The following is a 57,515-nucleotide window of genomic DNA, read 5'->3' on the forward strand; positions in this document are numbered from 1 at the left end:
GTTATCTAGTTTTGAGAGAATAATTTTTTAAAAATCTCTTGCTTTTTCTGAAATACATAGTATAATGATATTTGTCACTAAAATGTCTGGTGATGATGGCGAAGAGGTCACACCCGTTCCCATACCGAACACGGTAGTTAAGCTCTTCAGCGCCGATGGTAGTCGGGGGCTTCCCCCTGTGAGAGTAGGACATCGCCAGGCAGACTTCATTCCGCAGTAGCTCAGTGGTAGAGCTATCGGCTGTTAACCGATCGGTCGTAGGTTCGAGTCCTACCTGCGGAGCCATTAATGGAGAGCTGTCCGAGTGGCCGAAGGAGCACGATTGGAAATCGTGTAGGCGGTAACCCCGTCTCAAGGGTTCGAATCCCTTGCTCTCCGCCACTATTATTTATACATATTTCAAATGAATCAATCAGGGCCCGTTGGTCAAGCGGTTAAGACACCGCCCTTTCACGGCGGTAACACGGGTTCGAATCCCGTACGGGTCATTAAAATGATGGAGGATTAGCTCAGCTGGGAGAGCATCTGCCTTACAAGCAGAGGGTCGGCGGTTCGAGCCCGTCATCCTCCACCATCATTATCGCGGGGTGGAGCAGTTCGGTAGCTCGTCGGGCTCATAACCCGAAGGTCGCAGGTTCAAATCCTGCCCCCGCAACCAATTTTTAAAATAAGTACTCAGAACAGAGTACATTAAAATGGTCCGGTAGTTCAGTTGGTTAGAATGCCTGCCTGTCACGCAGGAGGTCGCGGGTTCGAGTCCCGTCCGGACCGCCATTTTTAAAAAAGTTTGGCTCGGTAGCTCAGTTGGTAGAGCAACGGACTGAAAATCCGTGTGTCGGCGGTTCGATTCCGTCCCGAGCCACCACCTATGCCGGTGTAGCTCAATTGGTAGAGCAACTGACTTGTAATCAGTAGGTTGGGGGTTCAAGTCCTCTTGCCGGCACTGTGTTTTTTATAAGATGGAGGGGTAGCGAAGTGGCTAAACGCGGCGGACTGTAAATCCGCTCCCTCAGGGTTCGGCAGTTCGAATCTGCCCCCCTCCACCATTTTTATTCTAGGGGCATAGTTTAAAGGTAGAACAGAGGTCTCCAAAACCTCCGGTGTGGGTTCAATTCCTACTGCCCCTGCCACTATATAATTCATCTTAAGACTATGGCGGTTGTGGCGAAGTGGTTAACGCACCAGATTGTGGCTCTGGCACTCGTGGGTTCGATTCCCATCAATCGCCCCATATTATCATTGGGCTATAGCCAAGCGGTAAGGCAACGGACTTTGACTCCGTCATGCGTTGGTTCGAATCCAGCTAGCCCAGTTGTATTTTTAAAACCAACTGCATATGTTATTATAAGTTCTTTAAATGCGGAAGTAGTTCAGTGGTAGAACATCACCTTGCCAAGGTGGGGGTCGCGGGTTCGAATCCCGTCTTCCGCTCCAATTATGGCGGCATAGCCAAGTGGTAAGGCAGAGGTCTGCAAAACCTTTATCCCCGGTTCAAATCCGGGTGTCGCCTTTCTTTGCCGGGGTGGTGGAATTGGCAGACACACAGGACTTAAAATCCTGCGGTAGGTGACTACCGTGCCGGTTCAAGTCCGGCCCTCGGCACCAATTTAACTTAACAAATGTTAAATTGGTTTGCAGCATTTTTGCTATCGAACTTAAACGTATACCTTATATAAAGAGTGATCTACTAACTGTAGATTACTCTTTTTTGTTAGATTTTATTGGTACTATAAAGGCATTTATCAGCGCCTAACCGCAGCGGGGGCTTTTCTTTCTTAATGATTTTCGGTGGGAAAGAAAGGTTTTTCTTTATTTCATATAATTACATTCTAAGCTTTAACTTATTTGCAAAATGAGATATAAAGATAAATGAGGTTAAGATTAGTTGGAGTAATAATGCAAATTCTTTTTCGTATTATTCTAAAGAAAAGGAGTTTAAAGAAACCGTGATGTTGAGTTAATAAAAGATTTGAGAAAAACTTTTTTAAAAAAATCTATTGACTCTCTGGATAATGCATGATATATTTATATTTGTCGGTTACATACGAATTGTAAACGGACATTATACTTGCCGGTGTGGCGGAATTGGCAGACGCGCACGACTCAAAATCGTGTTCCTTCTGGAGTGTCGGTTCGACCCCGACCACCGGTATAAAAATGAAAAAAGTCGGTATTTCAGAAAATGAAATACCGACTTTTTTTATGGTTTTAAAAGAACTTTGATTGCCCCGTCTGTTTTGGTGTCAAATACTTCGTAGCCTTTTTTAGCTTGGTCTAGGGGTAAGACATGTGTAATGATATCGCCGGGATCGACTTTGCCTTCTGCAATTAAATTGTATAGGTAAGGCATGTAATGGATAACCGGCGCTTGTCCTGTTCTGATATTGACGTTCCTTTGAAAAATATCTCCAAATGGGAAAGCATTGTATCTCATGCCGTATGCTCCGGTTACTTGAATGGTGCCGCATTTACGGACAGCTTGAGCAGCCATGACGAGTGCGCCCATTGCACCGCCGTGAAGCTTCAATCCTGTGGCGAGAAATTCAAGCGGCGACATTTTTCCGTCCATCCCGACGCAGTCGATAACCACATCGGCTCCGCCCTGCGTTATTTCTTTCAGATAGCTTCCCGTGTTTTGTTCGTTTTCGAAATTTACGATCTCTACGTTATTTGTCCGTTTGGCATGTTGAAGGCGGTAGTCAATATAGTCGACCGCTATGACTCTTTCAGCACCCTTCAGCCAGGCGAATTTTTGCGCCAGGAGCCCGACCGGACCGCATCCTAGTATAATCACGGTATCTCCCTTTTTCACCCCGGCGTTATCCACGCTCCAATAGGCTGTGGACATGGCATCTGAGAGCAGGACTAATTTTTCATCTTCTACTTCACAGTCATCAGGGATGCGGAAGGGGGTGAAATTGGCGTATGGCACACGCATATATTCAGCTTGTCCGCCCGGATAGCCGCCGGTTGTGTCGGAGTATCCGAAATATGCGCCCATTTCTCCATTGGCGTTTGAGTTGTCACATTGGCTTTCTAACTGATTTTTACAAAAAAAACATTCACCGCAGCTGACATTAAACGGGATGATGACGCGGTCGCCTTTTTTTACTTTATGGACGTCAGGACCCGCTTCTTCAACGATTCCCATCGGTTCGTGACCAATAATATAGTCTTCAGGAAAATTTGGTATCATACCGTGAATTAAGTGTAAATCTGATCCGCAAATCGCTGTAGTCGTTAATTTAACAATGATATCGTCTGATTTTTTGATTTCGGGGGCTTTCACTTCTTTGACTCGTATATCTTTAATCCCTTGATACGTCACTGCTTTCATTCAACATGTCTCCTCTGGCTGTCTAGTTATCGGGTGTGGCAAATGTTCCAAGCCGGTTCGTATTGTCGGGAAATAGCTTCAAACCGGCAATATCAATCGCTGTTTGGGCTGATTTCATATCCAATTGAAATTGTTTGTCCGTATCAGCGGGATGAAGCCACCCTTTTTCAATCATGAGGCTGGATAGTTCCCCGTGTAAGTGAATGGCGGCATCTAATTGATGGCGCAGTGCGGCTCTTAGTTCAGGGCTTGCCGTTTCTGTGATGGCTGCCGCGTAATTTCTGACTCCGGTTTTTACTGAGATTAAAAAATCGAGAGCCAGTGCGGAATCAGCAAGATCAGGCATTCCTTTCGCGTTTTGGGGATCTAAGTAATCGTTCAATGAAGGTTACCTCCGTTTCTCGTTGGGGCTTTTGTATATAAAGCTTGCAGCTCAGTAATATCTTTTATCGATTGCTGCACGTCTTTTTCCATGAGTGCTCTCAGTTCTTGATCAAACACAAGTCCCTGCATCATTTTTGACTTCAATAAGCAGACGGTTTTAAAATTAAGGATTTCATGTGTTTCCATTGTTTCGTGGTTTGCCAAACGGTCTTGTGCCATACAACGTTCACCTCCCGGATTCCCGTGTATTCTTTCCTTGTTTAAACCATTTATACAAAATAAAAATGATCCCGAACCATATGGGATCATTTCTTCATTCTGCGTATCGGCTGATGAGCTGATCGAGTCTGTCTGTGCGGGCTTCTAATTCATTTTCACTAAAGTAAACCTCTGTCAGCCGCTCACCATCGTTATACATTTCTTCAAGCCAGCCCGCAAGGCCTCTTGCTTTTCGATCTGCTTCTAGAATAAGCTCTAGACCGTCTTCGTGGAGGTGAAATACGGCTTCCAGTTCATCGAGCAGCCCTTTGTAAGGTCCGGAATGCGGGATAAATTCAAATTCCTGCACAAATGGCAGACGCCGGCGGAAATAGGGGGCATGTTCACAGTCCGCCTCATGGAGCCTAAAGCCAATTTCCTGCAGGGCTTGTAATACATTGTTCATCCAAGGGTGGAGATTGACGTGAAACGAATCATAGTCTGATTTATCGATGCCGCCTTCAATATCTAAATCAGTCATGAGAAATACTTTTGTCTTGCCGATAGTAACGGGTGTATCAAGCGGCAGCCGGCAGCTGAATGAAAAAACTTTTTCTTCCCCGGCACCTATCATAAATTCATTTGTCACCCGATGGGAGGCCACAGTTTTATATTTTGTCTCTGCTTTATCATCTTCTTGAATGTTATACTTTGTTTTAACAATGACTTCAATATGACGGATTTGCTGTTCAATACTTCCGCCTTTGACACGGACAGTGCCTCTTACCATTTCTCCGGGACTATAATTTGACTTATGTAAAACCGTATCCACTTTTGCTGCTCCGATTCCTGCGCTTGCAGCCAGTTTCTTAAAAAATGACATGTGTTTAAGGCTTCTTTTCTTATCATATGGAAAGACATCTATTATACGGTCTATACATCGGTTGGATTCATTTATTTTAAATGAAGGAGATGTTGCTTTGTGAAACAAATTATAGCTATGGGCGGAGGCGGCTTTTCGATGGAGCCGGATCATCTGCTACTTGATCAATATCTTTTGGAGCAAACGAAAAAATCTGCACCGCGGGTATGTTTTTTGCCGACTGCGAGCGGTGATTCCGAAAGCTATATTCAGCGGTTTTATCATGCATTTCAAAAGCTTGAGTGTATGCCGGACCACTTATCCTTGTTTAAACCGCCTTCAACAGATCTGGCTTCATTTATATGTGAACAGGATATTGTATACGTCGGCGGCGGAAATACCCGAAATTTACTTGTGCTTTGGAAAGAATGGGGATTAGATCATATATTGCGTGAGGCGTGGGAGAGAGGCGTTATTTTATCAGGATTAAGCGCCGGAGCCATTTGCTGGTTTAAAGAGGGTGTGACTGACTCGATGAATGGCCCGTTAACAGGCCTGAATGGCTTAGGGTTTTTACAAGGGAGCTTTTGTCCTCATTATGATGGAGAGAAGGAGAGGAGACCGGCGTTTCACAGGCTTATTTCAGAAAAGTCTTTGAGCGAAGGCTATGCAGCGGATGATGGAGCGGCCTTGCACTTTATAGGAAATCAACTGTTTCAGGTTGTGAGTTCAAGAGCTGGCGCCCAGGCATATCGGGTGACAGTACATGAGAATGAAATAACTGAAATTTCATTGCAGGTTCATGACTTAAGTTAAATTAGCTGAATATTTTCTACATTTCTCTTTCTTCGATTCTGTATTTATGATAAGATGAAAGCGAAATCAATAGTTACTGGGGGTGCCCGTCTGACGGGCTGAGAGAGAAGTGTTTGCTTCTTAACCCTTTGGACCTGATCTGGTTCGTACCAGCGTGGGGAAGTAGAGGAATTGTTTTTATTATTGTTTTTTTGGGCGATAATATATTTCTTTATGACTGACTGCCAAACCGGGTTCTTACATATGAGCGCGGTTTTTTTGTGCTGGTGCTAAAGCTTGGTTGGTCCTTTCAAACTTATAGAGGGGGAAGGATTATTCATGCAAAACAATTCAGTACAGCAAGCTAACATTTCCATTATGTCGAGTTTTTCCGGAAGCAAAAAAGTATATGTGGAGGGTTCTTCACCGGACATCCAAGTGCCGATGAGAGAAATCGGCTTGAGTCCGACCACCGGATCGTTCGGCGAGGAAGAAAATACGCCGGTTCGTGTATATGATACGAGCGGCCCTTATACTGATCCTAATCAACAGATTAATATTCATGACGGCTTGCAGCCACTGCGCCATAAGTGGATTTCAGGGCGCGGTGATGTGGAAGAATACGAGGGACGAGCCATTAAACCGGAAGACAACGGCTATAAAAAAGCAAATCAAAATGAAAGCTATCCAGGCTTAAAACGAAATCCGCTTCGGGCTAAAACGGGAAAAAATGTGACTCAAATGCATTATGCGAAAAAAGGCATCATTACACCGGAAATGGAGTTTATCGCGATTCGTGAGCATGTGTCTCCGGAATTTGTGAGAGATGAAGTGGCCAGCGGACGTGCGATCATTCCTTCCAATGTGAATCACCCTGAAAGCGAGCCGATGATTATCGGGCGGAATTTCCATGTGAAAATCAATGCGAACATCGGGAATTCTGCGGTCACTTCGTCAATTGAAGAAGAAGTCGAAAAGATGACATGGGCGATTCGTTGGGGAGCGGATACGATGATGGATCTTTCTACCGGGAAGGATATTCACACGACTCGTGAATGGATCATCCGCAATTGCCCGGTGCCGGTGGGAACAGTGCCGATTTATCAGGCCCTTGAGAAGGTGAATGGGGTTGCTGAGGATTTAACGTGGGAAGTGTATCGCGACACATTGATTGAACAGGCGGAACAAGGCGTTGATTACTTTACCATCCATGCGGGAGTCTTGCTTCGATATGTGCCTTTAACCGCAAAGCGTACAACGGGTATAGTATCACGCGGAGGGGCAATTATGGCGCAATGGTGTCTGGCCCATCATCAAGAAAGTTTCTTATACACTCATTTTGAAGAGATTTGTGAAATTATGAAGGCTTACGATATTGCTTTCTCCCTCGGTGACGGTCTGCGTCCTGGTTCGATTGCGGATGCGAATGATGAGGCGCAGTTTGCGGAACTGGAGACGCTTGGAGAACTGACGCAAATTGCGTGGAAGCATGATGTACAGGTGATGATTGAAGGGCCTGGCCATGTGCCGATGCATAAAATCAAAGAGAACGTCGATAAACAAATGGAAATCTGTAAAGAAGCGCCTTTTTACACGTTAGGGCCGCTGACGACGGATATTGCACCGGGCTATGACCACATTACATCAGCGATCGGAGCGGCGATGATCGGCTGGTACGGGACTGCGATGCTGTGCTATGTCACGCCGAAAGAGCATTTGGGGCTGCCAAATCGCGATGATGTGAGAGAAGGGGTAATTACTTATAAAATTGCAGCTCATGCGGCTGATCTTGCAAAAGGGCATCCGGGAGCACAAATACGCGATGACGCCCTTTCAAAAGCGCGCTTTGAATTCCGCTGGCGTGATCAGTTTAACCTTTCCCTCGATCCTGAAAGGGCGATTGAATATCATGATGAAACATTGCCTGCGGAAGGAGCAAAGACGGCTCACTTCTGTTCGATGTGCGGACCGAAGTTTTGCAGTATGAGAATTTCACAGGATATTCGGGATTATGCGAAGGAAAATAATCTTAATGAATCTGAAGCTATATATGAAGGATTAAAAGAAAAGGCAAAAGAGTTCGTAGAGACGGGAAGCAATTTATATCAATAAAAGGCGACAGATGAAGATGGAGCTTTAAGCATCTTCGTCTGTTTTTTTATTGTGTCCGAACCATAAATGGTAAGCGTACAGTCGGACCCCTTTGATGAAATGATTGGTCATAAGGTTTGTATTTAAGGTGCCGCTGTCTTAAATTATAGTTGACAGGTAGGTATAGTGTGAATTAATATGATGAATAAATATTTCCATATTCAAGCTGATCGGATCACCGAAGGCCCTTATCTTTTGTCATAGATAAGGGCCTTTTTGTATCTGATAAGCGGGCATGCGTGGAATCGGGAGGAATTTGTCATGGGAGTTAAAAAATATGTGCCGGCAGGGCGGAAAAAACCGAAAAAACGAAAAAAATATAAGAAACAAACGTTAAGTTTGGAGTTGCTTATTGAAAAAAACAAATGGGAGATTCTGAATAATGAACATCAGATGGAGGAGATTTATATGAAAATTGATGAAAAACATGCAGGAACCAGATAACTATCTTTTATTTTGAGGCAAATGCATTTTTCAATTCAAACCGTTAAATGAGAATATCTTTTGAATGAAAAAAACCGCTGATCACGTTGTCAGCGGTTTTTTGTAAGGTCAAACTTCTTTCTTAATCGGCAGGCCGAGCCCTTTCGCAATCCGGTTTCCGTATTCAGGATCCGCTTTGTAGAAATGCTCGATTTGACGCAATTTGATTTCTTCTTTTTCTACCGGCTTCATCGCGTCAACGATGTTTTGGACAAGGCGTGTACGCTCGTCTTCGCTCATTAAGCGATAAAGATCGCCGGCTTGAGTATAGTGGTCGTTATGATCGTAGCCTACGCTGTCAGCCACGCCGGATACCGGATATGCGGCTTGTTTATCTTCAGGTGATTCAGTCGGTCCGCTGAAACTATTAGGCTCGTAATATACGGAACCGCCGCCGTTATTGTCAAAGCGCATTTGGCCGTCACGCTGATAGTTTTTCACTTCATTGCGAGGACGGTTGATTGGCAAGGATTGATGGTTCGCGCCCACACGATAGCGATGCGCATCATGATATGCAAACAGACGGCCTTGGAGCATTTTATCAGGTGATACATCGACACCCGGCACCAATGTTCCTGGAGAGAATGTCGCCTGTTCTACTTCAGCAAAGTAATTTTCAGGATTTCTGTCAAGAACCATGCGTCCAACTTCGATCAACGGATAGTCTTTTTGAGACCATACTTTTGTGACATCAAATGGATCGAAGCGATACGTATTTGCATCTTCTAAAGGCATGATTTGCACATATAATTTCCATGCGGGGAAATCACCGTTTTCAATCGCGTTGAACAAATCTTCTGTATGATAATCCGGATTTTCACCAGCGATTTTTGCAGCTGTTTTTACATCAAGGTTTTTCACGCCTTGTTCTGTTTTAAAGTGATATTTGATCCATACGCCTTCGCCTTCTGCATTCGTCCATTTAAAAGTATGGCTTCCGAAACCATGCATATGGCGCAGTGTAGCTGGAATTCCGCGATCAGACATCAAGATGGTGACTTGATGAAGTGATTCAGGGGATAAAGACCAGAAATCCCATACAGCGGTAGGGTTTTTTAGATGTGTTTTCGGATCTCTCTTCTGTGTATGAATGAAGTCTGGGAATTTGATTGCATCGCGAATAAAGAATACAGGGGTATTGTTACCGACGATGTCATAGTTCCCTTCTTCAGTATATAATTTCACTGAAAATCCGCGAGGGTCGCGTACTGTATCAGCAGAGCCAAGTTCACCGGCCACTGTAGAAAAACGTACAAATAGCGGTGTGCGTTTTCCGACTTCTGATAAGAAATTCGCTTTTGTATATTTAGTCAGATCATTTGTCACTTCAAAATAACCGTGGGCACCGGCACCTTTAGCATGAACAACACGCTCAGGAACACGTTCTCTATTGAAATGGGCCAATTTTTCAAGCAAGTGTACATCTTGAATTAAAGTTGGTCCGCGAGAACCGGCTGTCATTGAATTTTGATTATCTCCAACCGGAGCGCCCCAGTTAGTTGTAAGTTTATTTGAACTCATATCATCACCTCTTGGAATTTATAAAGTTATAATACCATCTATTATAAAAAAGTCAATATTATTTTATAATGATTATAAAATAAATATTTTTATAAAAGAGTAATACTGCTAACCAGCGGGATCGTGTTGAGGATAAGAAGTTTTAGTTTTTAAAAAATAGTTGACATGTCGGAATACTTTGAATTAACATGTTATTTACATTCAAATCGACATTGAGGCAGCTGATCGGACCACCGAAGGCTCCCATCTCTATAAAAACTTGAGATGGGGGCCTTTTTGTTTATCCAATTATTAATAGAAAGCGGGGAGCATAATGGCTGTAACCATTCACATTAATGAAAAATCTTTTATCAGCGACGGCCGGAAAGTAAACGTATTGGATCATATTCATTTATCTATCGCGCCGGGCGAATTTCTGACGGTGATCGGACCGAGCGGATGCGGTAAAAGCACACTGCTTAAAATGATTGCCGGACTGGACACGGACTATGACGGCGAAATTATGATAAACGACAGAGAAATAAAGGCTCCCGGCATTCAGCAAGGTTTCATTTTTCAAGAGCATCGGCTGTTTCCTTGGATGACAGTCGAACAGAATATCGCTGCAGATTTGAATTTGAAAGATCGAAAGGTCAGAAAAAAAGTAGATGAACTAATAGAGATTGTCAGGCTGAAAGGGTCGGAGAAGGCGTATCCCCGGGAACTATCAGGGGGAATGTCACAAAGGGTGGCCATTGCAAGAGCTTTGCTGAGGGAGCCAGAGGTGCTGCTTTTAGATGAGCCGTTTGGCGCTTTAGACGCTTTTACAAGAAAACATCTTCAGGATGTGCTCCTGGATATCTGGCGGGAGAAAAAGACAACGATGATACTTGTTACACATGACATTGACGAGTCTGTTTATTTAGGAAATGAGCTGGCGATTCTCAGTGCCAAGCCGGGCAGACTGCATAAAATGGTGCCGATTGATCTAGCGTATCCCCGAAACCGGACAACGGCTGATTTTCAATTGCTCAGACAGAAAGTGCTATCAGAATTTGAAAAGACAGAAGACCTGCAATATGCAGAAGGAGCAGGGATTTAAAATCGGCAAAAGAAAGGGCGGAATCTGACATGAAAAAAGCATTCATACTTTTATCGGCAGTTATTTTTCTACTAGCAGGATGCGGCTCTGACGGGGCAAGCGGAAAAAAAGAATTAAAGGAAATTAATATCGGAATTCAGCAGAGCTTAAGCCCGCTTTTGATTGCTAAGGAAAAAGGCTGGTTTGAAGAGACATTTGAAAAAGAAGGAATTAAAGTGAAATGGACGGAATTTCAAAGCGGGCCCCCCCAGTTTGAAGGGCTTGCCGCTGATAAGCTCGATTTCTCACAGGTCGGTAATTCACCTGTCATTTCCGGTCAGGCAGCAGGCATCAGCTTTAAAGAAATCGGCCTGTCTCAGGATGGTTTGAAAGCTAACGGGATTCTGGTCAAAAAGAACAGCAGCATTCATAACCTGAAAGATTTGAAGGGGAAAAAGATAGCGGTAGCCAAAGGAAGCAGCGGGTTTGACTTTCTCTATAAGGCTCTAGATCAGGCAGGGCTTTCTGCTGATGATGTTAATATTATTCAGCTTCAGCCAGATGAAGCCACGTCCGCTTTTGAAAACGGCGCTGTGGATGCATGGTCGATTTGGGAGCCGTATCTGTCTATACAAACGCTTAAGCACGAGGCGAAAATCATCGCAAACGGAGAAAGCACGGATTTGTATTCACCGGGCTTTACACTGGTCAGAACGACATTTGCCGATGAGTACCCTGATGAAGTGGTCCGCTTTTTGAAAGTTTACGATAAAGCGGTGGCATGGCAAAAGAAACATATAGAAGAAGCCGCAGATCTGTATGCAGACATAAAGAATTTAGATAAAGAGGTAGTGAAAAATGTATTAAACAATACTGAGCCGCTGAATGAAGCCATCAATGATGACATTATCAAGGCCCAGCAGGAAACTGCGGATTTCCAATACCGGACAAAAGCGATTAATAAAAAAATTGATGTGAAGGAAGTAGTGGATAATTCATTTATCAAAAAAGCGTTAAAAGAAGGTGAAAAATGATGAAAGCTGCTGCAACAACTGCCGGTTCATTACAGAAAACAAATGTCTCACAAAAGCGGAAGAACACAGCCAAAAACGTCTATGGCTGGGTAAAAGGGTTGGTTTTGCCCTTTGTGATCATTGCGGTGTGGCAAATCGCAGGGTCAATGGAGATTGTGTCTGCTACCGTCCTGCCGACGCCGCTTGTCATTCTCCTGACTTTTAAAGATTTAATTGTATCGGGAGAGCTGTTCGTGCATTTGAAAATCAGTGTGTACCGGGCGGCCGCAGGCTTTCTGTCAGGCGCGGGGCTCGGTTTGCTCATTGGATTGCTGGTTGGATTCTCGAGGAAAACAGAACATTACATTGACCCGTCCTTACAAATGCTCAGAACTGTTCCGCATCTGGCAGTGACACCGCTGTTTATTTTATGGTTTGGCTTTGATGAGACTTCGAAGATTCTCTTAATTGCACTCGGCGCCTTCTTTCCAGTCTATATCAATACCTTTTTAGGCATACGCGGAGTCGATTCAAAGCTGTTTGATGTGGCGAAAGTGCTGGAGTTTCCTTGGTACCGGCAGATGACGAAATTGATTTTGCCGGCGGCGCTTCCGAGTATTCTTCTTGGCATTCGTTTATCGCTCGGAATTGCTTGGCTGGGGCTTGTCGTGGCGGAGCTGATGGGGTCAAGCGAGGGCATCGGTTATATGATTATGGATGCGAGACAGTTTTCGCAAACGAACAAAGTATTTGTCGGAATCATCATTTTTGCGGTTGTCGGCAAACTTACGGATTCATTCGTCCGCTTCTTGGAGCGCAAGTTATTAAAATGGAGAAACAGCTATCAAGGCTGAAATCATATAGAAGGGGAGAGTTATGATGGAGATTCTTTGGTTTATTCCAACACATGGAGACGGCCGGTACATTGGAACGAAAATAGGCGGAAGACAGGCCGATCATTCCTATTTTAAACAAGTAGCGCAAGCAGCCGACAGGCTTGGATATACGGGTGTGCTGCTGCCCACCGGGAGATCATGCGAAGATCCGTGGCTGACCGCGTCGGCATTGGCAGCGGAAACAAGATATTTGAAATTTTTAGTGGCTGTCAGGCCGGGCCTTATGCAGCCGTCTGTCGCTGCGAGAATGACATCTACTCTTGACCGGATTTCAGAAGGGCGTTTGCTGATTAACGTTGTAGCCGGCGGCGATGCGCATGAATTGGCGGGTGACGGACTGTTTATCAGCCATGATGAGCGTTATGAAGCGACAGATGAATTTTTAACGATTTGGCGAGGGCTGCTGCAAGGGAAAACCGTTGACTATGAAGGAAAGCATATGAAAGTGGAAAACGGGAATCTATTGTTTCCGCCGCATCAAACGCCGCACCCTCCCCTTTATTTCGGAGGATCTTCCGCCGCCGGCATTGAAGTGGCAGCAAAGCATACGGACGTATATTTGACATGGGGCGAGCCGCCGGAAAGTGTGAAAGAAAAAATAGAGACAGTCAAAAAACAAGCGGAAAAAGAGGGAAGATCCGTCCGTTTCGGTATCAGGCTTCACGTCATTGTCAGAGAATCGGCAGAGGAGGCGTGGAATGCGGCCGACAGATTGATCAGCCATTTGGATGACGATACAATCGCCCAAGCGCAGGCAGCACTCCGGAGGGCAGATTCTTCAGGGCAAAAGCGAATGTCAGACCTTCATAATGGTGACAGAAGCAAGCTGGAGGTAAGCCCCAATCTTTGGGCAGGCATCGGGCTGGTAAGAGGAGGAGCAGGCACAGCGCTTGTCGGCGATCCTGAAACAGTTGCCGAACGTATATTGGAATATAAGGCACTGGGCATAGAATCATTTATTTTTTCCGGCTATCCACATTTAGAAGAGGCGTATCACCTTGCTGAGCTGGTTTTTCCGCTTCTGCCTTTTGACAATGAACGCACGAAGGGATTACAAGCTGTTACAGGAGAGGCTATCGGGAACAGCCATTTCCCGGATAAGAAAAAATTGAGCGTGTAAGTCAGAGCCTTTGAAAGCCATTTTCTTGTTCGCCTTTTTTGTAATGAGCGAACAAGAAAATGGAAAGAAAGGCTGTATTGAGAGAATAAGAGGACAGGCGATTTTTATAAGCGGGAATCTTGCTTTTTTCATTTGTACATGATAAATTTTAAATCGTAATTATTACGATTGAAGGGAGGTTTTATTTTTTGGCTAAGAAATCTAAAGTGGCAAAAGAATTAAAACGGCAGCAGCTTGTTGAAAAATATGCAGAAATCAGAAGAGAATTGAAGGAAAAGGGAGATTATGAAGCGCTAAGCAAGCTTCCGAGAGATTCAGCTCCAGGAAGGCTTCATAACCGCTGCATGGTAACAGGCCGTCCGAGAGGTTACTTGAGAAAATTCAAAATGTCCAGGATTGCATTCAGAGAGCTGGCGCATAAAGGCCAGATCCCGGGTGTGAAAAAAGCTAGCTGGTAATAAAGAGATTGCTGTTTCTTTTTGTGAATAAAAACTCCGTCCATTCATATGGTGCCGGAGTTTTTTGTGCTTTTATGAAAAGAGATAACATAGGCTAGATGCTGCACAATCATGATGGCAAATACGAGTAAGATGGGAAAGAAGGGGATGTGTGATTGGAATAATGGGTAAAAAATGAGCAGGACGGCTGCGATTGGCAGGGAAAAATAAACGGCAACGTATGAGGCCCGGCATGCTTTCGCTGTCAACATCTGTTCTCTCTCATCCTGTTCTTCAAATTCATCAGGAAGCAGCAGGCCTTTTTTTGACTTCGGGCCCATCTTTTTCTGAACATAGAGGTAAACGGCGGTTCCGATACAAAAGAGAATAAACGGGGTAATGTTAATCTCAAATTCCATTCCGCCTGATGGGGTCCTGAAAAATAAAGCCCCCTTTTTTGATGCTTCAAAATAAGTAATAATTGTCCAGCAGGCAAGGGCAAAAAGCACAAGCTGAAACGCTGCTTTTATTTTCATGTTCATTTTACATTTCCTCCTCCAGCCAAAAAACGTCCTCCATAGCCATGGAGAATGTTTTGCAGATTTTTAAAGCCACTAACAGCGAGGGAACGTAGTCTCCTTTTTCAATTGCTGCTACCGTTTGTCTTGTCACGCCGACTGCTTCCCCGAGTTTTTCCTGAGAATAACCGAATCGCGCTCTAAGCTCTTTCACCTTATTATTCATCATGACATCCGCCGCCTTTAATTCTCTCACTTTCTTATATTGTAAAGTATGTTTAACATTATGTAAATGTTACTTAACATTTTTGTGGTCTTGCTCATAAAAATAATATTTTTCGACAAAAAATTTAATATTCCCTTGACGAAAAATTAATAAACCTGTAATATAAGAAAAGTCGATGCGGTGCTGTTGCCGCGATATTCTGACGCGGGTGTAGTTTAGTGGTAAAACCTCAGCCTTCCAAGCTGATGTCGTGAGTTCGATTCTCATCACCCGCTCCATACATACGTTATTAACGCAGTGTTTCGTTTCTCAGATAAACGAAGTATTGCGTTTTTTTATGTGAAAAAAGACACGTTTCAGGCGTGTCTTTATGTAAGCCAATGAACGGTATGAGAGCCGCCGTGAATTTGCTCAAACATTTTTGTTAATGATTCCAGCAGCTTATTCGCTTTGTCTTTTTCAAAAGAAGGCGGAAAAAAGACAAGCTGTAAGAGCTGTTTTGTGTCAGGTGTGACAGGTGCGTGATTCGTCAATCCTGTAAAATCGCCAAATACGCCGTTTTGATCGGAAAAGGCCAAGATGTTTTCCTTTTCGCCGACTGAAAGACGGACAGGCGCATGAAGCCGTCCGGCATCATATACCATGATGGGAAGCGAATATTTCAATGAGAAAAAATTTGTGGTATCATGGGCTGAATCCTTGCTCTCTATGAACTGTTCGCGTGAAATGAGCAAGAGCACCTGTTCAACGGGTGTGATTTGTCCTTCAAAAGAAGGGTGCAGCTGTTTAAAGACCTGCTGCCATTCTTTCACGAAGGGCTGATCGGATATTCCGCCATCGGCATAATCAAAATAAAGAGATTCTTGAAATAAGCGAAGTCTGCCTTTCAGCATTTGCGGAGACGGGCCGACTTCAATATGCTCATATAGGACGGCCGCAGTGTGTAAACCGTGTGCCCGTTCAGTTATTATAGGGTCAAGATGGATTTCCAACTAACGTCACTCCAATCCGGAATAGTACTCATCTATTATACGCGGCTTAGAGGTGATTCACAAAGAAAGGAGGCTGTGCAAAAAATGAATATTCGTCAGCTGCAAGAAGAATTAATTGAATATGCGAAAAGCATCGGGGTGGACAAGATCGGCTTTACCACCGCTGACACTTTCGAAAGCTTAAAAGACCGTTTGATTTTACAGGAATCACTTGGCTACCTGTCAGGTTTTGAAGAGCCTGATGTGGAGAAAAGAGTGACACCGACGCTTCTTTTGCCAAAAGCAAAATCCATCGTGGCTATCGCGCTTGCGTATCCTTCCAAAATGAAAGATGCGCCGAGAAGTACAAAAGACGCGCGCCGCGGTATTTTTTGCAGAGCTTCCTGGGGAAAAGATTACCATGATGTGCTTCGTGAAAAGCTTGATCTTCTGGAGGCTTTTTTGCAAAGCAAGCATGAAGAAATACGGACAAAGTCCATGGTTGATACAGGAGAACTGTCTGACCGTGCGGTGGCAGAACGGGCCGGCATAGGCTTCAGCGCGAAAAACTGTATGATCACGACACCTGAATACGGGTCTTATGTCTATTTGGCGGAAATGATCACAAATGTGCCCTTTGAGCCGGACGTGCCGATTGAAGATATGTGCGGTTCATGTACAAAATGTCTTGATGCCTGTCCGACCGGCGCTCTTGTGAACCCCGGACAGCTTAATGCTCAGCGGTGCATTTCTTTTCTTACGCAGACAAAAGGGTTTTTGCCAGATGAATTTCGCACGAAAATCGGAAACCGGCTGTATGGCTGTGATACTTGCCAGACCGTATGTCCGATTAATAAAGGAAAAGATTTTCACCTTCATCCGCAAATGGAGCCGGACCCGGAGATTGCAAAGCCGCTGTTAAAGCCGCTTTTGACAATAAGCAACCGTGAGTTTAAGGAGAAATTCGGCCACGTGTCAGGATCATGGCGCGGCAAGAAGCCGATTCAGCGTAACGCAATCTTGGCGCTCGCCCACTTTAAAGACCAATCGGCTTTACCTGAATTGGCAGCCCTTATGCATCAGGACCCGCGCCCTGTCATCAGAGGAACTGCCGCGTGGGCAATCGGGAAAATCGGCGATCAAGAATATGCCGAAGAGCTGAACCGTGCGCTTGCGAAAGAAAAAGATGAAGAAGCCAAACGTGAAATTGAAAAAGGGATTGATTTATTAAAGGCGGCCAATAAGACTAAACAGGGATTGTCCTGACATATGCTGATAGAGGATTGAAAAAACACTTGTATGCAGAATCAAGTGTTTTTTCTCTATAAAAAAGCATGGTGGGTGGAGCGCTTGAAGCACATTTTAGAAAGTTTAGCGGAGGAGCGGCTTGGTTACTTGGTGAATGGGCTTGAAATGAGGCAAGAGCGCCAAGTCGGTGATGCAGATGTGATTGACCGGAAAAAGAAACTCTTGGCAAAGCGAAAAGTTGAGATTATAAAAGCGAAGGCGAAGGCCGTTATCAGGAATACACATGTAGAAGATGACGGAACAACCTGTATGACGTATACCATACACACAGAGTATCTTTGCAAGGAGCAGGACGGAACCCTTTATATAGAAGAACAAATAGAGGAGCGAACTGCGTTTATTTATAACCAGATGCTGATCAAGGACCAAGAAGTTGTGAAAAAGCCTGCCGGATTTTCCGAAGGGCAGAGTATCATTGAGTATACGAATGAGGAAAGAGAAGGATTTGGCAGAGCGTTTCAATACGACCGTCTGGCAGCGGTTCAGTATGCGGAAAAATACTGGAATAAACGAAATGCTGCGTATAAAAATTTTAGTGATAATTGCACCAATTACATCTCACAGTGCCTCCATGCAGGCAGCGCACCGATGCGGGGCTATCCGAATAGAGGCTCAGGCTGGTGGATGAAGGACAGCTCATGGAGCTACAGCTGGACTGTTGCCCATTCAATGAAAATGTATTTAGCCAAATCGAAGGCCGGCCTGCGCGCGGTACAGGTTTCGTCTGCCGAGGAGCTGGTGCCGGGTGATGTTATTTGCTATGACTTTGAAGGGGACGGACGCTTCAATCACACAACGATCGTCGTGGCGAAGGATAAAAGCAATATGCCGCTGGTGAACGCCCAATCCTATGACAGCCGTATGAGATATTGGTCATATGAAGATTCAACAGCGTACACACCTTCTATCAGATATGTATTTTTTCATATTACGGATGATACGACAAAGGGATAATTAATGATATAATGGTGGGCGGAAAAGAAAAACAGAGGTGAACAGATTGGCACTACATGTCGTTTTATATCAACCGGAAATTCCCGCAAACACAGGGAATATTGCACGTACCTGTGCAGCAACAAATACAACGCTTCATTTGATCCGCCCGCTCGGATTTTCAACTGATGACAAAATGCTCAAGCGCGCAGGACTCGATTACTGGGAGTTCGTAAATGTCGTTTATCATGACTCATTGGAGGAACTATTTGAGGCTTACCAAAAGGGGCAGTTTTTCCTCATCACGAAATTTGGCCAAAAGCCGCACACGTCATTTGATTACACTGACATTGACGAAGACTATTTCTTTGTTTTCGGCAGAGAAACTAGCGGATTGCCAAAGGATCTGATTGAAAAAAATATGGATCGCTGTCTGCGTCTCCCTATGACAGAGCACGTGAGATCACTGAATCTGTCAAATACAGCGGCGATTCTCGTCTATGAGGCACTGCGCCAGCAGAATTACAGAGACTTGAAATAGCCGAAATCCGCTCATATGAATGGGCGGATTTCTTTTTTATTTAACAACGTAACAGTGTTATGTTACAATACGACATAAAGGAGTTGGAAAGATGGAGGAACACGAACAATTAATCTCTAAAAAGGACTTGCTGGAAGAGACTTCGATATCATACGGCCAGCTATACCGATGGAAACGAAAAAACTTAATTCCTGAGGAGTGGTTTATTCGCAAATCAACTTTTACCGGGCAAGAAACCTTTTTTCCGCGTGAAGAAATATTGAAACGAGTATCGAAAATTCAAGAAATGAAGGAAAATCTATCCTTGGATGAAATGCGGGATATGCTGTCGCCGAGAGTCAAGGACATGAAAATAACCGGAGGCGAGCTGGTTGAAAGAGGACTGATCTCGTCGGAAGTTCTGTCTGTTTTTCTAAAGCTGCGCGATACGGCCAACGTGTATTTTTCTTATCAGGACATACTGTCAGCCTATGTGCTTGAAGGGCTTCTCCAATCTGGAAACATCAGTCTTGATGAAGGGAAAATGGCAGTGGAAGTGCTGAACCAGTCTGGCCTTTCTGAGATAAAGAAACATACCGAATTGATTATATTACGCAAACTCGGCATCACGACATGTTTTGTCGCTGCTTCTTCAGAGCCGATCATTTTTGAGAAAGCAGTAAAAATTGCAGAGAAAATAGATTTGGCAGAGGCTTCGGAAGAATTAAAAGCAAAATTATTGTAGGAGGAGCGGCGAATGAATAACGAAAAGCTTATTATCAATGGATCAGGAAGTTCAAAAGGAGGAAAGTTTCAAACCGTTGAAATTAATGGGAGCGGCATTGTGACCGGAGATATCGAATGTGAATCTCTCAGATTTAACGGCAGCGGAAAAGCCGATGGCAAAGTCAAAGCGGAAGATGTGATCATCAGCGGATCTGGAAAGATAACCGGAGCCGTTGAGGCAGATTCTATTCATATTAACGGATCGGCATCTATTCATGGAAATCTTCAAGCGAATAAAGTGAAAGTCGCTGGTTTTTCCTCGTTCGGCGGGTTTGTCAAAGGGGAGGATCTCACAATTTCAGGTAAAGCCTCCATCGCGGAAGATTGTGAGATTGAAACGTTTCAATCTGAAGGGAAATTCTCAGTGGGCGGTCTTCTTAACGCCGACGACGTGAATATCAGACTTTCCGCCGGGGAAAGCAAGACGCAAGAAATCGGCTGCCGGCGCATTGTGGTCAAAAGCCGGCGCGGGGTGCTGTCTCTGTTCAAGCTTTTGCCTTCTCCGGTTTTAACGGCTCATACAATCGAGGGAGATGAGATTGACCTAGCAGATACAAAGGCAAAGATTGTCCGGGGAAATTCAGTGAAGATTGGTCCTGGCTGCCACATTGAGCTTGTGGAATACAGCGGACAATTTGAATGTGATTAGTCGGCGACGGTAGTGAAAAGCCAGAGGATATAAGGAGAGCTCTCATGGAGAATTTGAAGTTGAACGGATCGGGAAGCGCAGCCGGAGGAGCCTATCATATGGTTACCATCAGAGGAGAAGGGATCATCGGTGAAGGCTTGGTCAGCAACGGCTGCCGGATTTTCGGCACAGGGCGTTTCTTGGGAGACGCGGAAGTAAAGAAGTTTACCGTTTTTGGAGAAAGCAAGGTCGACGGAAGTCTGACCGCTCAGCATATCGGCATTTTCGGAACAATGAAAGTCGGAGATGACCTGCATTTTGAAGAAATGAAAATGAAAGGAACGGCAGACGCAGCCGGGAGTGCGGCCGGACATTCGTGTGATGTCAAAGGAACACTGAGGGTGAAGGGAGATTGTGAAACAGAGATCTTTCGCTTGTCGGGAAGCCTGGAGGTTGGTGGATTGCTGAATGCCGGCGAGGTAGCCATTGGATTGCGCTTTGGGCGCAGCTCCGTAAAAGAAATCGGGGGCACGTCCATTACGATAAAAAATAACCCCGGTTTTTTCAAACGCGGAGGCACTCTGACAGCCGATCTCATCGAAGGCGACACTATTTATATCGAAAACACACAAGCGGCTGTTGTCAGAGGTAAACATATCAAGATCGGCCCCGGCTGTAAAATCGGGAAACTCGAGTATTTAAAAAGCGGCAAGTTCAATGAAGAAAAATGATAACGAAACATTGTTGTGCTTCATGATGAAAAGGGTGCCTGAACGAATCAGGCACCCTTTCTTTATATTCCATTATTTCTTTCCTGGCTTGCTGTCGTACCCAGCTGTAAAAATTGAGACCAAAAAAGTGAGAATGACCCCCATCATGATGATTGTTTTCACCATCTCTCCCCCTCTTCATTTTTCCCTTTGCTGCCCGGTCTGGATGATTCTGTATGTTCTTCATTATGAAGGGTTCGAGTCATTCTTGTCAATGACGGACAAACTCTCTTCATTTTTAAGAAACGAAAGCATGTATCATCAGATCACCGCATAGATTGTATCAAAGTACCTTATTTGCACAGCGCATCAAACATGATAGAGGAGGTCCTTATGGATATATTAAAGAAAATTGAAAAGTACAGAGAGGAAGAGCAGCGTCTCAAATGGGAAGGAACATTCGCTGATTATTTGGAGATTATTAAAGAAAATCCAATGGTCGCGCAATCTGCTCATTCTCGTGTTTTTAATATGATAAAAGACAGCGGAATCGAGGAGAGCGGCGGAAAGAAGAAATACAGCTTTTTTGATCGGGAGCTGTTTGGGCTTGAGGAATCTCTGGAGCGCCTTGTAGAGGAATATTTTCACCCGGCAGCCAAAAGGCTCGATGTCAGAAAACGGATTCTTCTGTTAATGGGTCCTGTAAGCGGCGGAAAATCCACCCTTGTCACGATGCTGAAAAAAGGGCTTGAAGCATACTCCCTGACCGATAACGGCGCTGTCTACGCGATCAAAGGCTGCCCGATGCACGAGGACCCGCTCCATTTAATTCCCCAAAATTTACGTGAAGATTTTTACAGAGAATACGGCATCCGCATTCAGGGCAATCTTTCTCCGCTTAATGTAATGAGGCTTGAAGAAGAGTATGGCGGAAGAATTGAAGATGTAAAAGTGGAAAGAATCTTTTTTTCCGAAGATAAAAGAACAGGAATCGGAACCTTCAGTCCGTCTGATCCGAAATCACAGGATATTGCGGATTTAACCGGAAGCATTGATTTCTCAACGATTGCTGAATACGGTTCCGAATCAGATCCGCGCGCATACCGTTTTGACGGTGAGCTGAATAAAGCAAACAGGGGAATGATGGAGTTTCAGGAAATGCTGAAATGTGATGAAAAGTTCCTCTGGCATTTGCTGTCACTGACGCAGGAAGGGAACTTCAAAGCCGGGCGGTTTGCTTTAATTTCGGCCGACGAGCTTATCGTAGCCCACACGAACGAAACGGAGTACCGCTCGTTCATCTCCAATAAGAAAAATGAAGCCCTTCATTCAAGAATCATTGTGATGCCCGTTCCTTATAACCTGAAGGTGTCAGAGGAAGAGCGTATTTATGACAAAATGATTTCTGAAAGCGATGTGGCGGATGTTCACATTGCGCCTCATACACTTAAAGTCGCCGCCATGTTTTCGATTCTCTCCAGATTGAAGGAGCCAAAGCGGTCTGACATAGACTTGGTGAAGAAAATGAGATTGTACGACGGAGAGAGCGTTGAAGGTTTTAATTCCGTTGACGTAGAGGATATGAAAAAGGAATACAATGATGAGGGGATGAGCGGCATTGATCCGCGTTATGTCATTAACCGCATTTCCTCCACCATCATCAGAAAAAATATGGAGTCGATCAATTCGCTTGATGTTTTGCGCTCTTTAAAGGAAGGGCTTGATCAGCATCCTTCTATTTCAAGTGAAGACCGGGAGCGTTATCTGAATTTTATCTCGGCCGCACGCAAAGAGTATGACGACATCGCCAAAAAGGAAGTCCAAAAAGCATTTGTCTATTCATATGAAGAATCTGCAAAAACGCTGATGGACAATTACTTAGATAACGTCGAAGCCTATTGCAATAAAAATAAGCTTCGCGATCCGCTGACCGGAGAAGAAATGAACCCGGATGAAAAGCTGATGAGATCCATCGAAGAACAAATCGGCATTTCTGAAAATGCGAAAAAAGCATTCCGCGAAGAAATCTTAATTCGTATTTCCGCGTATGCAAGAAAGGGCAAGCGGTTCGATTATAATTCCCACGAAAGGCTTCGTGAGGCGATTCAGAAAAAATTGTTCGCCGATCTCAAAGATGTGGTTAAAATTACGACATCAACCAAGACGCCGGATGAGCAGCAGCTTAAAAAGGTAAATGAAGTTGTGGCCCGATTAATTGATGAACATGGCTACAATTCCACAAGCGCAAACGAGCTGCTGAAGTATGTCGGCAGCCTGCTGAACCGATAAAATGAGAAACCCGTCCGTCAAGGGCGGGTTCTTTTACACTCACATACATGTTGTCCCGTTTTCGAAATTGTTTGGCAATTGTTTGTACCCTTCTGCATATGATAAATATAAATCTTTTCGAAAGACTTGTTTCATAATTCAGCACAAGCCGGAATACGTATGTATCACGACCACAATTGGTTAAGGAGGGGAATTCATGTCCCAAAATGACAGCGGCCATTTTTTGATTTCACAGGAAGACTGGTCCCTCCATCGCAAAGGCTTTGATGACCAGCAGCGCCACCAGAAAAAAGTGCAGGAGGCCATTAAAAACAATCTGCCGGATCTCGTCACAGAAGAGAGCATTATTATGTCTAACGGAAAAGATGTCGTGAAAATTCCGATCCGCTCACTTGATGAATATAAAATTCGCTATAACTATGATAAAAACAAACATGTAGGCCAAGGAGACGGGGAAAGCCAGGTAGGAGATGTTGTAGCAAGAGACGGCTCAGATAAGAAACAGGGTCCTGGCAAAGGGCAGGGAGCAGGCGATCAGGCAGGTGAAGACTATTACGAAGCTGAAGTTTCGTTAATGGATTTGGAGGAAGCGTTGTTCAGTGAACTGGAGCTGCCGAACTTGCAGCAGAAGGAAAGGGACGATATCGTCACCACTGATATTGAGTTTAATGATATCCGCAAAACGGGGTTAACGGGTAATATTGATAAGAAAAGGACGATGATGTCGGCTTACAAGCGAAACGCGATGTCAGGCAAGCCGTCATTCTATCCGATATTTCCTGAGGATGTAAAGTATAAAACATGGAATGACGTGACAAAACCTGAGTCAAAAGCTGTCGTCTTAGCGATGATGGATACAAGCGGCTCTATGGGTGTCTGGGAGAAATATATGGCAAGAAGCTTCTTTTTCTGGATGACACGTTTTTTACGGACAAAGTATGAAACGGTGGAAATAGAATTCATCGCCCATCATACCGAGGCTAAAGTGGTGTCAGAAGAAGATTTCTTTTCAAAAGGGGAAAGCGGGGGGACGATATGTTCTTCAGTGTACCGCAAATCGCTGGAATTAATTGATGAGAAATACAGCCCCGCCCGCTATAATATTTACCCGTTCCATTTCTCAGACGGAGATAATTTGACCTCTGACAACGCGCGGTGCGTCAAATTGGTCAATGATATTATGAAAAAAGCAAATTTGTTCTGCTACGGCGAGGTTAATCAGTACAATAGACATTCGACATTAATGTCCGCCTACAAAAATGTAAAAGATGAAAAATTTAAACATTATATTTTGAAGCAGAAATCAGACGTTTTTCAGGCGCTGAAAAACTTTTTTAAAAAAGAAGAGGCAGGCGTAAGCCATCAATTTTCATAATGCTATATGAGCCCATTACAGAGCCGGTGCGTGCCCGGTCCTTTAATGGGTTTTTTTGTGTCAGAAACTGAAAACGGTTACTAAAAAAAGCTGAAAAAAAATGAAACTTTCCCTTTGACAAATCTTCTTTCATTTATTAATATTTTATCTTGTGAACTATTATTGGGGAATGAGGTGAAAAACAGGTGACTGAATCAGATCGTGCTTTGCTCACATTTGAACAGCTTTTCGATACGTCGCGGGCCATCTATAAAAAACAGAAGATGATCTTGGAAATTGTGCTTGAACCATTTCAAATTACAGTTCTTCAATATTTACTGATGTTTAAAATTCATAACAGCGGAAGCACCGCGCTCAGCCGATTGGCTCTGACGCTCGATCTCAAGCCGGCATCGGTAACGAGAATGACAGAACTTCTCTGCAAGCGTCATTTGATGGTTCGGTATGACAGTCCGGATGATCGGCGTATCGTAATGATTCAGTTAACCGATGAAGGGGAAGATCTTTTACAACAAGCAGCTATTCAGTATGCGAGAAAAGCAGCGAGCCTTTATCGGCAGCTTGACGCAGATCAACTTCAATATTTGGGCAAGCTGGCTGGAAATTTGTCGAAACTGGCTGAAGGCTGTGCAAAAAAAAGCTGAAATAAAAACTTTCCCACATATTTTAACCATCATTCCACAAAATGATAGAGGAAGAAACGAAAGGAGAAAACAAAATGAACAGAGGACGTTTAATACTGACCAACATTATCGGTTTGATTGTTGTTCTTGCAATTATTGGCGGAGGTGCTTATTACTATTATCAAAGCACAAACTATGTAAAAACTGATGAAGCTAAGGTAGCCGGCGATATGTCAGCCATTACAGCTCCTGTTGCGGGTAAAGTGACAGATTGGAACCTTACAGAAGGCAAAGAAGTGAAGAAAGACGATGTTGTTGCAAAAATCAAAGGCGAAAAGTCAGTTGATATCAAATCCATCATGGATGGAACAATCGTGAAAAACGAAGTGAAAAACGGACAAACCGTTCAGGCTGGTACAACAATTGCACAAACAATTGATATGGATCACCTATATATCACAGCTAACATTAAAGAAACAGACATTAAAGATATTGAAGAAGGAAACAAAGTTGATATCGTGGTCGACGGCGACGCAGATACAACATTCGATGGAACAGTTGAGGAAATCGGTTATGCGACAAACTCTACTTTTGACATGCTTCCGTCAACAAACTCAAGCGGAAACTACACAAAAGTAACTCAAAAAATTCCTGTTAAAATTTCAATCAGCAACCCATCTGACAAGGTGCTTCCTGGGATGAACGCATCTGTTAAAATTTCTGAATAAAACAGATCAGTCATCAAACCATGAAAGGAGGTTGTCTTAGATGGCTACACAAACAGTCAATGCAAATAAAGTAAAAAGCCCTATGTCACTGCTTATTGTGCTGATGGCCGGTTTATTCCTGGCAATCTTGAACCAGACGCTGCTTAACGTGGCAATGCCCCATTTAATGACTGAGTTTGGCGTGAGCGCAACGACGATTCAGTGGCTGACAACCGGTTATATGCTGGTTAACGGTGTTTTGATCCCGTTATCGGCTTTCCTGATTACACGCTTTGGCCAGCGCTCTCTTTTTCTCGTTGCCATGATCTGCTTTACTCTTGGTACGTTAGTCTGCGGAATGGCGCCTAACTTCTCGACAATGTTAATCGGCCGTTTAATCCAGGCCGTCGGCGGAGGAATTTTACAGCCGCTAGTTATGACAACCATTCTGTTTATCTTCCCTCCTGAAAGCAGGGGGAAAGGGATGGGGATCTTCGGTCTTGCGATGATGTTCGCACCGGCGGTCGGCCCGACTCTTTCCGGATGGATCATTGAACATTATACATGGCGTATTATGTTCTACGGTCTTGTGCCGATTGGTGCGCTCGTCATTATATTAGCGCTTTTCCTATTTAAAAATATGGTTGAGCCGCAAAAAATTAAATTGGACACTCTTGGAGCGTTCCTTTCAATTGTCGGATTTGCTTCTCTGCTTTACGGGGTCAGTGAAGCCGGTTCTGACGGCTGGAGTGACCCGATCGTTCTTTCTACCGTCATCATCGGTGTGATCGCGATCGCCGCGTTTGTCGTTCAGCAATTACGAGCTGAAGAACCGATGCTAGATTTCAGAGTGTTTAAATATGACATTTTCTCACTTTCAAGTATCATTAATATTATTATTACAGTAGCGTTGTACACAGGGATGTTCCTGCTGCCGATCTACTTGCAGAACCTCGTCGGCTTTACGGCATTACAATCGGGACTGCTGCTGCTTCCGGGCGCGATCGTCATGCTGATAATGTCGCCGATTTCAGGGATTTTATTTGATAAATTCGGTCCGAGACCGCTTGCGATTATCGGGCTTCTGATTACGGTTGTGACAACATTCCAATACACTAAATTAACAATTGATACATCTTATACGCACATTATGCTCGTTTATGCGATTCGCGCATTCGGTATGTCATTGTTAATGATGCCTGTTATGACAGCAGGTATGAACCAGCTCCCGGCCCGTTTAAACAGCCACGGGACAGCGATGAGCAACACGCTTCGCCAAATCTCTGGTTCAATCGGAACAAGCTTAATCACAACTATTTATACGAACCGCACGACATTCCATTATTCACAAATTGCTGATAAAACGAATACAGCGGACCCAACATTTATGCATTCGTTCCAAAACGCGGTTTCGTCCATAATGGTTAACATGAATGTATCTCTTGATACAGCGAAAACATATGTGTACTCACATATTTATAAACACGCGATGCTCGATTCCAACGTCATGGGTATCAATGACGCGTTTATGTGGGCGACATTATTCTCCGTTGCCGGCGTTATCTTAAGCCTCTTCTTGCGTGACGTGAGAAAAGACAAAAAACGCGCGGAGAAAAAGAAAAAAGAGGAGCTTTCATTGCTTCCGGCTCCAAAAGAAGTGAAGGAATCTTAAACTGACAGGAGGGTTTCCTGAATGAAAATTTATGTAGTATACGACAGTGAAGGCGAACATACAAAGCTTCTTGCGGAATCAATCGCAGAAGGAGCAAGAGAAAACAGTGCCGCTGAAGTATTTATCGATCATGTGGATCATGCGGATATCCGCAAGCTGAAGGATATGGATGCCATCATCTGGGGATGCCCGGGGCATTTCGGGACTATCAGTTCCGGATTGAAAACATGGATTGATAAATTGGGTTATTTGTGGGCGGAAGGCGAGCTGATTGATAAAGTCGGCGCGGTCTTCTGTACAACTGCCACAACACACGGCGGTCTGGAAATGACAATGCACAATTTGATTACACCGATGTTCCACCAAGGCATGATCGTTGTCGGCCTTCCGGGCAATGTCCCTGAAAATGCTCTGTACGGTTCTTACTACGGAGCGGGTGTCACCTGCCCTGTTGACAGTGACGTATTAATGTCTGATGAAGGGCTTCAATTGGGGCGCGCTTTAGGAAGACGCGTCACCCAAGTCACAGGTAATGTAACAGCCGGACAGTAAGGAGAGGGTTAAATGGCCATTATTCTAGCAATTATTGCTGCTGTCATTGTGATTGCGGGTCTTATCACGTTTAACGTCCGTAACACTTCTGCTGGAAAAGACATCAAAGAAGAAACAAATGAAAAAGTGAACGAACCTGCCGAGCAAACACCAGAAGTGAATTACCCGGCGGAGCAGCGGGCTGCTGAGCATGCCCCGTCCGCTGAAAGAGCCGATTCCCAAAAGAAGAAAGCTGATTCAATGGGTGATGATATATACAGGCAGGCGCTTCAAAAATTCAAACATTCTGCTGACCAGGAAGAGGTCAAACCAGAGAGCGACAAAATGGAGGACAGCAGCTACCGTGATGCGCTGCTCTCCATGAAAACTAAAAAGAAGTAACCACGAAGGCAGATCCGTCAGGTCATGACGGGTTTGCTTTTTTTTTATTGTTTAACATGTATTTATCATCATTTTTATCAATTTTACCCATGGGTTATGTTGTATTTTTTTGTGATCTAGTGTACTATGTGAGTCATACACATTGTGTGATTTGGGAGGGAAAGAGATGAATTCGTTTTGGGGCTTGGTGAAAAAGGATCTTACTTTATCAACAATGTGGTTTTTCACATGGCTTGGGGGCCTTATATTTCTAGTGGCAGTAAGCTTTGGACTTCAAAATCTGATTGATGAACCGTTAACTGTTTTTGGTTTCTTGGTTATGATCATTTTTTTTCAAGTATTTTTAGCACCTGTGCTTATTTACTGTCACCTTCGTTTAGAGGGCAAAAACCAGCTATGGCTTTATAATCCGAACGGTGCGGTCAGGCTTTTGCTGTCTAAACTGACTGCCAGTCTTTTGTATCAGCTCATTTCACAGATTTTGCTTACAGGCTATGGTGTTTTTCTTTACCATTTTCTTGACTCAAAAGCAATTGTATTAAATGATATCCCGCTGACTGGCACGATATTGATCTTCAATCTTTATGGATTGTTTTTAACTGCTTATACATCAGCTGCACTCATGTTGCTGTGGACCGTTTTTCATTCCCTGAAAGCCTGTTCTTCTGCACTCAGAAGATTTCGATGGATCATTTGTTTCCTGCTTGGAGCAGGGTGGTATATGATCGAAGGATATGGGTTGGCGACTTTGTTGAAGCCGCTGGATAGGCTGTGGTATTTCACAGTTTATGGTGACTTTCAATTTCATTATAAAAAGTCAATAGGGTGGAGTTTGGAAATGAAAACAATTCATTTATCCTATCTTACGCTCCCTGTTATGCTGGTGTTGGCAGCCGTGTTTCTTTTTCTTGCTTCAAAGCTTCTTCAGCGAAAAGTTGAGGTGTAAGAGGATATGAAACAAGACTTTCATTCTTCCAAGCCCATTTATTTGCAAATTGCTGACCAAATCTTTTTCCGGCTGGTCAGAAAGGAGCTGTTCCCCGGTGACAAGCTCCCGTCTGTCAGAGAAATGGCCATTCAAACAAAAGTAAATCCCAATACGATTCAAAGAACCTACAGTGAGATGGAAAGGCTGGGAATTGTGGAGACAAGAAGAGGGCAAGGAACATTTATCACAGAAAAGGCCGGAATTGTCGATGAGCTGAAAGAGCGGCTTACACGAGAAGTGTGTGAAAGCTTCGTAATGCAAATGAAAGAGCTTGGATTAACAAAAGAGGAAATGCTGGAAGGGATAGAAAAGCATGCAGAAGGAGGCCGAAAATGAATATTACACTTCACAATGTGTCTAAACAATACGGCCGTCATGCCGCTGTGAAGGATGTATCCATTTCCCTGTCTCCGGGAAAAATCTATGGACTTATAGGGCCGAATGGGAGCGGGAAATCAACAACCTTAAAAATGCTGGGCGGACTGATGTTTCCGACTTCAGGATCTGTCAGAGCGGATGGGAAGCCGGTAACCAGAGATATGGTTCAGCATACGGCTTATCTCACGGAACTGGATATGTTTTATCCCCGGTTCACAGTAAAGGATATGCTTGCTTTCTATCAATCACAGTTTTCTGATTTTCAAATCGAAAAAGCGTATAAGCTGCTGGAGGAAATGAAGCTGCAGCCTGACAAGAAGATTAAGCAGCTTTCCAAGGGAAACCGGGGCAGGCTTAAGATCGTACTCGCTTTATCAAGACGGGCGTCCGTTATCCTGCTGGATGAGCCTTTTTCCGGGCTTGATCCGATGGTCAGAGAATCCATCGTGAACAGTCTGGTATCTTATATTGATTTTGAGCATCAGATCGTAGTGATTGCCACGCATGAAATTGAAGAAATCGAAACATTGCTTGATGAAGTGATTGTGCTTGTGAACGGAGAAAAGGCCGCACAGCGAAACGTGGAAGAGATTCGCGAACAAGAAGGCATGTCTGTGCTGGAGTGGTTTAAGTCGAACATACAAGTTTACTAGAAAGAGGGGGAATTTGATGCAAAATGTAATGGAACTAAAGAATGTCACAAAAAAAATAAATGGAAAAACGATCATTGATAATCTGAGCTTTACGGTTCAGGAAGGCGAAGTGTTTGGTTTTTTGGGACCGAACGGAGCGGGGAAAACAACGACAATCAGAATGATGGTCGGTTTAATGAAGTTATCACAAGGCGATGTTGTGATTTGCAACCAATCAATCACAAAAAACTACGCCCAGGCCGTCAAACACGTCGGAGCAATCGTGGAAAATCCTGAGCTGTATAAATTCTTAAGCGGCTACAAAAACCTTCAGCAATACGCAAGAATGATAAAAGGCATCACGAAAGAAAAGATCGATGAAGTCGTTGAACTGGTCGGGTTAAAAGAAAGAATTCATGACAAAGTGAAGACGTACTCACTTGGAATGAGGCAGCGTCTTGGTTTGGCGCAATGTCTTCTCCACGATCCTAAAGTGCTGATTTTAGATGAACCGACAAACGGCCTGGACCCGGCAGGAATCAGAGAAATCAGAGATCACTTAAAAAAACTGACGCGGGAAAGAGGAATGGCGGTTATCGTTTCAAGCCATCTGTTGTCGGAAATGGAACTGATGTGTGACAGGATCGCTATCCTGCAAAAAGGAAAGCTTATAGATATTCAGAATGTAAGAGATGAAGAAACAGAAGAGAAAGATACATATTTCTTCCATATGGAGCAGCTGAAAGAAGCCGCTTCTGTTCTGAAGGAGTATGATTGCGTGAACAAGAAGAACGGCGTGGAAATCAAGCTGTCCAAGCAGGAAGTGCCGGCCGTAATTGAACTGCTGGTACAGGAGCAGATTCGTTTATATGAAGTAAAACTGGTCACAAAATCATTAGAAGACCGTTTCTTAGAAATCACCGGCGGAACAAAAGAGGAGGTTCAACATGCTTAACCTGATATATAACGAGTGGATAAAAATTTTCAGCCGAGTCGGAACATGGGTAATGATTGGGATTCTTGGTGTTTCCATGGTCGGCTTTGCTCTCTTGTCCAACCATTTTTCATCTGATGAGGCCAATCCGAAATGGAAGCAGGAGCTTCAGGCTGAAAATGCCGATATGAAGAAGCAAATCAAAGATAATCCAGGCAATGATATCCTTGTGAAAAATTTAAAAAAAGAGATTGCAGTAAACGAATACCGCATTGATCACAATCTTCCGACTGATACAGGATATACGGCTTGGTCGTACGTAACAGATTCCTCAATGTTAACCATGCTTACCGGACTGTTTACCATCATAATCGCAGCTGGAATTGTTGCGAACGAGTTTAACTGGGGCACTATTAAGCTGTTGGTCATCCGGCCGCTCAGCCGTTTTCAAATTCTGTTATCCAAATACATTACCGTGCTATTATTTGGTCTGGGCTTGCTGTTGTTTTTATTTGTCGGCTCAACCCTTCTCGGATTGCTCTTTTTCGGGACAGGCGGAGATGCTGCGGCTAATGTCCACTTAGTGTATAAGGACGGTCATGTGGTCGAACAAAGCATCATCGGTTACTTGGCGAAAACGTATCTTTACGAATCGATATCGGCCTTTATGCTTGCAACAATGGCCTTCATGCTGTCGGCTGTGTTCAGAAACAGTTCTCTTGCAGTTGGTTTTTCCATTTTCCTATTGGTCATGGGCAGTACGGCGACTGGATTTTTAGCAATGAAGTTCGACTGGGCAAAGTATATTTTATTTGCCAATACAGATTTAACGCAGTATCTTGACGGTACACCTTTAGTGGAGGGAATGACGATGACCTTCTCCATCGTGATGCTTGTCATTTACTTTGTCATTTTTCAAATGCTCGCATTCGGTGTCTTCTTAAAAAGGGATATCGCGACATAACAGAAAAAAGCTGTTTTCGCCACAATGCGAAAACAGCTTTTTTATTACAAAACAAAAAAACTGCAGGCATGAGCCTGCAGTTTTCAAAACATTTATGCTTTTGTTACATTAGCAGCTTGTGGTCCGCGGTTTCCTTCAACGATTTCGAAAGAAACAGTTTGGCCTTCTTCTAAAGTTTTGAAGCCTTCGCCTTGAATAGCAGAGAAGTGAACGAATACATCGTCTTGACCTTCTACTTCGATGAATCCGAATCCTTTTTCAGAGTTGAACCATTTTACTTTACCTTCTAACATGCAATTTCCTCCTAAAGCGATCATAACGCTTAAATTCACTATTCTTGCTCTTAAACAAACTTCCAAGACGAAAACTCTTACAAAACTTTCTTCTTAAAGATAGTTCGAACAAAAATAATTATCTTTACTCTACCAGTAATTTAAAGAAAAAACAACAGTTAAACACAATTTTTTTCAGAAAAGAGCACATTATCTTTCCTTTTGATATTCATTCGGGGAAATCGATCTAAAATCTCGATATATGCCTATCAGCCTGCCTTATCTCAAAGCGACAGAGGTGTATTTGATTTCGATAAATTCTTCAATGCCGTAATATCCGCCTTCACGGCCGGTGAATGATATTTTTCTCACACGTTCGTCAGCTTGCCATACTTCTGTCAGCTCTTTTGCATCGCCGACCACAACACGCTTTTTTGGCTTCCTTCTTGCCGGCGTATGCTACCTCTGCGACAATATCTCCTGGAGCGGAGGTTGTCACTTCAATGCTTTGATCTGATCTTATCTTATCCATTTCCCATTAATATAGTTCTCCTTCATGATTATTCCTCACTTTCTGAAAGGGTTTTCTTCTTATCCGAATATCTCTGCGGGCGGCTGGATAAACAGTAGCACTGTCTGCCGCCACGGCGGGACGCAAGCAATTGACAAGCCTACAATAAATAGGTAAGGTAATGTTACAAATACAAGATGATACTCATACATAAACTTCTTCTGCATAAAGGCGAAGGGAGTTGGATTTGTTCCAATTCCGGTAAGCCGCCATAAGGCTTGGAAAGTATAGGAGAGGGTGCTCCGGCTGTGAGCGTTTATAGGCTTCTTCTTATTTTATAAGCGGGAGCTTTTTTATGCGCGGCATGTTCGCCATTGCAACCTCAATAAATGCTCTAATAAATAGATAGGGAGTATGGTCGCCATGAAAAAATGGCTTGCATATTGTTTGTTCCTCATTTTAGTCATTTCACTTAGTGCATGTTCAACATCAGCAGAAAACGAAACGATTAAAATCGGCATTAATGATTCAGATCGAGCAATTTGGGATTTTATTGCTGGGAAAGCCGAGGAGGAAGGCCAACAAATTGAGACGATAGAATTTTCGGATTACGGAGAATCCAATATGGCCCTTGCCAACGGTGAAATTGATGCCAACGCATTTCAAACGATTTCTTATTTTCAAGCGTTCACAAAAAAGTACAAGGACAAACTCGCACCTCTCGGAACGACGTACATAGCGGGAATGGGGATTTATTCAAAGACATATAAACGGATAAAAGATATTCCGAATGGAGCTGTTGTTGCTTTACCGGATGAAGGAATTGATTTAGGAAGAGCGCTTATGTTATTGCAAGAAGCAGGGCTGCTTAAGCTGAAAAAGGGATTTAACGGAAATGGATCAATGGATATGATAAAGGATAATTCAAGACATCTAAAAATTAAAACAGTGTCAAAAGAGGAAGCATACAGAAGGCTGGATGATGTTGACGTTACTGTTCTCACTATGGAAGACGCTGAAAAAGCAGGCCTTCACCCGGAAAAGGATGCTTTACAAAGAGCTGAACAGACTGCGGAGGTCTATATGAACATGATTGCTGTCAGAGCGGAGGACAGGGATCGTGAAAATCTGGAAAACATCCTTGAACTATACCATTCGGACGATACAGCTGCGTTTATTGAAAAAGAATATCACGGAAACTTGATACCTGCTTTTCTCCCGTTAAAAAGCCTTTCAGATTGGAAGAATGAATTCACACAATGAATTCATTCTTTTTTTGTGGAATAACATACCTTATTTCGACCTGTTTGTTTGGCTTGGTAAAGCTTTTGATCGGCTATCAGCGGCAATGTTTCCGGCTGATCTGCGTTCAGGGGGTAATGGGCTGTCCCGAGGGAGACAGTGACGGAAAGCTTATCGCCGCTCGACAGTATAATCGGTTCACCGGATACAGCTTGTCTGATTCGTTCGGAAACTTGCACCGCTTTTGCATGAGTGCAATTCGGCAGGAGAACGGCAAATTCCTCACCGCCAATGCGGGCCGCGGGATCTGAGGTGCGTGTATTGAGCTTAAGGCGCGCTCCGAGTTCTTTCAGTACTTGATCGCCTTCATGATGGCCGTATTGATCATTAATCTGTTTGAAGCGGTCAATATCTAAATAAATGAGCGCGAATTGAAAGGAAGGCGAACGGCCCGCCTGTTTATAGAACTGGTGCATGACTTCCTCGAATTTTCGCTTATTAAAAATTCCGGTTAAGAAGTCGTAGTTCGCTTGAAATTTATATTGTTTGAACAAGAGGTGCGCCTTTGCCTCGTGTTCGATTAAATAGAAGCTCAGCATGCCTCCCAAAGAGGACAGCAGCCAATAATACATGTGAAGCGCGGCAGAATGAATATGCAATACAAAGTAGGTCATAACGGAAGAAACAACATTCACAAGCAGCAACACGTAAAAAGCTCTTAGTACATCCGGCTTTTTTCGTTTTGAAGCAAGCAGCGTAATCACGGAAACGATGATGATTGTGACCAGCGAATAAAGTGCAGAGGCATTTGTGCTGATCAGTATACGGCCGGCCATAATAATGGCAAAAGCCGTCGCGGTAGACACCCAACCTCCATAAAGAGCGGCAATCATAATGGGTATATTTCTTAAATCAATGATGGAATGATGGTAGGTAAAACCAAAGATAATCAGAAAAACCCCAAGGAGCCCGCAGCATGCACCTTTTAATATCTGAAAGGGCAGGCGGTCTTCTTTATGTATTAACGTTTCTTTAAATAGGAAGGTGAAAAGATAATTAAATGTAATTAAAATGGTCAAATTTACAAAAAGTTCTTTTAACATATCAATCACCCGTATATACGTTACTAAAGATGCGGTGGAATGAAAAGGATAAAAACGGGATAGAGAAAGGTTTTTTTATCCAGAAAGAAATGAATCATTAATTCTTACTTGACCCATAGGAATTTGTGTAATATATTTTTAAAAGGAAAATCTGTAAGGGAGTGTTAACCTGAATTGGCGACTTTATTAGTCATTTTAAATCTTTTCATCATTATTTTACTTATAGCAGGGCTGTTTGTTATGCAAAAAAAACACGTTTCCTTTTCTAAACGTGTTTTCACCGCTCTTGGGCTCGGAATTGTGTTTGGGTTTGCGCTGCAGTTGATTTACGGGCCTGCCTCGGATATTGTTACGCAGACGGCAGACTGGTTTAATATTGCCGGGGGCGGATACGTCAAACTGCTCCAAATGATTGTCATGCCGCTTGTGTTTATTTCGATTCTCGGAGCCTTTACCAAATTAAAACTCACAAAAAATCTTGGAAAAATCAGCGGATTGATTCTCGGCATTTTGATTGCGACAACAGCAATTGCTGCCGCAGTGGGTATCGTGTCTGCCCTTTCTTTTGATCTTCAAACGATCCAAATCGACCAAGGTGATACTGAATTATCACGCGGGCAAGAGCTTGAGCAAAAATCCGAGGATATGACGGCGAAAACGCTGCCGCAGCAAATGATCGAACTGCTGCCGAGCAATCCGTTCCTTGATTTTACCGGAGCCAGACCGACATCTACGATTGCGGTTGTCATTTTTGCCGCTTTTCTTGGTGTCGCATTTCTCGGGGTTAAACGAAAGCAGCCGGAACAGGCGGAAACATTTAAAAAGATGGTTGATGCCGTATATTCCATCATCATGCGCGTTGTGACCTTAATTTTGAGGCTGACGCCTTATGGTGTATTGGCCATTATGACGAAAACGATTGCGACAAGCGATATTGACAGCATCTTAAAGCTCGGTATGTTTGTCATTGCTTCATACGCGGCGCTGATCGTTATGTTTATCATTCATTTGCTGCTCGTGACATTCAGCGGTTTAAATCCTTTTATGTATGTGAAAAAAGCGCTGCCTGTCATGATCTTTGCTTTTACATCACGTTCAAGCGCGGGCTCATTGCCGCTTAATATCAAAACACAAAGAAGCATGGGTGTGCCAGAAGGTATTGCCAACTTCGCCGGTTCTTTCGGGCTGTCAATCGGCCAAAACGGCTGTGCCGGTATTTATCCCGCGATGCTTGCGATAATGATTGCTCCGACAGTCGGGCAAAATCCGTTAGATCCTGCGTTTATTGTTTCGGTTATCGCGGTTGTCGCAATCAGTTCCTTCGGTGTAGCGGGTGTCGGAGGAGGCGCCACATTCGCCGCTCTGCTTGTATTATCTGCACTGAATATGCCGGTTGCGCTCGCTGGTTTGCTGATCTCCGTTGAACCATTAATTGATATGGGACGGACAGCATTAAATGTCAGCGGAAGTATGACGGCAGGCTTGATCACCAGTAAAGCCACAAAAGATATTGATACAGCAGTATTTAATGACCAATCGACCGTAATTGAAGCGGAAGAGGGGGCATAAGAAAAACGTGTAATCCAAAACGGATTACACGTTTTTTTAATGGCTTCCGGGTTCTAAATCTTCAATCATATTCATGATCGTGTTGTCATTCATTACGTTTACGGCACTTTCGTCAAAGTGAATCGGTTCAGCGTAGTGCGGCTGCTTTCTTTCCGCGGGTGACGCCTGCTGCTGTTGTTGATGGGACTGCTGCTGGGTTTGGGTTCCCCCGCCAAACGCCTGCTTGATCATATTCCCTACATCGGAAGTGCCGGCCGTCTGCTGTTGAGAATCTTTTTTCATTTGCTGCGAATCTTCTTTATTCATTCGACCAGCCATAAAACCGCGAACCCAGTTGCGCACTTCTGGCGATAAAGCTGCAAGAAGTACAGATGAACCGATCAGCAATGCGGCCGGATTGATCCCTTTTCTTTGTTTAAACAATATGAACCCTCCTTCAGTTATACGTTTATTGCTATTTTCTCCTGCGCAAAGCTTTTTATCCCTTTTCTTTCACCTTGGAAAAGCATTTTTGTGGAGGAATTTGTATTTTTTATTTGTGCATAAATAAAGCTGATTAGAAAAACCTATAAGTAAAGTGATAAAGGAGGAATTTAAATGTTTGGAAAAAAACAAGCTGTCATGTCTGTGTTTCTCATCCCTTTGCTCATAACTGCTGGATGCGGTATGGCTAATCAAGGAGAAGGCAATCGTGATAATAACAGGCCCGAAAATGTAAACTACCGCAACCCGGAGAATGACGGGACAAGAAATATGAACAATGTTGATAATGATCGTAATGGCAACGTCAACGATAACGTCGATAACAACGCCAACAACGACAACAACATGAATGACAATCAGAACCGCAAACTGGAAGTAGCGGACAAGGCGGCTGATAAGATAACTGATCTAAAAGAGGTAAAACATGCAAATGTCATAGTAGCCGGAGATCAAGCATATGTGGCCGTTGTTCTGACAAATGGACAAAAAGGCGAAGTTGAAAACAAACTGAAAAAGAAAATTTCAGATAAGGTCAGATCTGCTGATAAAACGATTGACAATGTCTTTGTTTCTGCAAACCCAGATTTTGTAGAGCGGATGCAGGGTTATGGCGATCGGATTCAAAATGGCGATCCGGTAGCAGGATTCTTTGATGAATTTGGACAGATGGTACAGCGTGTGTTCCCTAACGCTGAATAACAATGAAAAAAAGCCGCATCATGGATTGCGGCTTTTTTCTATGCTCAATTGTCACTTCCTTTTCCCCATCTGCATAGGTTAGAGAATAAAAAGGACTGCTCGGGGGAGGGGAAGGCGTTTGAATGACGGCATGGGAAAACGCGAGGCGTTGGCTTTGATCCTGTGCGGAATACTTGTGGTTTTTGCTGTAAGTTCGGCTATCGTATCAAGTGCGATGTATATGTTGTCAGAACCAGACAGTCAAGCCTCCGGGTTAACGAAAGAGCAAGTGACTGAACATATGGAAAAAGTGTCATTTCACCAGGTGACTGTTTACTATACATCTGAAGAAAAGCCGTTGCTTCCGCTGACAAAAGAGACGTTGGATTATGCAGCAAACATGAATAGAATCATTTTAGGATATGCAGGCTCAGAGCATCTGGATATTATATTTTTTTCGAATCAAAAGCAGATAGAAGCCTACTCCGGCCTGGCGGAGGTTGCAGGTTTTTATTCTGAGCAGGAGAAGCTGATCGGCATCATGCCGGAGGAAAAGAAAGAGCTTTTGAAAGAAAATGATATGGCGGTCTATTTGTATCAGCGGTTATTCATACATGAATTCACCCACTATGCGTTTCATCAGAAATTGAGGGAGCTTAAAGCCGATCCGGATGATTTTCCTTTATGGTTTCACGAGGGGACCAGCGAGTGGACGGCTAATTATGAACTGGTGATCGATCCGGTTTCGTTTGCTGTCGTTCCGTTTGACCAGCTTGATACAGATGAGAATTGGCAAAAAGCCAGATCAGCCTATCAAACCGATGTGTATTTACAAAGCTTCTATATGATAAATGAACTGACGGGAACGTTTGGAGAAGACATTATTTTGAAGATCATGAAGAAGACGTCGGAAGTGCAGAATTTCGAAAAAGGGTTTAAAGCAGCGACAAATGAGAGCCTGACTCAATTTGAAAAGGACTTTACCCATAAGTATGAGAAAAAGAAAGCGGCATTGGATACCGGGTCCAGTGCCGCTTCTGTTTTAATGAAGGCCTTGCTGTCCCATGCTTCCATTATTCGGAGGCATCTGAGGCTGTCCTTGAGCCGGAGCGAATGCGTTCAGCATGTTTTGCATATCCTGAGTATTCAGCTGCGGAACTTGATAGTATCCGTGTTTATTCTGATAGAGAAAAATTTCAAAAGCCATTTCAACGAATTGCTGAATTTGGGCTGAAAGCACACGTCTGACGGCTGGATTCGTCATTTCAAGAGAAGCCATAGTCATCATGGATGCCTGCGCTTTTATAGATACAAGCATCTGTCTGCTGATGAGGCCGTCATTAATATCTGTCATAGATTGAAGCGGTTTATGAGGCTGTGAAGGCTTCATGCCGTAAACCGTCTGGTTGTCTTCCTTCATCAAGTACGTAGCCGTTTTTTGGGATGGCTCACTGCCTGTTTTAAAGCATTCTGCAGTCAAGTTGTACTGTGACAAAATGAACTGATATTGGCGGTCCAATATCCCGAGCAGTTCTTGATCTTGGACAAACTGTCTTAACATGATAAATTGGTCAAGAACATTGATGGTTCCTACCAGCACCTCATGCATATCAAACATTTCGTGCCCGCCGTGGTTAGCTTGCGGTTTGCTCGGTATTCCTTGGTTTACTTGTGACTGTTGCTGATTTTGCTGTTCCAAATCGGATATCCTCCTTTATTTCAAATCACATTTATCATGTGAGTGAATGTAGTTTTTTATGCATCAAGAGCCGATAAGCGTTCCGAAAAATGAAACAATATGCAGGAATGAAAGGATTTGGTGTCTCTCTGTCGAATATTTTTCAGACAGACTAAACAATTACTGGTGGGGGTAACGGATGCAAGAAGAACTAATGGAAGTATCACCGATAGACATTGCCAAACAGAAACCGGCCATTATAGGCATCGGAGCATCTGCGGGCGGTTTGAATGCGGTTAAGGAGTTTTTCAAAGCATTTAAAAGCAGCCTCAATGTCTGCTTTGTTGTGGTTCAGCATCTTTCTGCGAAGTACAAAAGCTTTATGCCGGAACTTCTCGGAAAATATACGTCAATGGATGTGCGTCTGGCAAGAAACGGAGAAACGCTAAAGGGGAAAACCGTCTACTTATGTCCGCCTAATCATAATATTAAAATCGAAAATCATACGATACAAGTACATACATATGATGAAAACGAAAAGATCAATTATCCGATAGATTACTTTCTCAAATCGTTGGCTCTGTCCCAAAGAGAAAAAGCGGTTGCCATCATATTATCCGGAAAAGGACGGGATGGCGCGGAAGGCATGAAATTAATCCATGAACACGGCGGCATATGCATGGCACAGGACGAGTCGGCCCAATGTCCGGACATGCCGAATCATGTGATCAAATCGGGGATCGCCGATTTTGTAGAACGTCCGAAAAAAATCGCCGCCTATATGAATCAGCTTTTAAACCAAGTGAAATGCAAATTATCTGATGAAGCGATAGAAAAAACCGTTTACCTGATCCAAAAGCAGACAGGCATTGATTTTTCAATGTATAAAAAGAACAGCGTAAGCCGCCGAATTGAGCGGAGAATGAATTTGCTTGATGAACAGATGCTGAGCCTTGATGAGTACAATAGGTATGTCATGAAGCATCCCGAAGAGCTGCAGCTGCTGTTTAACGATCTTCTCATCGGGGTCACCCATTTTTTTAGAGATAAAGAATCATTTGACACGTTAAGAAAGCATTTTGTCCCTGCGATTGTGGAGAACAATATCAAAAAAGGGAGAAAATCCTGCCGTGTCTGGGTCGCAGGCTGTTCGACGGGTGAAGAAGCCTATTCTGTCGCCATGGTGTTTTGTGAAGAAATTGAAAAACGTAAAGCGGCAATCGACTTGCAGATTTTCGCCACAGATATTAATAAAAGCTCCATACAAAAAGCAAGTAAAGGGACATATACGGAACAGGCCGTATCCCCCGTTCCTCCTGAATGGCTGGTTAAATATTTTGAAAAAAAAGGGCCTGACTATGTGGTTAAAAAGAGGCTGAGAGAGCATGTGGTCTTTGCCCCCCATAATGTAATCAAGGATTCTCCCTTTGTGGATCTTGATTTTATCAGCTGCCGTAATGTTATGATTTATTTTCAGCAGGAATTCCAAGAGAAGGTGCTGTCTCTCTTTCATTTTGTTCTGCGTGAAGAAGGCTACCTGATGCTTGGCCCGAGTGAAACAATCGGAAAAATGACCAATCTCTATACGCCTGCGGACAGAAAATGGAAGGTCTTCAGCAATTCAGCGTCGGCAGAACAAATCAAGTATCATTTGTCTGAGGCAGCACATGCTGAAAGGAAGCATGTGCAGGCAGGAAAATGCAATAAAATTTATGAGCTGATGGAATTTCACCAAATGGATGAAATGTATTTATCCTTGATTGATCAATATCTGCATCCATGCATGATTTTAAATGACAGAGAAGAAATCATCGCATCCTCTGAAAGCGCAAATCAATATTTAAAATTTCCAAACGGCAAATGCAATTACAGCATATACAATATTTTTCCTACAAATTTATCGGTTCCGATCAGCACAGCGCTCAAAAAAGCCAGAGCGACAAACACTGAAGTGAAGTTTCAAAACATGAAAGTGTCTGTCGGGGGCAAACCTGCTCATGTAGAGCTGACCTTAAAAAGCTTAAAAAGAAACCATTATCAATTATATATTTTGTTTATCGAGAATAAGAAATATAAGCGAGAAAAGAGCGCAAAACACGAGCTTTTGATGTTTGATGAAGATTCCGCATATCATCAGCGGATACTTGATCTTGAAAAAGAGCTGTATGAAACCAAACAGCATTTGCAAACGGCAATTGAGGAATTGGAGACGTCTAACGAGGAATTGCAGAGCACAAATGAAGAACTGATCGCGGCCAATGAAGAGCTGCAATCGACAAATGAAGAAATGCAGTCTGTCAATGAAGAGCTGATGACTGTCAATCAGCAGTTTGAGAAGAAGATTGAAGAGCTGACAGCCATGACGACAGACATGGATAATCTGCTGATCAATACAAATATCGCTACGATTTTTCTTGATGAACAATGTCATATTAAGCTATTCACACCTGAGGCGGAAAATGTATTTCATCTGATCGAAAGGGATGTCGGAAGGCCGATTTATCATATTTCCAGCAGGCTGAAATATGAAAATTATCTTGAAGACATTCAGCTCACACTAAAAGACAAGAGATTTATCCAAAAAGAAGTCGAGGCGCAAAATGGCGATTGGTACAATGTCAAAATGATGCCGTATTATACAAACGAAAATAAAGTAGAAGGGGTAGTCATTACCTTCGTCAACATTACGGATTTGAAATCAACAAACAAAGCGCTTCAAATCAGCTCCGAAGCAGTTGAACAAAGCCCCGCAAACATATTAATCGCCGCGGCGGACGGGCAAATTAAATATGTGAACAAGCGTTTCTGCGAAATGATCGGCAAAGAGCAGTATGAGATTATCGGCGAGAACGTGTTTGAGCTTTATGATCAATATTTTCAGCTGAGCGAGCTCAGCTCCCACTGGCATTCCATTCCGGAAAACAACAGGTGGTCCGGCGAGCTGTATTATCAGGATAAAGACGGCCTTGACCGATGGGAGTATGTCACCCTTCTTCCGGTTAAAGACGATTCCGGACAAGTCGGTCGGATTATGAGGATTGCCGAGGATATTACAAATCAAAAGCAGTCTGAAAAAATGCTGATGAAATCTGAGATGCTCTCTGCAATCGGCCAGCTTGCAGCAGGGATCGCCCATGAAATCAGAAATCCGCTCACCTCTTTGAAAGGATTTTTGCAGCTGATGATTCAAAGCAAAAAATATCAAAAAGATTATGCGGAAGTCATGATGTCCGAGTTTGTCAGATTAGAATCTATCATTAATGAATTTTTAGTATTGTCGAGATCAAAATCAGTCCAATTTGAAACGATTCAGATTAACGATATTGTGGAGGATGTTTCATTAATCCTTGAGTCCCAGGCCATGCTGAAAGGCGTTCGGGTTATCAAAAACCTGAATGATAAGCTGCCTGATATAAAGGGAGTTCCAAATGAGCTCAAGCAAGTCTTTCTGAATGTGCTGAAAAACGCGATTGAATCGATGGAACAAATCGAAGGTGACATTCACATTCATACTGTGTATCAAAACGGGTATATCCAGCTGACGTTTGAGGATCAAGGGAAAGGTATTTCCAAGGAAATGATGGAAAGACTGGGGGAGCCTTTTTATACAACAAAAGAAAAAGGAACGGGTCTCGGCCTCATGGTAAGCTTTAAAATTATTGAAAGCCATAAAGGCACGATCGAATTCGAAAGTATTGAAAATCAAGGCACAAAAGTGACGATTAAACTGCCCGTATCTAAAAAATAAAAGTGAACGCCCGGGTGCGGCGTTCACTTTTTCATAATAGAAAAATCCGTGAATCTGGCTGGAGAACCGATAGTGTGTAAATCAGAAGATTGCTTTAAAAAAGGGGGAGAATATATGGGGAGAAAAGGTACCGCACGGGCGATTTACTGTGTGCTTATTACATTACTAGTGATAACAAACATGCCGTTGCACGCACTTCCGGCCGCTAAGGCAGCTGAGGCAATGTCAGTTGAAGAGGCATTGCAGCAAAAAGAAGGAAAAGCTGTTACAGAAGGGTTTATTGTGGGACAGGCCATTTCAAACCAGAACTACAAGCTGAGCAGTCCGTTTTCTAACGATTACAATGCAGCCATTGCTGACAGCAAAGACGAAACATCACCCGAGAAACTGCTCCCCATCCAAATACCTTCCTCATACAGAAATCAATTCGGCCTTAAAACGAATCCGCAGCTTTTGGGCGAAAAGATAACGGTTCAGGGAGAGCTTGAAGCATATTTTCAGACAACAGGCCTGAAAAAAGTGCAATCAATGAGTCTGAACAGCGGCGTTGAGGAACCCCCGGCAGACAGTCTTATATCCATTCACGATGCCCGCAGCAAATTGAATGAACAAGTGAAGATCAAAGGGGTAGTGACGGCGGACCAAGCTGCGGTCGGCGGCGGAAAGCTCTCAACATTTATCCAAGACGGCACGGCAGGAATCAATATTTACTCAGGTACACCTGAAGAGTTTCCAGAGCTGAAAGAAGGCATGGAAGTGACCGTAACCGGAAAAATAGCCAAGTACCAAGGCTTGACTGAAATCATTCCCGGCTCATCCGGGATCGAGATAACAGCAGCAAAACAACCGCTTCCAGAACCAGAATCATTCACCATAAACGAATTAGTAAACAGTGACCGAGGAGCCGCTTATGAAGGCCGGCTTGTCACTGTAAAAGCTTATATCGCTTCTAAACCGAGTTCACAAGCCGGAGGGGGTTATAACGTGACAATGATTGATGATGATCACCATTCCCTCACGCTCCGGGTGATGGAGGAAACGGGCATCATCAATGAACTGTCAGCCGGCAAATGGTATGAATGCACGGGGATTTTAAGCCGATACCAATCCCTTCAGCTGATGCCAAGGAAGCCTGATGATATCAAACTGCTGAAAGATCAGCCTGCTCCCCCTTCTCAAGAAGGTGAATATGAAGGAGTGGTGGACCGCGTCGTTGACGGTGACACAATAAACATAAAAACACCTATACTTGGCTCGACAAAAATTCGATTCGTACATGTAGATACGCCCGAATCATACCACACGCCAAAAAATGAACTGGATGAGAACCAATTAACATTCGGCCAAAAAGCATCAAACTACTTAAAAACCATTCTTTCTCCCGGTGATAAAATTACTGTCAAGGTCGGCCAAGAGGCAAAGGACAGCTATGGCAGGCTGCTTGGACAAGTTTTCACTGAAGATGGACTGAATGCGAACTTAGACTTGGTGAAAAACGGCTATGCTCCGACATACTTTATTTGGCCGGTCGATCATGAAGGCGATTATCTTAAGTTTCAAAAAGCGGCGGCCGAAGCTCAAAAAGAGCAAAAAGGAATTTGGAATCAAGCAAACCCGCTGAAGGAAATGCCGTTTGAATTCCGGGCAAGAGAACAAGGCAAAGGCCTGACAAGATATGTAGGCGACTCTTCAGACAAAACCTATGTGCCGCCTGAAGAATGGAAGGAGATCGCTGTCGAGCACCGAATTTTCTTTTCTTCCCCGGAGGAAGCAGAGTCTGCCGGATATAAGAAACGGGAGAGCGGAAACAAAGCCAATATGCCGCTGAGGATTTTAAGCATGAATGACCTGCACGGAAAAATAGATCAGCAATATGAGCTCGATCTCAATCAAGACGGTAAAACAGACGGCACCTTTGGGCGCATGGATTTTGCCGCAGCCTATTTGAAAGAGAGAAAAGCCGAAAAAGAAAATACGCTTCTTGTACATGCCGGAGATATGATTGGCGGGAGCTCGCCGGTATCCTCCTTGCTGCAGGATGAACCGACTGTGGAATTGATGGAGGAGGTTGGATTTGATGTCGGAACGGTCGGAAACCATGAGTTTGACGAAGGAACCGATGAACTGATGAGGATGCTAAAAGGCGGAGAGCATCCTGAAGAAAAGGGAACAAGCGGATATGACGGGCAAAACTTCCCGCTCGTTTGTGCGAATTGTAAAATGAAATCGAGCGGAAAACCTTTCTTGCCGCCTTATGAGATCATTAATGTTGACGGTGTACCTGTCGCTTTTATCGGTGTTGTCACCCAATCGGCAGCTGGAATGGTGATGCCCGAAGGAATCAAACAGATTGAGTTTACTGATGAAGTACAAGCGGTGAATGCGGCTGCAGCCGAGCTGAAGAAAAAGGGCGTCAGGTCAATCGCCGTTCTCGCCCATATGACGGCTGAACAGAACGGAAACTCCATCACCGGTGAATCGGCTGATTTGGCAAAGAAGACAGATTCAGAGATCGACATTATCTTTGCCGGACATAATCATAAAGTTGTAAACGGCAAGGTGAACGGAAAGCTCATTGTCCAAGCCTTTGAATACGGCAAAGCCATTGGTGTCGTTGATCTAGAAATCGACCGCAAGACAAAGGATATTGTGAAGAAGTCAGCGGACATCGAATATGTTGATCAAAGTAAAATAAAACCAGACCCGGCGGCAGCAGGCATTTTAAGCAAATATCAAACCGTTGTTGATCCGATTATCAGCGAGGTCGTCGGAGAAGCAGCTGCCGATATGAATGGCGGGTATTCAAATGAAGGTGACACTCCGCTCGGAAACTTGATCGCTGATGGGATGAAGATGGCGATGAATTCGGATTTTGCGCTGATGAACGGCGGCGGCATCCGCCAAAATCTGAAAAAAGGGCCCATTACATGGGGAGACCTGTTTAACATTCAGCCATTCGGAAATGTGTTAACAAAACTCGAAATCAAAGGAAAGGATCTTACCGACATCATCAATGCGCAAATTTCGCCCGATTATGGCCCAGATTACAGCATAAGCGGTTTTACTTATACATGGGACCCAGAGACGGCTAAAGTGATTGACATCAAAATGGCAGACGGCACAGCTATTCAGCCTGAGACTGGCTATACACTGACAGTTAATAATTTTATGGCGACGGCAGCCGGAACAAAGTACAAGCCGATCAGCTCACTCGGCAAAAATCCGGTGACAGGACCGGAGGATATAGAGGCGACTGTTGCATTCGTAAAAAGCTTTAAGGACCCCATTTCCTATAAAGCAGACGGAAGAATCAAAAAGGCGGAAGCGAAAGAAGGAGAGGGTCAAGATCCGGATGACGGAGCGCCTGAGGATACCAAACCGGGAACGAACCAGCCTCCTTTGAACCAACCTGAAAACACACCCGCTGACAAAGAAAATCATCATCAAAGTATTCCTGCCGACACTGACGGCGTTACAGGAATTACAGAAAGTCAGACGGCGCCAATCGGCATGACAGATGGAATAAGCGCTCTCCCCATACAAAATAAAACAGAGAAGCAGCCTGCCGCGCACAAGCTTCCTGACACCTCGGCAGGCCATTATAACTTCATCGTCATCGGTACAGCGATGACCCTATCAGGTATTTATGTTTATGTCAGAAGAAAAAGGAGCGCCAGTTCTAAATGAAAAAAATGAAGCACATCCCGATCCTGATTATCGCAGCGGGTCTCACTCTTACTGGCTATGGGGGATGGAAAGTGGCCGATACAAAAATGAAAACCGAACGATCACTTGAAGAAGCGAGGGAAGTGACCAGCAGCGATGATTCAGCAGGCGGCGCCGAAGTGTCTCAAGAAAAAAAAGCAGACTTCAAGCCCAAGATCGGAGAGGCAAGCGGGATATTGAAGATCCCTAAAATAAAAGCCGAGCTTCCAATAGTGGAAGGCACGGATGCTGATGATTTAGAAAAAGGAGTCGGGCATTACAAAGATAGCTATTACCCGGAGGACAACGGCCAAATTGTGTTATCGGGCCACAGAGATACCGTTTTTCGCCGGACGGGTGAGCTTGGAAAAGGAGACAAATTGGAGATCCTTGTGTCATACGGGACATTCACCTATGAAATCACCGGAACTAAAATTGTTGATAAGGACGATACCTCTATCATCACGCTTCAGCATGATAGGGAAGAGCTGATTTTGACAACATGCTATCCCTTTTCCTATGTCGGCAACGCACCGAAACGCTATATCATCTACGGACAGCGAACATCATAAACAGCCGCACGGGACTAGTTCCCGGCGGCTATGGTTTTTTATTGGGGAAAATAGTCTCCGCATAATTCCGCCAGATCAGCGGGAAGCGGTGCTTCGGCAATGATGAACTCCCCCGTTATCGGATGGACGGCTTGGACACTTTTCGCATGCAGGGCCTGCCTGTCGAGAATAAAAGTGCTTCCTCCGTACAGTTCATCTCCTGTTAGTGGGTGGCCGATACTTGCCATGTGGACGCGGATTTGGTGCGTTCTTCCCGTTTCCAGTTCCAATTCAGCCAGGGAAAGACCGGCTTTTGGGTGATAGCCTTTTACCCGGAAATGAGTGACGGCTGCCTGGCCTCCCGGAGAAACCCGCCTCCGCGTCGGGTGTGACCTGTCTCGTCCAATCGGCGAATCAATCGTGCCTTTTTTCGGTTTCAGCTTTCCTTCCGCCAGCGCGATATACGTGCGTTTGAGCTCTTTTTTTTCTAATTGCTGATCCAAGATCGCATGGGCGAGCCGATGCTTTGCAAATACGACAGCGCCTGACGTATCCAAATCAAGACGATGAACATGGCGCACTTTTGTTTGCTCGCCATTTGCCTGAAAATGATAAGCGATCAGGTTGGCGAGTGTGCCGGTTTGGCCTTCCTCATTCGGATGAGTCGGCATTCCGGCAGGTTTGTTTACGATCAGCATATGGCTGTCTTCGAATAAAATCTCAATTTCTCCATATTCAGGGATCACGTTTGATTCTGCTTTTTCTTGCAGGTCAATAAACAAACGGTCGCCTTTTTTCACTATGAAATTATGGACGGCGGGCTCATGATTCACTTTTATGCTTTTAGTGGTCATCCATTCTTGAATCACGGGTTTAGACGCTTTTACTTCCGTTTTAAGAACGGAAAACAGCCATTGGCCGTCCAGCTTTTCAGTGATCATGAGCTCCAGCCCTCTGCCTTTTTGTTTCATGGTATATATCTCCTTTTGAAGCGAGGAAGGCAGGTGATGCAACAGGAAACACTTACCTTGGCACTCGCGATTTTTTCTGTGCTATTCTTGATAAAGACTTAGGATATTCGATGGCAAGAAAGGTGATTGATGTGAGAATTGTGAACGCTGCGACTGAAGAACAGGAGAGTTTCATCAATGAATTGACAATGGAACTGCTCGATGACGTTTTTCCTCTTTTTTTCTCCGAACTGGACATTCAACGCTATAAAAAGAAAGGCGTTCTGTCCCTAACAAACCAATATTACCAAGGAACATTAAAGGAAGCTTTTCAAATTATGGCTTGTCTTCAAATGATACATACCATTTTGACAAAGCCTTATCGTCAATATGACTTGAAAGACCAAGTATTATTTGATAAAAACAGCACCTTGCTGAATGAGTGCGGAATGTTCTTTCCATTTGCATTGTCTGATTTTCAGACGGATGCAAATCAAGACTATTCCGATAAAAGAAAATCAATGTAATACATGCGGAGAAAGAGCTTTTCCTTGAATGCGGAAAGGCTCTTTTTTTAGGCCTTATGTGATCATATCATAAATTCTTTCCTGCAACTCCCTTTTTAATCGGCTCCCGCCTGCACATACTAACTGATGAAAGGGGTGCTTGCAATGAATTCAATAAGCAATTCAATGACAAAACAGGTAGCAACCGTTTCTTCAAATCAAACGATTCAGGAAGCGGCTGCGCTGATGCATCAGCATAATGTCGGAGCGATTCCGGTTGTAGACCAAGGGGTTTTACAAGGGATGCTCACAGACCGTGATATTGCATTGAGAACCACTGCTCAAGGCCGGGATGGCCAAACACCCGTTTCTGAAGTGATGTCATCCAACGTCATTTCCGGGAATCCGAATATGAGTTTGGAAGAGGCGTCTGAACTGATGGCCCAGCACCAAATCCGCCGCCTTCCTATTGTAGATAACAACAATCTAGTCGGGATCGTTGCGCTTGGGGATTTAGCGGTGAATCAGCTGTCAAACGACTCTGCGGGAGAAGCGCTGACAAACATTTCACATCAAAACATGCAGTAATAACCGAAAGAGCTTGCACTATGCAGGCTCTTTCTTCTCATAAAAGTTTCAATTTTGAAAGCAGAGACAATTCGGGGTATAGTGTAAACATACATCTCATTCGTAAAGTCAAAAGGAGTTGTGGGCAGTGATAAAAGCGTTAATATTTGATTTTGACGGGCTTATTCTGGATACAGAAACCCATGAATACGAAGTGTTGCAGGAAATATTTGAAGAGCACGGTTCAACCTTGCCGTTATCCGTTTGGGGAGAAGTAATCGGAACAGCTGCCGGGTTTCGCCCCTTTGTCTACTTAGAAGAACAGCTGGGCAGAAAACTGGATCATGGCGAGCTTACGAAAATCAGAAGAGAACGTTTTTCGAAAAGAATGGAGACCGAAAAAGCGAGACCTGGCGTTGAAGCCTATTTAAACGCCGCGAAGGACTTAGGTTTAAAAGTCGGTCTGGCGTCAAGCTCTGATTATAAATGGGTCGCGGGACATTTGAAACAAATCGGGCTGTTTGATGATTTTGAAGTCATTCAAACGGCTGATGATGTGGAAGAGGTCAAACCAAATCCCGAACTATACTTAAAAGCGGCGGAAAATCTTGGTGTGTCACCTGCGGAATGTATCGCGTTTGAGGATTCTGTCAACGGTTCAATCGCCGCCAAGCGCGCGGGCATGAAATGCGTCATCGTGCCGAACAAAGTCACGGGCAGCTTGTTATTCGAGGACTATGACCACAGACTTGAATCAATGGCTGAGATGGAGCTGGCGCTGCTTTTGGATCATTTGAACGCCAGGGACTAGAAAGAAGGAGGAAATGTTTTGTCTGAGAAACTTGATTTGACCAGATTTGAGAAAAAGATGGTCATCCGCAATATAGAAGAAAAAGATATCAGTAAAATAATCGCCTTGCAAAAGGATTGTTTTCCGGGGATGGAGCCTTGGGAGCCAGAGCATTTAATCAGCCATTTGGAACATTTTCCGGAAGGGCAGTTTTGTGCGGAATTTGAAGGCGAGATTATCGGTTCTTGTTCCAGCCTTTTGATTAATTTTGATGAATATGATGACCGCCATACGTGGCAGGACATTACCGATGACGGATATATCACCAATCATAATCCGGACGGTTTAAATATGTACGGGATTGAAGTAATGGTTCATCCGACGTACAGAAGAATGAAGATCGGGCATCGTCTATATGAAGCGAGAAAAGACTTAGCCAGACGATTAAACTTGAAAAGCATCATTATCGGCGGCAGGATTCCGAACTTTCATAAGTATGTGGAGGAAATGACCGCACGCGCTTATGTCGAGCAGGTGAGCCGCCACCAAATTTATGATCCTGTGCTTTCTTTTCAGCTGATGAACGGGTTTACACTGATGCGGATTAATCCAGATTATCTGCCGGATGATATGGCGTCAAGCAAATACGCGACGCTGATGGAATGGAACAATGTCGATTATCTTCCGCAGACAAAACGTTATTATAAATCGGCGTTTCCAGTGAGAATCTGTGTGATTCAATATGAAATGAAAAAGATCTATTCCTTTGATGAATTTGCGAATCAAGTAGAGTACTATGTCGATGTCGCTTCAGATGCGGGCGCTGATTTTGCGGTCTTCCCGGAAATTTTCACGACACAGCTGATGTCTTTCCTTGAAGAACGTTCACCAAGCTTGGCAGTACAGAGAATTACCGAGTACACCGAGGATTATATCAGCGTCTTTACGGAGCTTGCGGTGAAGTATAACGTCAATATTATCGGCGGTTCTCATTTTGTTGAAGAAGAGGGGAAAATTTATAACATCGCCTACTTATTCAGACGCGACGGTACGATTGAGAAACAATATAAGCTCCATATTACGCCGAATGAGCGGAAGTGGTGGGGGATCAGCGCAGGTGACCAGGTTCGCGTATTTGATACCGACTGCGGTAAAATCGCCATCCAAATCTGCTATGACATTGAGTTTCCGGAGCTTGCCCGGATTGCAGCGGATAAAGGCGCAAAAATCATCTTCACGCCATTTTGTACAGAAGACCGCCAAGGCTATTTGCGGGTAAGATATTGTTCGCAGGCAAGAGCGGTGGAAAATCAAATTTATACTGTTATCTCAGGGACGGTAGGAAACCTGCCGCAAACGGAGAACATGGATATCCAATACGCCCAGTCCGCTATTTTCGCTCCTTCAGACTTTGAGTTTGCAAGAGACGGCATCGTCGGAGAATGCAACCCGAATATTGAAATGGTTGTCATCGGCGACGTCGATTTAGAAATCCTCAGAAGGCAGCGGCAGGACGGTACTGTGCGCCAGTTGAAAGACAGAAGGCACGATATTTACCGAATTAAGTACCAAAAGTAAAACAGAGAAAGGCTCGCCGGGAATTTGGCGGGCCTTTCTTTATAAATGCGGAATTGAAACTGTGCCGTTCTTTCATTAAAATATAAATAGATTAATGCGTGTAAATAGAAAAAGAAGGTGCCTTATGCAGTTTTTGCTTGTATTATTGCCTGTTTTCGGAATTTTTGCGATCGGTTATATCGGACAGAAAACCCTTGGGTTCGATATTCAGACACTGTCCAAAATGTCCTTATATTTAATGTCTCCTTTTTTGGCTTTTGATACGTGCTACTCTAATAAGCTGACGATGGATTACCTTTACCTCTTCATTTTTGTGCTCGGCCTCTGTTTAGTTCTCGTTTTGCTTGTTTATTTTTTATCTTATTTTCATAAGTATCAGAATCAGGACCGCTGCGCCATGATCCTCTCGTCGGCATTTATGAATAACGGCAATTACGGAACGCCGGTCGTTTTACTTGTATACGGAACGGCGGGGCTTGATGTGGCTGTTGTCTTAATGGTGCTCCAGCAATTGATCATGAGCACAATCGGCATCTATTTTGCAGCGAAGGGCAGTCCGGACGCCGGCGGCTTTAAAACAGTGATGAACCGGGTGACTCGTATGCCTGTCGCTTACGGCGCGCTTCTTGGCGCAATACTTCAGCTAGTTCATATTTCTATACCTAAAGAATTAATGACATCAATCGAACTTGTCGGGAACGCCGCGATACCCACGATTATGATCATTTTGGGTATGCAGCTTGCGTTAATTTCATTTAAAAATATTGAATATCGAAAAATTTCTTATTCATTGCTGCTGAAGCTTATGATTTCCCCGGTTATTGCTTTGGGCTTTACATTCATTTTGCCGGTGGACGATATGACAAAGCAAATTATGATCCTTGTAGCCGCAATGCCGACAGCTGCAAACACAACATTAATGGCCGTACAATTTAATACTAAGCCGGAAGTGGTTTCAAGCGCCACCTTCATCAGCACAATGCTCAGTATTGTGACGCTGCCGGTATTGCTTTGGTTTCTGCATCCTCTTTCATAGAAAGGGGATTTTTTATATGCGGGCCTGTCCCGCGGTTTGTTGACTCCGCTGCCGTCTGGCTTTATATTGAAGGAAGAGGAAACCTTCACCATGACGAAGTAAGGAAATGATAAGACCATTACCTTCGTGACAGCCTATTTTCAATTTTAGAATCGTATGTTTATAACGATAATGAAATGGGGATGATCAGGTGGAAAAGCAAAATCACGCATTAAAGGAAAAAGATGAGCGATTTGTGTGGCACGCTATGAAAGGGTCGCAGCCGGCTGACAGTCTCATCATTCAGAAGGCCGACGGAGCCAGTGTAACCGATATTGACGGACAGCGTTATTTAGATGCGATGTCGGGCTTATGGTGCGTGAACATCGGTTATGGCAGACAGGAGCTGGCTGAGGCGGCGTATGGCCAATTGAAGGAGATGCCTTATTATCCGCTGACACAAAGCCATACGCCGGCGATTCAATTGGCGGAAAAGCTGAATGAATGGCTCGGCGGCGATTATGTGATATTTTTCTCCAACAGCGGGTCGGAAGCGAATGAGACCGCATTCAAGATCGCCCGGCAATATCATCAGGAAAACGGTGATCCCGGCCGGTATAAATTCATTTCAAGATACAGGGCTTATCATGGAAATACGATGGGTGCTCTCGCAGCGACAGGGCAGGCGCAGCGGAAATACAAATACGAACCTTTAGGCCAAGGCTTTTTGCACGTCTCCCCGCCTGATCTTTACCGCAACCCTGCTGATGAGGAAACCTTAGAAAGCGCATTAGAAATTGACCGGACGATGACATGGGAATTGAGCGAGACGATTGCAGGCGTCATCATGGAGCCGATTATTACAGGCGGAGGCATTTTAATGCCGCCCGACGGGTATATGGCCAAGGTGCAGGACATTTGCCGTAAACATGGCGCCCTTTTGATTTGCGATGAAGTCATCTGCGGATTTGGGCGTACCGGGGAGCCGTTCGGGTTTATGAATTATGGGGTGCAGCCTGATATCATAACCATGGCAAAGGGTATTACAAGCGCTTATCTGCCGCTGTCAGCGACAGCAGTCAAACGCGAGATTTTTGAAGCTTACAATGGAGAAGCCCCTTATGACCGTTTTCGGCATGTCAACACATTCGGAGGAAATCCGGCCGCTTGTGCATTGGCGTTAAAGAATCTGCAAATAATGGAGGATGAAAACCTGATTCAACGTTCACGCGATTTGGGAGCGCGGCTTTTAGGCGAGCTTCAAAGCCTGAGAGAACACCCGGCTGTCGGTGATGTCAGAGGAAAAGGCCTTCTCATCGGAATCGAACTTGTGAAAGACAAAACAACAAAAGAACCGGCCGACGCAGATATCATCAATCAGATCATAGCTGCATGTAAAGCAAAAGGGCTGATTATCGGAAAAAATGGCGATACGGCTGCCGGATACAACAATGTGATCCAGCTTGCACCGCCGTTTTGTCTCACAGAGGAGGAGCTTTCTTTTATCGTAAAAGTGCTGAAGGAAAGCATACTGACCATGTAGTTTCGGCAGAAGTTATTTTAAAAAAGGAGCAAAATATGAGTTTTCACAATCAATCAATTTTACCGGCTATTCGAAACATGAAGCAATTTGATGAATTTTTAAACAGCTCATTTACATATGGGGTGATTTTGGATATTCATCTCGGACAATTAAAGGGCGTTATAAAAGAAGCGCAAAAGCATGGGAAGAAAATGATGGTCCACGTTGATTTAATCCATGGCATTAAGCATGATGAATATGGCGCTGAATTTATTTGCCAGGAAATGAAGCCGGCCGGTATTATTTCAACAAGATCAAACGTCATCGTGAAAGCGAAGCAAAAGAAAATTTATGCAATCCAGCGGCTGTTTTTGCTCGATACAAGCGCCATGGAGAAAAGTATGGAGTTTGTCGGCAAACACAAACCGGATTTTATTGAAGTGCTGCCGGGCATTGTTCCGTCACTCATTAAGGAAATAAAAGAGAAGACGGGAATTCCGATTTTTGCCGGCGGCTTTATTCGTACTGAACAGGATGTTGAACAGGCGTTGAAAGCCGGGGCCACCGCAGTGACAACATCAGACACCAAATTATGGAAAAAATATGAAAATTTCTTGACAGAAAATGATTGACACCGCTTACACCGGTTGTTACAATTGTACTAGGTTAATTTATTGTGATGGAGAATCCGGAGACCCACGACAGATCTTTACGGCAGAAATCAGGCCGTAAAGCCGTTTGTTGTGGTTTTTTTCATCTCTATGACTCTGTCACACCTGTTGAATAGTAACTTTAGGAGGAATTTCTATGACAGCATTTTGGGGAGAAGTCATTGGTACGATGCTGCTTGTCATTTTTGGTGCAGGTGTTTGTGCAGGAGTCAATTTGAAAAAATCGCTTTCTTATCAATCTGGCTGGATTGTCATTGTGTTTGGCTGGGGCTTGGGTGTTGCAATGGCGGCTTATGCTGTTGGAGGCATCAGCGGCGCCCACCTCAATCCGGCGTTAACTATAGGTCTTGCGTTTGTAGGAGATTTTCCTTGGGAACAGGTTCCGGCGTATATTGCCGCACAAATGATCGGAGCGATTATCGGCGCGGTTATTGTATTTCTGCATTACCTTCCGCACTGGAAGGCAACTGATGATCCGGCTGCAAAGCTTGGCGTTTTTTCCACAGGCCCGAGTATACCGCATCTATTCGCTAACGTGTTAAGTGAAGTTGTTGGGACATTTGTCCTTGTGCTCGGCATATTAGCGATCGGTGCAAATGAATTTACTCAAGGACTGAATCCGCTGATTGTCGGCTTTCTCATTGTGGCCATCGGAATTTCTCTTGGAGGAACAACAGGCTACGCGATTAATCCGGCGCGTGATTTAGGTCCCAGAATCGCTCACGCTTTTCTGCCGATTCCGGGGAAAGGTTCATCGAATTGGAAATATGCATGGGTTCCGGTTGTCGGACCGATTTTAGGCGGTTCCTTCGGGGGCGTGTTCTACAATGCAGCGTTTAAAGGGCATATTACAATCAGCTTCTGGTTTGTAAGCGTTATTTTAATTGTGGTATTGTTAGGACTCTATGTTTATACGAAAAAACACTCAGCTAAAACACTCTCAAATTCAAAATATATTTAAAAAGGGGAGCTTATTTATGGAGACATATATTTTATCACTAGATCAAGGCACAACGAGCTCAAGAGCCATTCTTTTTAATAAGAAAGGGGAGATCGTGCATTCCGCCCAAAAGGAATTCACACAATATTTCCCGCAGCCGGGATGGGTCGAGCATAACGCAAATGAAATTTGGGGTTCGGTCTTATCCGTTATTGCATCCGTTTTATCAGAATCTGGAATCACCCCTGATCAAATCGCCGGCATCGGAATCACAAACCAGCGGGAAACAACCGTTGTATGGGATAAAGATACCGGGAAGCCGATCTACAATGCGATTGTTTGGCAGTCAAGACAGACATCCGGCATCTGTGAGGAGCTTCGTGAAAAAGGCTATAGCGACACATTCCGAGATAAAACAGGACTCCTGATTGATCCGTATTTTTCCGGTACGAAGGTAAAATGGATCTTAGACAATGTAGACGGTGCAAGAGAAAAAGCCGAGAACGGTGAGCTGTTGTTCGGAACGATTGATTCGTGGCTGATTTGGAAAATGTCAGGCGGGAAAGCGCACGTGACTGATTTCTCTAATGCCTCCCGTACACTGATGTTTAACATATACGAATTGAAATGGGATGATGAACTGCTTGAGATTCTGGGCGTGCCGAAATCAATGCTTCCAGAAGTAAAGCCGTCCTCTCACGTATATGCGGAGACGATTGATTATCATTTCTTCGGGAAAAAAATTCCGATTGCCGGCGCTGCGGGCGACCAGCAATCCGCATTATTCGGGCAGGCGTGCTTTGAAGAGGGCATGGGAAAAAACACGTACGGAACCGGCTGCTTTATGCTTATGAACACCGGCGAAAAAGCAATTAAATCAGAGCACGGTTTGTTAACGACAATTGCATGGGGCATCGACGGAAAAGTTGAATACGCGCTGGAAGGCAGCATCTTTGTTGCAGGTTCTGCGATTCAATGGCTCAGAGACGGATTAAGAATGTTTCAGGATTCAGCGTCTAGCGAAACATATGCAAAGCGGGTTGATTCAACAGACGGCGTCTATGTGGTTCCGGCATTTGTCGGT

At 44.0% G+C, this 57,515-nt stretch carries 55 protein-coding genes, 17 tRNA genes, 1 rRNA gene, 1 pseudogene and 1 riboswitch (1 of these 75 running past the window's edge); of the genes and pseudogenes, 60 read left to right on the forward strand and 14 right to left on the reverse strand.

The window, feature by feature from the left end; all coding sequences use genetic code 11:
• The first annotated feature begins 85 nt into the window (after positions 1–85).
• The 17 genes from rrf (at position 86) to AXI57_RS13645 (ending at position 2,152) form a co-directional block, all read left to right on the forward strand.
• Positions 86–201, forward strand: a 5S ribosomal RNA gene (gene rrf / locus AXI57_RS13565).
• Positions 202–210: 9 nt separating this feature from the next.
• Positions 211–285 (forward strand) — tRNA-Asn (locus AXI57_RS13570).
• 5 nt (positions 286–290) lie between these two features.
• Positions 291–381: transfer RNA gene (locus AXI57_RS13575), tRNA-Ser, on the forward strand.
• A 35-nt stretch (positions 382–416) separates the two neighbouring features.
• Positions 417–488 (forward strand) — tRNA-Glu (locus AXI57_RS13580).
• A gap of 10 nt (positions 489–498) precedes the next feature.
• Positions 499–574: transfer RNA gene (locus tag AXI57_RS13585), tRNA-Val, on the forward strand.
• A gap of 7 nt (positions 575–581) precedes the next feature.
• Positions 582–658, forward strand: a tRNA-Met gene (locus AXI57_RS13590).
• A 39-nt stretch (positions 659–697) separates the two neighbouring features.
• Positions 698–774 (forward strand) — tRNA-Asp (locus AXI57_RS13595).
• Positions 775–789: 15 nt separating this feature from the next.
• Positions 790–865: transfer RNA gene (locus tag AXI57_RS13600), tRNA-Phe, on the forward strand.
• Positions 866–870: 5 nt separating this feature from the next.
• Positions 871–943, forward strand: a tRNA-Thr gene (locus AXI57_RS13605).
• A gap of 18 nt (positions 944–961) precedes the next feature.
• A tRNA-Tyr gene (locus AXI57_RS13610) sits at positions 962–1,046 on the forward strand.
• A 10-nt stretch (positions 1,047–1,056) separates the two neighbouring features.
• A tRNA-Trp gene (locus tag AXI57_RS13615) sits at positions 1,057–1,130 on the forward strand.
• A 25-nt stretch (positions 1,131–1,155) separates the two neighbouring features.
• A tRNA-His gene (locus AXI57_RS13620) sits at positions 1,156–1,231 on the forward strand.
• A 9-nt stretch (positions 1,232–1,240) separates the two neighbouring features.
• Positions 1,241–1,312 (forward strand) — tRNA-Gln (locus tag AXI57_RS13625).
• A gap of 47 nt (positions 1,313–1,359) precedes the next feature.
• Positions 1,360–1,434: transfer RNA gene (locus AXI57_RS13630), tRNA-Gly, on the forward strand.
• Positions 1,435–1,439: 5 nt separating this feature from the next.
• Positions 1,440–1,510 (forward strand) — tRNA-Cys (locus AXI57_RS13635).
• Positions 1,511–1,516: 6 nt separating this feature from the next.
• A tRNA-Leu gene (locus tag AXI57_RS13640) sits at positions 1,517–1,605 on the forward strand.
• Between the two features lie 465 nt (positions 1,606–2,070).
• Positions 2,071–2,152, forward strand: a tRNA-Leu gene (locus AXI57_RS13645).
• A 48-nt stretch (positions 2,153–2,200) separates the two neighbouring features.
• Here the strand turns inward: AXI57_RS13645 and AXI57_RS13650 are convergent.
• The 4 genes from AXI57_RS13650 to AXI57_RS13665 all read right to left on the reverse strand — a co-directional run bounded on the left by AXI57_RS13650 (position 2,201) and on the right by AXI57_RS13665 (position 4,802).
• Complete coding sequence (locus tag AXI57_RS13650) at positions 2,201–3,337, reverse strand: zinc-dependent alcohol dehydrogenase (RefSeq protein ID WP_061670384.1); 1,137 nt, start codon at positions 3,335–3,337, stop codon at positions 2,201–2,203.
• 22 nt (positions 3,338–3,359) lie between these two features.
• Positions 3,360–3,719 carry a spore coat protein gene (locus tag AXI57_RS13655; RefSeq protein WP_081112778.1) on the reverse strand — a complete coding sequence of 120 codons (360 nt, stop codon included), beginning with the start codon at positions 3,717–3,719 and terminating at the stop codon, positions 3,360–3,362.
• A complete protein-coding gene (locus AXI57_RS13660) occupies positions 3,716–3,940 on the reverse strand; it encodes a hypothetical protein (RefSeq protein WP_035175039.1) in 225 nt (74 codons plus the stop codon). Before AXI57_RS13660 ends, AXI57_RS13655 begins: the two co-directional genes overlap by 4 nt.
• Positions 3,941–4,034: 94 nt before the next feature.
• Positions 4,035–4,802, reverse strand: coding sequence for a sporulation protein (locus AXI57_RS13665; RefSeq protein WP_061670385.1), 768 nt, complete (start codon positions 4,800–4,802; stop codon positions 4,035–4,037).
• 99 nt (positions 4,803–4,901) lie between these two features.
• Here AXI57_RS13665 and AXI57_RS13670 point away from each other — a divergent pair, with 99 nt between their 5' ends.
• The 3 genes from AXI57_RS13670 to AXI57_RS13680 all read left to right on the forward strand — a co-directional run bounded on the left by AXI57_RS13670 (position 4,902) and on the right by AXI57_RS13680 (position 8,171).
• Positions 4,902–5,597, forward strand: coding sequence for a Type 1 glutamine amidotransferase-like domain-containing protein (locus AXI57_RS13670; protein ID WP_061670386.1), 696 nt, complete (start codon positions 4,902–4,904; stop codon positions 5,595–5,597).
• A 68-nt stretch (positions 5,598–5,665) separates the two neighbouring features.
• Positions 5,666–5,775, forward strand: a riboswitch (TPP riboswitch).
• 140 nt (positions 5,776–5,915) lie between these two features.
• On the forward strand, positions 5,916–7,688 hold the full coding sequence (thiC, locus tag AXI57_RS13675) for a phosphomethylpyrimidine synthase ThiC (RefSeq protein WP_061670387.1): 1,773 nt from the start codon (positions 5,916–5,918) through the stop codon (positions 7,686–7,688).
• 300 nt (positions 7,689–7,988) lie between these two features.
• Entirely contained in the window at positions 7,989–8,171 is a 183-nt protein-coding gene (locus AXI57_RS13680) for an FbpB family small basic protein (RefSeq protein WP_010788025.1), read from the forward strand.
• Between the two features lie 108 nt (positions 8,172–8,279).
• On the opposite strand, the gene katA is transcribed toward AXI57_RS13680, so the two are convergent.
• Positions 8,280–9,731, reverse strand: a complete 1,452-nt coding sequence (gene katA, locus AXI57_RS13685) for a catalase KatA (protein WP_061670388.1) — start codon at positions 9,729–9,731, stop codon at positions 8,280–8,282.
• 313 nt (positions 9,732–10,044) lie between these two features.
• Here katA and AXI57_RS13690 point away from each other — a divergent pair, with 313 nt between their 5' ends.
• From AXI57_RS13690 to rpsN, 5 genes are all read left to right on the forward strand, one after another.
• A complete protein-coding gene (locus AXI57_RS13690) occupies positions 10,045–10,812 on the forward strand; it encodes an ABC transporter ATP-binding protein (protein WP_004430095.1) in 768 nt (255 codons plus the stop codon).
• Positions 10,813–10,841: 29 nt separating this feature from the next.
• Positions 10,842–11,825, forward strand: coding sequence for an aliphatic sulfonate ABC transporter substrate-binding protein (locus tag AXI57_RS13695; RefSeq protein WP_061670389.1), 984 nt, complete (start codon positions 10,842–10,844; stop codon positions 11,823–11,825).
• Positions 11,822–12,658 carry an ABC transporter permease gene (locus AXI57_RS13700; RefSeq protein ID WP_087941859.1) on the forward strand — a complete coding sequence of 279 codons (837 nt, stop codon included), beginning with the start codon at positions 11,822–11,824 and terminating at the stop codon, positions 12,656–12,658. The genes AXI57_RS13695 and AXI57_RS13700 overlap by 4 nt, the downstream gene beginning before the upstream one ends.
• A gap of 25 nt (positions 12,659–12,683) precedes the next feature.
• Positions 12,684–13,820: an FMNH2-dependent alkanesulfonate monooxygenase gene (gene ssuD, locus AXI57_RS13705; RefSeq protein ID WP_013390448.1), complete on the forward strand. Its 1,137-nt coding sequence runs from the start codon at positions 12,684–12,686 to the stop codon at positions 13,818–13,820.
• A gap of 188 nt (positions 13,821–14,008) precedes the next feature.
• Complete coding sequence (rpsN, locus tag AXI57_RS13710; RefSeq protein WP_004430086.1) at positions 14,009–14,278, forward strand: 30S ribosomal protein S14; 270 nt, start codon at positions 14,009–14,011, stop codon at positions 14,276–14,278.
• A gap of 44 nt (positions 14,279–14,322) precedes the next feature.
• Here rpsN and AXI57_RS13715 read toward each other — a convergent pair whose 3' ends face one another.
• Together AXI57_RS13715 and AXI57_RS13720 are read right to left on the reverse strand one after the other, a co-directional pair.
• Entirely contained in the window at positions 14,323–14,799 is a 477-nt protein-coding gene (locus AXI57_RS13715; RefSeq protein ID WP_061670390.1) for a hypothetical protein, read from the reverse strand.
• A 1-nt stretch (position 14,800) separates the two neighbouring features.
• On the reverse strand, positions 14,801–15,001 hold the full coding sequence (locus tag AXI57_RS13720; RefSeq protein ID WP_004430080.1) for a helix-turn-helix transcriptional regulator: 201 nt from the start codon (positions 14,999–15,001) through the stop codon (positions 14,801–14,803).
• 204 nt (positions 15,002–15,205) lie between these two features.
• Between AXI57_RS13720 and AXI57_RS13725 the strand changes: the two genes are divergently transcribed.
• A tRNA-Gly gene (locus AXI57_RS13725) sits at positions 15,206–15,279 on the forward strand.
• Positions 15,280–15,369: 90 nt separating this feature from the next.
• Here the strand turns inward: AXI57_RS13725 and AXI57_RS13730 are convergent.
• Positions 15,370–15,993, reverse strand: a complete 624-nt coding sequence (locus AXI57_RS13730) for a hypothetical protein (protein WP_010788032.1) — start codon at positions 15,991–15,993, stop codon at positions 15,370–15,372.
• Positions 15,994–16,077: 84 nt separating this feature from the next.
• Between AXI57_RS13730 and queG the strand changes: the two genes are divergently transcribed.
• The 18 genes from queG (at position 16,078) to AXI57_RS13825 (ending at position 32,352) form a co-directional block, all read left to right on the forward strand.
• Entirely contained in the window at positions 16,078–17,238 is a 1,161-nt protein-coding gene (queG, locus tag AXI57_RS13735; RefSeq protein WP_004430074.1) for a tRNA epoxyqueuosine(34) reductase QueG, read from the forward strand.
• 33 nt (positions 17,239–17,271) lie between these two features.
• Positions 17,272–18,234, forward strand: coding sequence for an amidase domain-containing protein (locus tag AXI57_RS13740; protein WP_013390449.1), 963 nt, complete (start codon positions 17,272–17,274; stop codon positions 18,232–18,234).
• A gap of 37 nt (positions 18,235–18,271) precedes the next feature.
• Complete coding sequence (trmL, locus tag AXI57_RS13745) at positions 18,272–18,754, forward strand: tRNA (uridine(34)/cytosine(34)/5-carboxymethylaminomethyluridine(34)-2'-O)-methyltransferase TrmL (RefSeq protein ID WP_087941860.1); 483 nt, start codon at positions 18,272–18,274, stop codon at positions 18,752–18,754.
• A 91-nt stretch (positions 18,755–18,845) separates the two neighbouring features.
• On the forward strand, positions 18,846–19,478 hold the full coding sequence (locus AXI57_RS13750; protein ID WP_004430065.1) for a YhbD family protein: 633 nt from the start codon (positions 18,846–18,848) through the stop codon (positions 19,476–19,478).
• Positions 19,479–19,490: 12 nt separating this feature from the next.
• Positions 19,491–20,168, forward strand: coding sequence for a polymer-forming cytoskeletal protein (locus AXI57_RS13755; RefSeq protein ID WP_061670391.1), 678 nt, complete (start codon positions 19,491–19,493; stop codon positions 20,166–20,168).
• A 44-nt stretch (positions 20,169–20,212) separates the two neighbouring features.
• Entirely contained in the window at positions 20,213–20,878 is a 666-nt protein-coding gene (locus tag AXI57_RS13760) for a hypothetical protein (RefSeq protein WP_061670392.1), read from the forward strand.
• 372 nt (positions 20,879–21,250) lie between these two features.
• The gene (prkA, locus tag AXI57_RS13770; protein WP_061670394.1) at positions 21,251–23,146 is read left to right on the forward strand and encodes a serine/threonine protein kinase PrkA; all 1,896 of its coding nucleotides are present in this window, start codon (positions 21,251–21,253) and stop codon (positions 23,144–23,146) included.
• Between the two features lie 196 nt (positions 23,147–23,342).
• The gene (gene yhbH / locus AXI57_RS13775) at positions 23,343–24,521 is read left to right on the forward strand and encodes a sporulation protein YhbH (protein WP_004430054.1); all 1,179 of its coding nucleotides are present in this window, start codon (positions 23,343–23,345) and stop codon (positions 24,519–24,521) included.
• Between the two features lie 185 nt (positions 24,522–24,706).
• A complete protein-coding gene (locus AXI57_RS13780; RefSeq protein WP_061670395.1) occupies positions 24,707–25,165 on the forward strand; it encodes a MarR family transcriptional regulator in 459 nt (152 codons plus the stop codon).
• A gap of 41 nt (positions 25,166–25,206) precedes the next feature.
• On the forward strand, positions 25,207–25,872 hold the full coding sequence (locus tag AXI57_RS13785; protein WP_010788040.1) for an HlyD family secretion protein: 666 nt from the start codon (positions 25,207–25,209) through the stop codon (positions 25,870–25,872).
• Between the two features lie 40 nt (positions 25,873–25,912).
• Positions 25,913–27,523, forward strand: coding sequence for a DHA2 family efflux MFS transporter permease subunit (locus AXI57_RS13790; RefSeq protein WP_004430044.1), 1,611 nt, complete (start codon positions 25,913–25,915; stop codon positions 27,521–27,523).
• Positions 27,524–27,544: 21 nt separating this feature from the next.
• Positions 27,545–28,075, forward strand: coding sequence for an NAD(P)H-dependent oxidoreductase (locus AXI57_RS13795; protein WP_004430043.1), 531 nt, complete (start codon positions 27,545–27,547; stop codon positions 28,073–28,075).
• A 12-nt stretch (positions 28,076–28,087) separates the two neighbouring features.
• Complete coding sequence (locus AXI57_RS13800) at positions 28,088–28,456, forward strand: hypothetical protein (protein WP_061670396.1); 369 nt, start codon at positions 28,088–28,090, stop codon at positions 28,454–28,456.
• A gap of 166 nt (positions 28,457–28,622) precedes the next feature.
• On the forward strand, positions 28,623–29,402 hold the full coding sequence (locus AXI57_RS13805) for a hypothetical protein (RefSeq protein WP_061670397.1): 780 nt from the start codon (positions 28,623–28,625) through the stop codon (positions 29,400–29,402).
• Between the two features lie 6 nt (positions 29,403–29,408).
• Positions 29,409–29,780, forward strand: a complete 372-nt coding sequence (locus AXI57_RS13810; RefSeq protein WP_004430038.1) for a GntR family transcriptional regulator — start codon at positions 29,409–29,411, stop codon at positions 29,778–29,780.
• On the forward strand, positions 29,777–30,475 hold the full coding sequence (locus tag AXI57_RS13815; RefSeq protein ID WP_061572433.1) for an ABC transporter ATP-binding protein: 699 nt from the start codon (positions 29,777–29,779) through the stop codon (positions 30,473–30,475). Before AXI57_RS13810 ends, AXI57_RS13815 begins: the two co-directional genes overlap by 4 nt.
• 16 nt (positions 30,476–30,491) lie before the next feature.
• Entirely contained in the window at positions 30,492–31,409 is a 918-nt protein-coding gene (locus AXI57_RS13820; protein WP_061670398.1) for an ABC transporter ATP-binding protein, read from the forward strand.
• Entirely contained in the window at positions 31,402–32,352 is a 951-nt protein-coding gene (locus AXI57_RS13825; protein WP_004430035.1) for an ABC transporter permease, read from the forward strand. Before AXI57_RS13820 ends, AXI57_RS13825 begins: the two co-directional genes overlap by 8 nt.
• A 92-nt stretch (positions 32,353–32,444) precedes the next feature.
• Here AXI57_RS13825 and cspB read toward each other — a convergent pair whose 3' ends face one another.
• Both cspB and AXI57_RS21400 read right to left on the reverse strand, forming a co-directional pair.
• Positions 32,445–32,645: a cold shock-like protein CspB gene (gene cspB / locus AXI57_RS13830; protein WP_004430034.1), complete on the reverse strand. Its 201-nt coding sequence runs from the start codon at positions 32,643–32,645 to the stop codon at positions 32,445–32,447.
• Between the two features lie 258 nt (positions 32,646–32,903).
• Positions 32,904–33,047: a hypothetical protein gene (locus AXI57_RS21400; RefSeq protein WP_155723732.1), complete on the reverse strand. Its 144-nt coding sequence runs from the start codon at positions 33,045–33,047 to the stop codon at positions 32,904–32,906.
• A 511-nt stretch (positions 33,048–33,558) separates the two neighbouring features.
• Here AXI57_RS21400 and AXI57_RS13835 point away from each other — a divergent pair.
• Positions 33,559–34,398 (forward strand): MetQ/NlpA family ABC transporter substrate-binding protein, encoded by an 840-nt coding sequence (locus AXI57_RS13835; protein WP_061670399.1) that lies wholly within the window; start codon positions 33,559–33,561, stop codon positions 34,396–34,398.
• A gap of 2 nt (positions 34,399–34,400) precedes the next feature.
• Here AXI57_RS13835 and AXI57_RS13840 read toward each other — a convergent pair whose 3' ends face one another.
• Positions 34,401–35,480: a GGDEF domain-containing protein gene (locus tag AXI57_RS13840; protein WP_061670400.1), complete on the reverse strand. Its 1,080-nt coding sequence runs from the start codon at positions 35,478–35,480 to the stop codon at positions 34,401–34,403.
• A gap of 174 nt (positions 35,481–35,654) precedes the next feature.
• Between AXI57_RS13840 and AXI57_RS13845 the strand changes: the two genes are divergently transcribed.
• On the forward strand, positions 35,655–37,049 hold the full coding sequence (locus tag AXI57_RS13845; RefSeq protein WP_004430021.1) for an L-cystine transporter: 1,395 nt from the start codon (positions 35,655–35,657) through the stop codon (positions 37,047–37,049).
• Between the two features lie 36 nt (positions 37,050–37,085).
• Here the strand turns inward: AXI57_RS13845 and AXI57_RS13850 are convergent, their stop codons facing one another.
• A complete protein-coding gene (locus AXI57_RS13850) occupies positions 37,086–37,475 on the reverse strand; it encodes a hypothetical protein (RefSeq protein WP_238380200.1) in 390 nt (129 codons plus the stop codon).
• Positions 37,476–37,646: 171 nt separating this feature from the next.
• Here AXI57_RS13850 and AXI57_RS13855 point away from each other — a divergent pair, with 171 nt between their 5' ends.
• Together AXI57_RS13855 and AXI57_RS13860 are read left to right on the forward strand one after the other, a co-directional pair.
• Complete coding sequence (locus tag AXI57_RS13855; RefSeq protein ID WP_004430017.1) at positions 37,647–38,231, forward strand: YhcN/YlaJ family sporulation lipoprotein; 585 nt, start codon at positions 37,647–37,649, stop codon at positions 38,229–38,231.
• 118 nt (positions 38,232–38,349) lie between these two features.
• Positions 38,350–39,324: pseudogene (locus AXI57_RS13860) on the forward strand (gluzincin family metallopeptidase); the annotation flags it as partial.
• Here AXI57_RS13860 and AXI57_RS20965 read toward each other — a convergent pair.
• Complete coding sequence (locus tag AXI57_RS20965; protein ID WP_034718055.1) at positions 39,253–39,909, reverse strand: spore coat protein; 657 nt, start codon at positions 39,907–39,909, stop codon at positions 39,253–39,255. The pseudogene AXI57_RS13860 and the gene AXI57_RS20965 sit on opposite strands and share 72 nt — an antisense overlap.
• A gap of 178 nt (positions 39,910–40,087) precedes the next feature.
• Here AXI57_RS20965 and AXI57_RS13865 point away from each other — a divergent pair, with 178 nt between their 5' ends.
• The 3 genes from AXI57_RS13865 (at position 40,088) to AXI57_RS13875 (ending at position 47,913) form a co-directional block, all read left to right on the forward strand.
• Positions 40,088–43,636 (forward strand): CheR family methyltransferase, encoded by a 3,549-nt coding sequence (locus AXI57_RS13865; protein WP_061670402.1) that lies wholly within the window; start codon positions 40,088–40,090, stop codon positions 43,634–43,636.
• Between the two features lie 114 nt (positions 43,637–43,750).
• Positions 43,751–47,323 (forward strand): DUF6359 domain-containing protein, encoded by a 3,573-nt coding sequence (locus AXI57_RS13870; protein WP_061670403.1) that lies wholly within the window; start codon positions 43,751–43,753, stop codon positions 47,321–47,323.
• Positions 47,320–47,913: a class D sortase gene (locus AXI57_RS13875; RefSeq protein ID WP_061670404.1), complete on the forward strand. Its 594-nt coding sequence runs from the start codon at positions 47,320–47,322 to the stop codon at positions 47,911–47,913. The genes AXI57_RS13870 and AXI57_RS13875 overlap by 4 nt, the downstream gene beginning before the upstream one ends.
• Positions 47,914–47,951: 38 nt before the next feature.
• Here AXI57_RS13875 and AXI57_RS13880 read toward each other — a convergent pair whose 3' ends face one another.
• Positions 47,952–48,863, reverse strand: a complete 912-nt coding sequence (locus tag AXI57_RS13880) for an RluA family pseudouridine synthase (protein WP_061670405.1) — start codon at positions 48,861–48,863, stop codon at positions 47,952–47,954.
• 110 nt (positions 48,864–48,973) lie between these two features.
• Here AXI57_RS13880 and AXI57_RS13885 point away from each other — a divergent pair, with 110 nt between their 5' ends.
• The 9 genes from AXI57_RS13885 to glpK form a co-directional block, all read left to right on the forward strand.
• The gene (locus AXI57_RS13885; RefSeq protein ID WP_003327841.1) at positions 48,974–49,369 is read left to right on the forward strand and encodes a DUF5365 family protein; all 396 of its coding nucleotides are present in this window, start codon (positions 48,974–48,976) and stop codon (positions 49,367–49,369) included.
• Positions 49,370–49,513: 144 nt separating this feature from the next.
• Positions 49,514–49,936, forward strand: a complete 423-nt coding sequence (locus tag AXI57_RS13890; RefSeq protein WP_003327840.1) for a CBS domain-containing protein — start codon at positions 49,514–49,516, stop codon at positions 49,934–49,936.
• Positions 49,937–50,063: 127 nt separating this feature from the next.
• Positions 50,064–50,726 carry an HAD family hydrolase gene (locus AXI57_RS13895; protein WP_061670406.1) on the forward strand — a complete coding sequence of 221 codons (663 nt, stop codon included), beginning with the start codon at positions 50,064–50,066 and terminating at the stop codon, positions 50,724–50,726.
• An 18-nt stretch (positions 50,727–50,744) separates the two neighbouring features.
• Complete coding sequence (locus AXI57_RS13900; RefSeq protein WP_003327838.1) at positions 50,745–52,283, forward strand: bifunctional GNAT family N-acetyltransferase/carbon-nitrogen hydrolase family protein; 1,539 nt, start codon at positions 50,745–50,747, stop codon at positions 52,281–52,283.
• A gap of 124 nt (positions 52,284–52,407) precedes the next feature.
• Positions 52,408–53,319, forward strand: coding sequence for an AEC family transporter (locus AXI57_RS13905; protein WP_061670407.1), 912 nt, complete (start codon positions 52,408–52,410; stop codon positions 53,317–53,319).
• Between the two features lie 190 nt (positions 53,320–53,509).
• Positions 53,510–54,841, forward strand: a complete 1,332-nt coding sequence (locus AXI57_RS13910; RefSeq protein WP_061670408.1) for an aspartate aminotransferase family protein — start codon at positions 53,510–53,512, stop codon at positions 54,839–54,841.
• A 35-nt stretch (positions 54,842–54,876) separates the two neighbouring features.
• A complete protein-coding gene (locus tag AXI57_RS13915) occupies positions 54,877–55,452 on the forward strand; it encodes a glycerol-3-phosphate responsive antiterminator (protein ID WP_061670409.1) in 576 nt (191 codons plus the stop codon).
• 175 nt (positions 55,453–55,627) lie between these two features.
• Positions 55,628–56,452, forward strand: coding sequence for an MIP/aquaporin family protein (locus AXI57_RS13920; RefSeq protein ID WP_003327833.1), 825 nt, complete (start codon positions 55,628–55,630; stop codon positions 56,450–56,452).
• A 16-nt stretch (positions 56,453–56,468) separates the two neighbouring features.
• Positions 56,469–57,515, forward strand: partial view of a glycerol kinase GlpK gene (gene glpK / locus AXI57_RS13925; RefSeq protein WP_003327832.1) — the 5' portion only. It continues 444 nt past the right edge of the window; only the first 1,047 of its 1,491 coding nucleotides appear in the window; the start codon lies at positions 56,469–56,471; its stop codon lies beyond the right edge, outside the window.

The sequence above is a fragment of the Bacillus atrophaeus genome (assembly GCF_001584335.1).
Taxonomy (GTDB): domain Bacteria; phylum Bacillota; class Bacilli; order Bacillales; family Bacillaceae; genus Bacillus; species Bacillus atrophaeus.

Excerpts from the sequence above, each read along its gene's own strand:
- AXI57_RS13920 (WP_003327833.1), top strand. The coding sequence starts at position 55,628 with ATGACAGCATTTTGGGGAGAAGTCATTGGTACGATGCTGCTTGTCATT.
- AXI57_RS13875 (WP_061670404.1), top strand. The coding sequence starts at position 47,320 with ATGAAAAAAATGAAGCACATCCCGATCCTGATTATCGCAGCGGGTCTC.
- AXI57_RS13885 (WP_003327841.1), top strand. The coding sequence starts at position 48,974 with ATGGCAAGAAAGGTGATTGATGTGAGAATTGTGAACGCTGCGACTGAA.
- AXI57_RS13755 (WP_061670391.1), top strand. The coding sequence starts at position 19,491 with ATGAATAACGAAAAGCTTATTATCAATGGATCAGGAAGTTCAAAAGGA.
- katA (WP_061670388.1), bottom strand. The coding sequence starts at position 9,731 with ATGAGTTCAAATAAACTTACAACTAACTGGGGCGCTCCGGTTGGAGAT.
- AXI57_RS13855 (WP_004430017.1), top strand. The coding sequence starts at position 37,647 with ATGTTTGGAAAAAAACAAGCTGTCATGTCTGTGTTTCTCATCCCTTTG.
- AXI57_RS13650 (WP_061670384.1), bottom strand. The coding sequence starts at position 3,337 with ATGAAAGCAGTGACGTATCAAGGGATTAAAGATATACGAGTCAAAGAA.
- AXI57_RS13700 (WP_087941859.1), top strand. The coding sequence starts at position 11,822 with ATGATGAAAGCTGCTGCAACAACTGCCGGTTCATTACAGAAAACAAAT.
- AXI57_RS13815 (WP_061572433.1), top strand. The coding sequence starts at position 29,777 with ATGAATATTACACTTCACAATGTGTCTAAACAATACGGCCGTCATGCC.
- AXI57_RS13805 (WP_061670397.1), top strand. The coding sequence starts at position 28,623 with ATGAATTCGTTTTGGGGCTTGGTGAAAAAGGATCTTACTTTATCAACA.
- AXI57_RS13785 (WP_010788040.1), top strand. The coding sequence starts at position 25,207 with ATGATAGAGGAAGAAACGAAAGGAGAAAACAAAATGAACAGAGGACGT.
- AXI57_RS13715 (WP_061670390.1), bottom strand. The coding sequence starts at position 14,799 with ATGAACATGAAAATAAAAGCAGCGTTTCAGCTTGTGCTTTTTGCCCTT.
- AXI57_RS13810 (WP_004430038.1), top strand. The coding sequence starts at position 29,409 with ATGAAACAAGACTTTCATTCTTCCAAGCCCATTTATTTGCAAATTGCT.
- AXI57_RS13720 (WP_004430080.1), bottom strand. The coding sequence starts at position 15,001 with ATGAATAATAAGGTGAAAGAGCTTAGAGCGCGATTCGGTTATTCTCAG.
- AXI57_RS13880 (WP_061670405.1), bottom strand. The coding sequence starts at position 48,863 with ATGAAACAAAAAGGCAGAGGGCTGGAGCTCATGATCACTGAAAAGCTG.
- AXI57_RS13790 (WP_004430044.1), top strand. The coding sequence starts at position 25,913 with ATGGCTACACAAACAGTCAATGCAAATAAAGTAAAAAGCCCTATGTCA.
- thiC (WP_061670387.1), top strand. The coding sequence starts at position 5,916 with ATGCAAAACAATTCAGTACAGCAAGCTAACATTTCCATTATGTCGAGT.
- queG (WP_004430074.1), top strand. The coding sequence starts at position 16,078 with ATGAATATTCGTCAGCTGCAAGAAGAATTAATTGAATATGCGAAAAGC.
- ssuD (WP_013390448.1), top strand. The coding sequence starts at position 12,684 with ATGGAGATTCTTTGGTTTATTCCAACACATGGAGACGGCCGGTACATT.
- AXI57_RS13800 (WP_061670396.1), top strand. The coding sequence starts at position 28,088 with ATGGCCATTATTCTAGCAATTATTGCTGCTGTCATTGTGATTGCGGGT.
- AXI57_RS13825 (WP_004430035.1), top strand. The coding sequence starts at position 31,402 with ATGCTTAACCTGATATATAACGAGTGGATAAAAATTTTCAGCCGAGTC.
- cspB (WP_004430034.1), bottom strand. The coding sequence starts at position 32,645 with ATGTTAGAAGGTAAAGTAAAATGGTTCAACTCTGAAAAAGGATTCGGA.
- prkA (WP_061670394.1), top strand. The coding sequence starts at position 21,251 with ATGGATATATTAAAGAAAATTGAAAAGTACAGAGAGGAAGAGCAGCGT.
- yhbH (WP_004430054.1), top strand. The coding sequence starts at position 23,343 with ATGTCCCAAAATGACAGCGGCCATTTTTTGATTTCACAGGAAGACTGG.
- AXI57_RS13680 (WP_010788025.1), top strand. The coding sequence starts at position 7,989 with ATGGGAGTTAAAAAATATGTGCCGGCAGGGCGGAAAAAACCGAAAAAA.
- AXI57_RS13740 (WP_013390449.1), top strand. The coding sequence starts at position 17,272 with ATGCAGAATCAAGTGTTTTTTCTCTATAAAAAAGCATGGTGGGTGGAG.
- AXI57_RS13660 (WP_035175039.1), bottom strand. The coding sequence starts at position 3,940 with ATGGCACAAGACCGTTTGGCAAACCACGAAACAATGGAAACACATGAA.
- AXI57_RS13795 (WP_004430043.1), top strand. The coding sequence starts at position 27,545 with ATGAAAATTTATGTAGTATACGACAGTGAAGGCGAACATACAAAGCTT.
- AXI57_RS13840 (WP_061670400.1), bottom strand. The coding sequence starts at position 35,480 with ATGTTAAAAGAACTTTTTGTAAATTTGACCATTTTAATTACATTTAAT.
- AXI57_RS13905 (WP_061670407.1), top strand. The coding sequence starts at position 52,408 with ATGCAGTTTTTGCTTGTATTATTGCCTGTTTTCGGAATTTTTGCGATC.
- AXI57_RS13890 (WP_003327840.1), top strand. The coding sequence starts at position 49,514 with ATGAATTCAATAAGCAATTCAATGACAAAACAGGTAGCAACCGTTTCT.
- AXI57_RS13835 (WP_061670399.1), top strand. The coding sequence starts at position 33,559 with ATGAAAAAATGGCTTGCATATTGTTTGTTCCTCATTTTAGTCATTTCA.
- AXI57_RS13750 (WP_004430065.1), top strand. The coding sequence starts at position 18,846 with ATGGAGGAACACGAACAATTAATCTCTAAAAAGGACTTGCTGGAAGAG.
- AXI57_RS13690 (WP_004430095.1), top strand. The coding sequence starts at position 10,045 with ATGGCTGTAACCATTCACATTAATGAAAAATCTTTTATCAGCGACGGC.
- AXI57_RS13865 (WP_061670402.1), top strand. The coding sequence starts at position 40,088 with ATGCAAGAAGAACTAATGGAAGTATCACCGATAGACATTGCCAAACAG.
- AXI57_RS13915 (WP_061670409.1), top strand. The coding sequence starts at position 54,877 with ATGAGTTTTCACAATCAATCAATTTTACCGGCTATTCGAAACATGAAG.
- AXI57_RS13870 (WP_061670403.1), top strand. The coding sequence starts at position 43,751 with ATGGGGAGAAAAGGTACCGCACGGGCGATTTACTGTGTGCTTATTACA.
- AXI57_RS13760 (WP_061670392.1), top strand. The coding sequence starts at position 20,213 with ATGGAGAATTTGAAGTTGAACGGATCGGGAAGCGCAGCCGGAGGAGCC.
- AXI57_RS13820 (WP_061670398.1), top strand. The coding sequence starts at position 30,492 with ATGCAAAATGTAATGGAACTAAAGAATGTCACAAAAAAAATAAATGGA.
- AXI57_RS13695 (WP_061670389.1), top strand. The coding sequence starts at position 10,842 with ATGAAAAAAGCATTCATACTTTTATCGGCAGTTATTTTTCTACTAGCA.
- AXI57_RS13665 (WP_061670385.1), bottom strand. The coding sequence starts at position 4,802 with ATGTCATTTTTTAAGAAACTGGCTGCAAGCGCAGGAATCGGAGCAGCA.